The following is a 56702-nucleotide window of genomic DNA, read 5'->3' as shown; positions in this document are numbered from 1 at the left end:
GTCGCCCAGCGGCACGTTGAGCACGGTCGAGCCGTCGCTGACCTCGACGCCGTCGATGCCGTTGCCCGCGCCCACCCTGAACTGGCCGAGGTAGGAGTTGGAGCCCTCCCTGCGGTAGACGGCGAAGGTGTTGTCGCCCTGGCTGGAGGCCAGCAGGTAGCCCTTGCCGTCCTCGCGGTAGTAGATCGTGAGACCCTCGGCGTCCGCGGTCAGGTGCCGGCCGCCGAAGCCCGGGTCGGCGCCGGGCGTGCACTCCTCGGTGGCGGGGTCGTAGGTGCCGGGGACGCCGTACTCCTTGACCTTGTCCACCAGCACCGGCGTGCCGGTGAGGTCGGCCCGCATCCGCCAGATGCCGACGTCCTCCTGCGCGGCGTAGAGCACGTCCCGGTCCTGGTCCACGACCATGCCCTCGACCTGCGCCAGCTCGTCGGGCTCCAGGCACGGGGCCCACGACTGGCCGTTGGGGAGGGTGAACGACGCGGGCAGGTCCAGCGTCCTGACGAGCTGGTAGCCGACCTTGCCGCCCGGCTTGGCCAGCAGCTTGACCAGGCCGACCGAGGTCTTGTGCCGGCGGCTGACCAGCGCGTACGTGCCGGTGGAGTCCTTCCACGCGCCCAGGCCGTACGCCGTCTCGCCGTTGTTGACCTGCCCCTGGGTGGTGTTGAAGACGAACGGCGCGGCCGGGTCGGTCACGTCCGTGAGGCGGCCGTTGGAGATGGAGTAGATGCGCAGGGTGTCCCGGCCGCGGTCGGAGACGATCGCGAGGTCGCGTCCGCCGAAGCCGTAGGTGACGTCGACGTTGTTGAACCGGCCGGGCTCGTCGTCGGGCCCGGGGGCGGCGGGCGCCGCGATGTGCTGGAGCGGGCGCCCGTCGAGGTCGTAGACGTTGAGTCCGCCCTCCTTGGCCGTGGTGACGACCACGCTCTTGCCGGAGTCGGACGGGTGCACCCAGATCGCCGGGTCGTCGCCGTTGGAGTTGCCGCCCGCTTCGTCGTCGTATAAGGCGGGGGTCTCGACGTCGGGATGCACCGTCGCGACGGTGGAGCCGGACGCGGGGACCGCCATGCCCGCCGCGAGGGTGAACATCAGGGCTGCCAGGGAGAGCCTGGGCAGGGGACGCATTGCGCCTCCTCGTTCTGGGGAGTGATGGTGCGAACGTAACCATTAGTTGCCGAGATATCAACAGGTCATCCTTATGTCAGGACATAAGGACTCATGGGAGTTCCAGGGCATGCGGGCGGACCGCCCGGCCGAGGTCTCCGGCCGGGCGGCCGGTCCGGTGACGCCTAGCTCTTGTTGACGCGCCAGAAGTCGGAGATGGTCTGGCGGTTCTGCAGGTCGCCGAGCAGGCCCTTGGGGTCGGTGTGGAAGAGCTGGCCCTGCCAGTCGGACAGCCCGGCCGGGGTGACCAGCGGCTTGACCGTGCTGTTGCCCGAGATGCCGCCCTCGCCGATCTCGTGCTTGACGCCCTCTTCGGTCATGATGAAGTGCACGTACAGCTTCGCCGCGTTGGGGTGCTTGCTCTTGCTGGCGATCGCCACGTACTTCGGGTAGCTGAAGCCGGTGAAGGGCGCCATGCCCTCGCACGTGGACTGGTTGTAGCCCTTGTCCTCGTTGTTGCGGAACTTCGAGATCGACATGAAGCCGATCTTCTTGTCGGTCGCGTTCGGCGCGCCGACCGCGCCCGAGATGTCCTCGTCGGAGCCCGTCAGCACCGGCCGGTTGCCGGCCAGCCGCTTGACCCACTCGTAGGCGGCGCTCTTCTCCTCCGTCTTCAGCGGCTTGCCGTACTTGGCCTGGAACGCCTGCTCCAGCGCCTGGTTGCCGTGCGCGTCCAGCTGGGTGAAGAACGACAGCACGGTGGGCTTGCCCAGCGGGTCCTGCATCACCAGCTTGCCGGCCCACTCCGGCTCGGTCAGGTCCCAGATGTTCTTGACCGGGCAACCGCCGGGCGACAGCTTGGTGTTGTAGGCGAAGACGGTGGCCTTCGACAGGGCCAGCAGCGGGTTCTGGTTCTCGGCGGGGATCTGGTCCTTCAGGTCCGAGGGGATCCAGGTCTGCGTCACGCCCTGCGGCGCCAGCTGGCCGACCAGCACGCCGCCGTCCTCGTACATGGCCGCGTCGATGGTGACGTTGTCGGCGGCGTGCTCCCTGAGCATCTTCTCGGCGGTCTGCGGGGTGTCCGACTTCACGCCTTCCATGGCGATGCCGTACTTGGCGGTGAAGGCCTTGGCGACCTCCTCGATGTCGCCGCTGGAGTCGTAGACCAGCAGGCTGCCTTCCTTCTTCGCGGCGGCGACCAGCGCCTCCAGGTCGAAGTTCGCGTCGAGTGAGGGGCCGGGCAGAGCCTTGGCGGTCGCCGTCGACGGGGCGTTGCCGGCCGTGGAAGGCGCGCACGCCGCAGCGGCCGCCGCCAGCACCGCCACGGAGATGATCTTCGCGGTACGCCTCATGATGGCGTCACTCCTCTTACCTCGCAAGGGTGAAGCGTCGCACCAGCCCCGACGACGCCATGGTGAGCTCACGATGAACGTCGCGTGAACAGTTTGTCAAGACATTCTTACGTCATATTCGCAGTCTCTTATAGCCAGAAATTAGGCCCTGTCCTCACATAGTCAGGACATACAGACATCACTTACGTTCGGCTCCGTGACTCGGAGACTGGACATCCGCCTCGACAGGACGAGCCCCATCCCCCTCTACTTCCAGGTGGCCGAGCGCATCGCGCACGCCATCCAGGCAGGCGAGCTGCCCCCCGGCTCCTGGCTCAGCAACGAGGTCGAGCTCGCAGGACAACTGGGGCTGTCGCGCCCGACCGTGGGCAGGGCCATCCAGTACCTGGTGGACAAGGGCCTGGTCGTCCGCAAACGCGGCGTGGGCACGCAGGTCGCGCACAGCCAGGTCAAGCGCGCGGTCGAGCTCACCAGCCTGTACGACGACCTGCGCAGGTCGGGGCAGGAGCCGAGCACCAAGGTGCTGTCCATCGGGACCGTCGCGGCCGAGGACGACGTGGCGGTCGCGCTGGGGATCGCGCCGGGCGCCGACGTGGTCCGGCTGGAGCGGATCAGGTACGCGCGCGGCGAGCCGCTGGCCCTGTTACGCAACTGGCTGCCGCTCACGCCCCGGCCCCTGCCGGCCGGGGTGTCGGCCGAGGCTCTTGAGGAACACGGGCTCTACGAGCTGCTGCGCTCCGGCGGCGTACGGCTGCGGGTGGCCAACCAGCGGATCAGCGCCCGCGCCGCCAGCCAGGCGGAGGCCACGCTGCTCGGCGAGCGGCCGTCCTGCCCCCTGCTCACCCTGGTCCGCACCGCCTACGACGACCAGGGCGGGGGCGTCGAGCACGGCTCGCACCTCTACCGCGCCTCCCACTACTCACTCGAGGTCACGCTCGTGGAGCGATGAGCAACTTTCTCCTTATGTCAGGACAAACTATTGACTGTTCATCTCCCGTTCACCTAGAACTGGAGACCCCTGGATGAGGAGCGATCATGCGTGTGGGTCTACTGGGGCTCGGCCGGATCGGCATGTTCCATGCCGCGACCCTGTCCGCTCTCGTCGACGAGCTCGTCGTCGCCGACGTGGACGAGACCAGAGCCGAGGAGGCGGCGCACCGGCTGAAAGCCCGGGTCGGAGATCCCTTCGACGCGGACGCGGTGGTGATCACGACACCGACGTCCGCGCACGCCGAGGCGCTGCTGCGGGCCTGCGAGCTGAAGGTGCCGGCGTTCTGCGAGAAGCCCGCCGCCCCGACCGTGGCCGAGAGCCTGCGGGTCGCCGCGGCGGTCGAGCGCAGTGGCACCCCCGTGCACATCGGCTTCCAGCGCCGCTTCGACGCCGGCTACACCGCCGCGCGGGCCGCGCTGCGCTCCGGGGAGCTCGGCGAGCTGCACCGGGTCCACCTGCTGACCGGCGACCCCGCTCCCCCTCCCGCCGCGTACGTCGCCCAGTCGGGCGGCATCTTCCGCGACTGTCACATCCACGACTTCGACATCCTGCGCTGGGTCACCGGCCACGAGGCCGACAGCGTGTACGCGATCGGCGCCAACCGCGGAGCGGAGTTCTTCGCCGAGGCCGACGACGTCGACAACAGCGCCGCGCTCATCACCATGGACGACGGCACCCTGGTCACGCTGCAGGGCTCGCGCTACAACGGCGCGGGTTACGACGTGCGCATGGAGCTCGCGGGCACCCTCGGCACCTGGACGGCCGGGCTGAGCGACCGGACCCCGCTGCGTTCGGCGGAGGGCCTCGACCCCGGCGGGCGGCCGTGGCCGGACTTCCAGAGCAGGTTCGAGGCCGCGTACGTCGAGGAGATGAACGCCTTCCTCGCGATGGCGCGGGGCGAGCGCGAGAGCCCCTGCACCGTCCAGGACGCCCTGGCCGCGCTCCACCTCGCCGAGGCGGCCGACCTGTCGCGCCGCGAAGGCCGCAGCGTGCGCATCACGGAGGTGGCCAAGTGAGAATCGCCGCCGCCCCCATCTCCTGGGGAGTCTGCGAGGTCCCCGGCTGGGGCCACCAGCTCTCCGCCGGACGCGTGCTCGCCGAGATGGCCGAGCTCGGCCTGACCGCCACCGAGCTGGGCCCCGAGGGCTTCCTGCCCGCCGATCAGGACCTGCTCGGCCGCCACGGGCTGCGGCCTGTGGGCGGATTCGTCCCCGTGGTCCTGCACGACCCCGATCATGACCCGCTGCCGGGACTGCGGGCCACGTGGTCCGGGTTCGAGGAGGGCACGGTCGTGGTGCTGGCCGCCGCCACCGGCCAGGACGGGTACGACACCCGCCCCGAGCTCGACGAGACCGGCTGGCGCACCCTTCTCGGCAACCTGGACGCGATCGCCGCGGAGGCGGCGCGGGAGGGCCGCGTCGTCACCCTCCACCCGCACGTCGGCACCATGGTCGAGAGCCGCCAGGAGGTGGACCGGGTGCTCGGGGGCAGCTCCGTCGCGCTCTGCCTGGACACCGGCCACCTGCTCATCGGCGGCACCGACCCGCTGGACGTCGTCGACCGCGCCCCCGGGCGCATCGCCCACGTCCACCTCAAGGACGTCGACGCGGCCCTCGCGGCGCGCGTGCGCTCCGGCGAGCTGTCCTACACCCAGGCCGTACGCGCCGGGATCTACCGCCGGCTCGGGCTGGGCGACGTCGACGTCAAGGGCATCGTCGCGGGCCTGACGGCGGCCGGGTACACCGGCTGGTACGTCATGGAGCAGGACGTGATCCTCGACGCCGAGCCCCCGGCGGGCGCGGGCCCGGCCGACGACGTCCGCGCGAGCGTGGCGTTCCTGCGGGGCCTGGCGTGACGCCGCCGGAGGTGCTGACGATGGGCCGGGTCGGCGTGGACGTCTACCCGCTGCAGGTCGGCGTGTCGCTGCGGCAGGTGGAGACGTTCGGCAAGTACCTGGGCGGCAGCGCGACGAACGTGGCCGTGGCCGCCGCCCGCCTGGGCCGGGCGAGCGCGGTGATCACCAGGACCGGGGACGACCCGTTCGGCGCGTTCGTCCACGACGCGCTCCGCGCGTACGGCGTCGACGACAGCCTGGTCACCGCGGTGCCGGGACGGCCGACTCCGGTGACGTTCTGCGAGATCAGGCCCCCCGAGGACTTCCCGCTCTACTTCTACCGCGACCGGGCCCCCGACCTGGAGATCTCACCCGGCGAGCTGGATCTGACCGCCGTCACGCAGGCCGGGCTGTTCTGGGCCACCGTGACCGGGCTGTCGGCCGAGCCGTCGCTCGGCGCGCATCTGGCCGCGTGGCGAGCCCGGGGGCGCCGGCCGTACACAGTGCTCGACCTGGACTACCGGCCCATGTTCTGGCCCGACACGGCGCTCGCCCGCGAGCGGGTGCGCACCGCGCTCGGGCACGTCACCGTCGCGGTCGGCAACCTCGACGAAGCCGAGGTCGCCACCGGGACCCGCGACCCGGTCGCGGCGGGCGCGGCCCTGCTCGCGGCCGGCGTCGAGCTGGCGATCGTCAAGCAGGGCTCGGCCGGTGTGCTGGGCATGACCGCGACCGAGACGGTACGGGTCCCGCCCGTTCCCGTCGAGGTCGTCAACGGCCTCGGCGCGGGCGACGCCTTCGGCGGCGCGCTCTGCCACGGCCTGCTCGAAGGCTGGCCGCTGGAGCGCACGCTGCGCTTCGCCAACGCGGCGGGCGCGATCGTCGCGGGACGGCTGGCCTGCGCGCCCGCGATGCCCACGGTGGACGAGATCGAGGCCGCCCTGTCCGCCCACTCAGAAGGAGGCCTCACCCATGCGTGAGCAGGACTACCGCAGACTGCTCGACGAGCGGGCCTGGCAGCCGGAGCTGGTCGCGGAGGCGGCCGCCGCGCGTAAGCGGAGACCGCTCAGGAACGGCAGGGAACAACTGCTCATCATCGCCGCTGACCACCCCGCGCGCGGCTCGCTCGGGGTCGCCGGTCACCCCATGGCCATGCGCAACCGCGTGGACCTGCTGGACCGGCTGAGGACCGCCCTGGCCAGGCCGGGCGTGGACGGCCTGCTGGCCACGCCCGACATCGTCGAGGACCTGCTGCTGCTCGGCGCGCTCGACGACAAGATCGTCATCGGCTCGATGAACCGCGGCGGCGTGCACGGGGCGGTGTTCGAGTTCGACGACAGGTTCACGGCTTACGACGCCGACTCGATCGCGGCGATGGGGCTCGACGGCGGCAAGATGTTGTGCAGGATCGCGCCCGAGGACACCGCCACCGCCGCCACCCTGGCCAACTGCGGCAGGGCCGTCACCCAGCTGGCCGGGCACGGTCTGATGGCGATGGTCGAGCCGTTCTGGTCCGGCCGCCACGAGGGCGTGGTCAGGCACGACCTGTCGCCCGAGGCGGTGATCCGCAGCGTCAGCGTCGGCCAGGCGCTCGGCGCGACCTCCGCGCGCACCTGGCTCAAGCTCCCGGTCGTGGCGGACATGGAGCGCGTCATGGAGTCGACGACCCTGCCCGTCCTGCTGCTGGGCGGCGATGCCGGCCAGGACTCCGACGAGATGTTCGGCTCGTGGAGCAAGGCGCTGCGCCTGCCCGGCGTACGCGGCCTGGTCGTCGGCAGGACGCTGCTCTACCCGCCGGGCGGCGACGTCGAGGGCGCGGTCGACACCGCGCTGAGCCTGCTGGAGGCGACCGGCACCCGGGCGGTCCCCGCAGGAGGTGCTTCATGAGGCTGACCACGGCGCAGGCACTGGTGCGGTTCCTCGCCAACCAGTGGTCGGAGCGCGACGGCGCCGAACACCGCCTGATCGCCGGTGTCCTCGGCATCTTCGGCCACGGCAACGTGGCGGGGATCGGCCAGGCCCTGGCGGAGGAGGGCGCGGGCACCGGCGATCCGCTCCCCTACTATCTGGCGCGCAACGAGCAGGCGATGGTCCACACCGCCGTCGGCTACGCGCGCACCCGGCGCCGGTTGTCGACGTTCGCCTGCACGGCCTCCATCGGTCCCGGCGCCACCAACCTGGTCACCGGCGCGGCGCTGGCCACGATCAACCGCCTTCCCGTGCTGCTGCTGCCCGGCGACATCTTCGCCACGCGGGCCGCGGGACCGGTTTTGCAGGAGCTGGAGGACCCGCGTTCCTACGACGTGTCGGTCAACGACGCGCTGCGCCCGCTGTCGCGCTTCTTCGACCGGATCAACCGGCCCGAGCAGCTGCCCTCCGCCCTGCTGGCGGCGATGCGGGTGCTGACCGACCCGGCCGAGACGGGCGCCGTCACGCTGGCGCTCCCGCAGGACGTGCAGGCCGAGGCCCACGACTGGCCGGAGGAGCTGTTCGCCAGGCGGGTGTGGCACGTGCCGCGCCCCGTGCCCGAGCCCGCCGCGCTGGCCAGGGCCGTCGAGCTGCTGCGGGAGTCGCGGCGGCCGCTGATCGTCGCCGGAGGCGGGGTCAAGTACAGCGAGGCATGGACGGAACTGGCCGATTTCGCCGGGAACCACGGCGTCCCGGTCGGCGAGACGCAGGCGGGCAAGGGCGCGCTGCCGTACGACCATCCCTGCGCGGTCGGCGCGATCGGCCACACGGGCACGCACGCCGCCGACACCCTGGCCCGCGAGGCGGACCTGGTCATCGGCGTCGGCACCCGCTACAGCGACTTCACCACCGCCTCGCGCACGCTGTTCGGGCAGGCCAGGTTCCTCAACGTGAACGTCGCCGCCTTCGACGCGGCCAAGAACTCCGGCCTGATGCTCGTCGCCGACGCCCGCGCGGCCCTGCGCGCGCTCGACGAGGTGGACTGGCGGGCCGACGCGGACTGGACCCGCCGGGCCACGACCCTGGCCACCGCCTGGCAGGCCGAGGTCAGCCGCGCCTACACGGGGACGCAGCTCACGCAGCCCGTCGCGCTCGGCATCGTCAACGAGATCGCCGCGGGCGGCGTGGTGGTCAACGCCGCCGGTTCGATGCCCGGCGACCTGCACCGGCTCTGGCGGGCGAGCGACCCCGAGGAGTACCACGTGGAGTACGGGTACTCGTGCATGGGCTACGAGATCGCCGGCGGGCTCGGGGTGAAGCTCGGCGCGCCGGAGCGCGAGGTGATCGTGCTGGTCGGCGACGGCTCCTACCTGATGATGGCCCAGGAGATCGCCACGGCCGTGCAGGAGGGCGTCAAGCTCGTCATCGTCCTGGTGGACAACCAGGGCTTCGCCTCGATCGGCGACCTCAGCGAGTCCGTGGGCGCGCGCAGGCTCGGCACCGCCTACCGGGCGCGCGGCGCGGGCGGCGAGCTCGACGGCCCGCCTCTGCCCCTGGACCTGGCCGTCAACGCCGCCAGCCTGGGCGCCGACGTGCTGCGTGCCGACACTCCCGAGTCCCTGCGAGCGGCCCTGATCAAGGCCAAGGAGTCCGCCAGGACCACCGTCGTCCACGTGGAGCCCGTCCCCGGCGACGGTCCGGGAGCCCAGGCCTGGTGGGACGTACCGGTCGCCGAGGTGTCCGCGCTGCCCGAGGCCCGGGCCGCGCGCGAACGCTACGACGAGGCCAAACGCGACCAACGGTCCTACCTCTGATGGGCTGGACGCTGGCCTTCGCCCTGGTGGCCGTCCTGTTCGTGCTGATCAGCGGGGCCAACGACGCGGCCACGCTGATCGGGCTGGGGCTGCGGTTCCCGCACATGCCCGGCTGGGTGGCCGTCACGCTGCTCGTGACGATCCTGTTCGCCGTGCCGTACGTGCTGGGCGTGGCGGTGGCGCGGACCTTCACGGAGGGGCTGGCGGGACTCGGCACCAGCATCGGCGCGGCGGTGTTCCTGGTCGGAGTGGTGGTCGCGATCGTGGTCGTGGCGGTGCTGACCGGAAGAGGACTCCCGACCAGCCTCACGCTGGCCGTGATCGGCGGCATCTCCGGCGCGGGGCTCGGCGCCGGCGTGCCCGTGTCGTGGGGCGGCCTGGCCGGCGTGCTCGCGATCGGGCTCTGCGCTCCCGTGGTCGGCCTGGTCCTCGGCTACCTGCTGGGGACCGCCTCACGGCGGGTGCCGTCCTACCGGCGGATGCCCAAGCTCGTGCTCGCCGCCCACCTGGTGGCGTACGCGGCGCAGTGCACCGCGTACGCCGTCAACGACGGCCAGAAGATGATCGCGGTCGTGAGCGTGGCGCTCGACGTGGGCCGCAACGGGCTCGGCGGGGTCGGGCCCGTCGCCGTCTCCCCGGCGTGGATGGCCGTTCTCGTGGCGCTGTTCCTGGCCGGGTCCCTGACCAGTCTCGACCGGGTGGGAGAGCGGATCGGCCGCGGCCTGGTCATCGCCCGGCCGCTGCACGTGCTGTCGGCCGAGACGGCGGCCACCGGCGCCGTGCTCGGCAGCTCGGCGCTGGGGAGCCCGGTGAGCATGACCCAGTCGGTGACCGCCGGCGTCGTCGGCGTGGCGGCCAGTGAAGGAAGCAGGAGGGTGCGATGGCAGGGCGTGGTGAACATGGGCACGGCGTGGCTGGTCACCCTCCCGTCGTCCCTGCTGCTGGGCTGCCTGGCCGGACTCGGGCTGAGGCTGCTGTGAGCGGCGCGAAGGGCCGCACCGGACGGCTCGGCAGAGTCCTGGACGACCTGCGGGGCCGTACGGGACGACGGGTGATCGACCTGCTCCGCCACCAGGTCGCAAGCGCGAGAGAAGGCGCCGAACTGGCGTGCACGGCCGCCTCGGGCACGGTCGAGAGCACGCAGGCCCGCGCCCGCATGTCCGTGGTCGAGCACGAGGGCGACGAGGCGCGGGCCGAGCTCGTCCGGGCCCTGTCGCGGACCCTGGCCACCCCCATCGACAGGGAGGATCTGTTCCGGCTCTCCCGCTCCATCGACGACGTGCTCGACCAGCTGCGGGACTTCGTCCGCGAGGCCGACCTGTTCGGGCTGTCCGACCTGAGCTTCGCCGTCGAGCCGCTGCAGGCCGTGATCGACGGGCTGGACGAGCTGGAACAGGCCCTGGTGAAGATCCTCGGCGATCCCGGCTCCGTCATGGCCGCCCTGCTGGCCACCCGCAAGTCCCAGAGCCGCGTGCGCCAGCTCTACCAGGCCAGGCTCACCGCGCTGTTCGCGGGGCCGCTGGAGATGGACACCCTGCGCGAACGCGAGCTGCTGTCCCGCCTGGACGCGGTGGGCCGGCGGCTCGGAGAGTCGGCCGACGCCCTCGCCGACGCGATGCTCAAGAGAAGTCACTGAGCTCATGAGAAGTCACTGAGCTCATGAGAAGTCACTGATGCCCTACCCCCCGAAGGAAGCCCCATGGCTGTTGTGACCAAGACGGAGCCGCCACCTCGCCCGCCGAGACGGCGCAGACTGCTCTACCGCCTGCAGGTCATGCGGCACGACCCGACGGCCGCGCTCGGCCTGATCCTCGTCGTCCTGCTGGCCTACCTCGTGGTGGCCCCGCTGTTCGCGGTGCTGTCCGACGCCTTCCGCCTGCAGTACGGCGACGAGGTGCACGCCGGCCAGCAGCCGGGCGAGTGGACCGGCTACTACCTGTGGCGCGTCTTCCGCTCGCAGATCAGCGAGCTGCTGTTCTGGGAGCCGCTGGTCAACACGCTCGTCGTCGCCGTGGGCACCACCCTGTTCGCGCTGCTGCTCGGCGGCGGCATGGCGTGGCTGGTGACCCGGACGAACGTGCCGGGGCGCAAGTGGCTGGCCGGGGCGCTGGTGGTGCCGTACATGCTGCCGTCGTGGACGTTCTCGCTGGCCTGGCTGACGCTGTTCAAGAACGAGCGGGCCGCGGGGCAGGTCGGCTTCCTGCAGGCCCAGGGCATCCGCACGCCGGACTGGCTCGCCTACGGCCCGCTGCCGATCATCGTCACGCTCGGGCTGCACTACTACCCGTTCGTGCTGCTCCTGGTGGGCAACGCGTTGCGCCGCATCGACGTGCAGCTGGAGGACTCGGCCCGGATCCTGGGCGCGCCGCGGCGCACCGTCGTCCGGCGGATCGTGATCCCGCTCATGCTGCCCGCGTTGTCGTCGGCCGTGCTGCTCGTGGTCGGGCGGGTGCTCGGCACGTTCGGCACGCCGTACGTGCTCGGGCTGCCCACCGACTACCGGGTGCTGTCCACCGGGCTGTTCCAGTCGATCCGCGACCGCAGCACCGGCGTGGCCTCCGTGCTCGCCACCGTCATCGTGATCATCGGCATCGTGATCGTCTTCACCGACATGCGGCTGATGCGCGAGCAGCGCAGGTTCGTCACCGTGGGCGGCAAGGGCGCGATGGACCGGCTGAGCGACCTGCGCCACTGGCGCTGGCCCGCCTACGCGCTCGGCATGGTGGTCTTCGCGGTGAGCGTGCTCGTCCCCGTGCTCACCCTGCTGCTGTCCACGGTGACCAGGACCCCGCTGGACCTGTCGACCTTCACCCTCGACTTCTGGATTGCCGAAAAGCTCCCCGGGGCGGTCGGCTTCCCGCACGGCGTGCTGCGCGGCTCGGAGCTGTGGGAGGCCGCGTGGAACTCGGTGCGCATCGTCGGACTGGCCTCGCTGATCTGCGCCGTCGCCGGCCTGCTCGTCGGGTATGTGGTGGTGCGCGGGACGGCCCCGCGCATCGCGGCCTTCCTGCGGCAGGTCTCCTTCCTGCCCTACCTCATCCCCGGCATCGCCTTCGCCGCCGCCTCGCTGTCGCTGTTCGCCGTCGCCCGCGGGCCCGTCCCCGCGCTGTACGGGACGACGTTCCTGCTCATCCTGGTCATGGCCGTCACGCATCTGCCCTACAGCTCACGCTCGGGCATCGCGGCCATGATGCAGCTCGGCAGGGAACCGGAGGAGGCCGCGCAGATCGCCGGGGCCTCGTGGTGGCAGCGGATGCGCCGGATCATCTTCCCCATCCAGAAGGGCGCGCTCGTCACCGGGATCGTGCTGCCCTTCATCTCGGGGCTCAAGGAGCTCAGCATCGTCATCATGCTGACCACCACCGGGACCCAGCTGCTCACGACACTGTCGATCGGCCTGGTCGACTACGGCTACACCCAGCTCGCCAACGGCGTCGTCCTCATGATCGCCTTGCTCTCCTTCACCATGACCTACCTGACCCAGCGCCTCACCAAGAGCAGCCTGGCATCCGGACTAGGAGGATAGATGCCGGACATCACCCTCAGCGCGATCTCCAAGAGCTACGGCGGCGGAGAATTCGCGGTGAAGAACCTCGACCTCGTGGTCCCCGACGGCGCTTTCATGTGCCTGCTCGGCCCCTCCGGTTGCGGAAAGACCACCACCCTGCGCATGATCGCCGGTCTCGAACAGCCCACCGCGGGCAGCATCTCCGTCGGCGACCGCGTCCTGGACTCCGTCGAGCAGGGGATCTACGTCCCACCCGAGAAACGCGCCATGGGGCTGGTCTTCCAGAACTACGCCCTCTGGCCGCACCTGTCGCTGCGCGAGAACGTCGAGTTCGGCCTGCGCATGCGCAAGGTCCCCGGCCCGGAACGCCGCGCGCGGGCCGAGGCGGCGTTGAAGATGGTCCACGTCGACGCCGCCATGGACCGCTACCCCTCCCAGCTGTCCGGCGGCCAGCAGCAGCGCGTCGCCCTGGCCAGGATGCTCGCGGTCAACCCCACGGTGCTCCTGCTCGACGAGCCGCTGTCGAACCTCGACGCCCGGCTGCGCCTGGAGATGCGCGCCGAGCTCAAGCGCATCCACGAGGAGAGCGGCGCGACGATCGTCTTCGTCACCCACGACCAGCTCGAAGCGCTCACCATGGCCACCGACGTGGCCGTCATGAACGAGGGCGAGCTGCAGCAGCTCGCCGCCCCGATGGAGATGTACGCCAGGCCCGCCAACCGGTTCGTCGCCGAGTTCGTCGGCAGTCCGCCGATGGCGATCGTGGACGCGGGCACCTCCCCCGGCGGGCTGGCCGCGTCCCTGCTGCGCTTCGTCGAGTCGCGCGGCGCGAAGAGCACCCCGGCCGCCGTCGGCATCCGGCCGGAGGCGCTGCGCCTCGGCACCCCGCCCGCCGCCGCCTGGAGCGAGGAGGCGGTGGTCGAGGCCGTGCTGCCGGCGGGCTCCTCCTGGACGGTACGGCTGCGCGTCCTGGACACCGAGCTGTACGCCGTGTCCTACCAGCCGGTCCAGGCCGGCCCGGGCGACGTGCTGACCTGCTGGACCGAGCAGTTGCACCTGTTCGGCGCCGACGGCGCGCGGATCACCTCCTGGGACCGGGCGGAGGTCAGCGCGTGAACCGTCCCAAGGCGCTGCTCCTCGACTTCGGCGGCGTGATCGTCGAGACCGTCAAACGCCCGTCCTGGGCCGCCGAGCTGGCCGCCGAGGTGCACGCGCTCCTCGGCAGGACCGGGTTCGACGGGCTCACGGCCGAGGAGATCGAGAGCGACATCCGGGCCGCCGCGCGGGCCGACAAGTACTGGAAGGACTCCACCTCCCGGCAGTTCGCCCCGGAGGAGATGACGCACCGCAGGTTCTGGGCCGAGTTCGTGGCCACCGACTGGCCTGAGCGGGCCCGCACGCTGGTGACCGTCGAGGCGACGCCCCTGTGCAAGCGCATGGGCGAGCTGCGCAGCGACCGCAAGCTCCGCACCGGCATGACGGAGCTGCTGGCCGCCTGCTGGGAGCACGGCGTCGTCCCCGGGGTGGTCAGCAACTCCCTGTCCGGGGCCGTGCACCGCGACTACATGACCGCCGCCGGGCTCGACGACCAGGTGGCGGTGCAGGTGTACAGCGACGAGGTCGGCATCCGCAAGCCGAACCCCGAGATGATCTGGCTCGCCTGCCGGTCCCTGGGCGTGGACCCCGCCGACGTCTGGTACGTCGGCGACAACTACGACCGTGACGTCATCTGCGGCGCGCGGGCCGGGGCGGGCGCGACCGTCCTGATGGTCTCCACGAGCACCGACAAGATCCCGTACGCGGTCCGGCAGAGCCCCCAGGCCACCGTCGAGGACCCCCGCGCACTGCTGAGCCTCTTGGAGAAGACATGGACGTGAACACCTCCCGCGAGCTGGCCGACATCGCGGTCGAAGCGGCCAGAGCGGTCGGCGACCGCCTGCGCGGCGCCTTCCGCTCCCGCCCCGAGATCCAGACCAAGCGTGACTTCCACGACCCGGTCACCGTGCACGACAAGGCGGCCGAGGAGGACATCCGCGACATCCTGGAACGGCGCTGCCCCGACAGCGTGGTGGTCGGCGAGGAAGGCGGCACCCGCGGGGAAGGCGCCATCCGCTGGTACGTCGACCCGATCGACGGCACCGCGAACTTCGCCGCCGGCCTGCCGTTCTTCTGCACCTCGATCGCGGCGGCGCTGGACGGCGAGGTGGTGGCCGGGGTGGTCTACGACCCCGTACGCGACGACGAGTTCACCGCCTGGCTCGGCGGCGCCGTCTGCAACGGCGAGCCGATCCGCAGCGCCGGCGCCGCCACCGAGCGCGAGGCGATGCTGCTGTCGAGCTACCCCACCCCCCGCGACCTGGCCGAGGACGAGGAGGGCGCGCTGCGCCGCTTCTCGCGGATGACCCAGGCGTTCGCCGCCATCCGCCGTCCCGGCAGCGCGGCGCTCAAGCTCGCGCACGTCGCCGCCGGCTGGGCCGACGTGGCCTACGGCACGCGCGTCAACGCCTGGGACGTGGCCGCGGGCTCCCTCCTGATCAAGCAGGCCGGCGGCGTCTACATCCCGCTGTCGGGCAGCGTCTTCGAGCCGGGCGGCTACCTCGCCACCGTGGGCGGCTTCGACCTCGCGGGCTCCGTGCTGGCCGACGTCGCGGGGTCCGCGCGGGCCGACATCGCGGGGGCGGGGAGCGCGCGGTGATCCGCTGGATCGTGACGGACCTCGACGGCACCCTCGTCGGGCGTGACCTGGCCATGGTCCCCGCCAGCCGGGAGGCGCTGCGCCGCTTCCGCGCGGCCGGTGGCGAGGTGATCCTCGCCACCGGGCGCATGGAGTGCTCCGCCCGCCCCTACTACGACGAGCTGGGCCTGGACGGGGCCGCCATCCTCTACAACGGCGCCGCGACCGTGAACCCGGCGACGGGCGCCGTGCTGCGCTCGCGCAACCTGCCGGCGACCGCGTGGAAGACACTGCTCGGCCTGTTCGGCGAGCTCCCCGAGGGGGTCTACCCGGTCGCGTTCTCCGGCGGGGAGGCGCTGGCCGTGCACGACGTGCCCGAGCTGCGCGAGTACGCCAGGCGGGACGGGATCACGCTGCGCGATCCCGGCGACTGGGCGGCGCTGCCGCCGGACGAGATCGTCAAATGCATGCTCATCGGCGGTCCGCTCCCCGAGCTGGACATCGCGGGGACGGTCACGGTCCGCTCCGAGGCGACCTACCTCGAGGTGCTGTCGGAGCAGGCGACCAAGGGCACCGCCCTGCGCGAGCTGGCCGCGGCCACGGGCGTGCCGATGGAGCAGATCGCCGCCATCGGCGACAACCCGAACGACCACGACATGATCGCGGCGGCCGGAGTGGGGTTCGCCGTCGGTGACGGCCACCCGGACGTCGTCGCCGCGGCTGACGTCGTGGCCAGGGCCTGCGCCGACGGCGCGCTCGTGGACGTCGTGGAGCTGGCGTTCCGGTCCAACGGGTGGGCCGAAGGAAAGGGAGAGCTGTGAAGTCGGTCAGGCATTGGATCAACGGCGCCCGTGCGGACGGCGACGGCCGTTCCGCCGAGCTGTTCAATCCGGCGACCGGGGAGGTCGGCGGGCACGTCGCGCTGGCCTCGCCCGCCGACGTGGACGCGGCCGTGGCGGCCGCCGCGGCCGCCTTCCCCGCCTGGCGCGACACCTCGCTGGTCAAGCGGGCCCGGGTGTTGTTCCGCTACCGCGAGCTGATGGAGGCCCACCGTGACGAGCTGGCCGCGCTGATCTCGGCCGAGCACGGCAAGGTGCACTCGGACGCGCTGGGCGAGGTGGCTCGCGGGCTGGAGGTGCTGGATTTCGCGTGCGGGATTCCGCACCTGCTCAAGGGCGCCTTCTCCGAGGGCGTCTCGACCCGGGTCGACTCCTGGTCGATGCGTCAGCCGCTGGGCGTGGTGGCGGGGATCACGCCGTTCAACTTCCCGGTCATGGTGCCGATGTGGATGTTCCCGATCGCGATCGCGTGCGGGAACACGTTCGTCCTGAAGCCGTCGGAACGCGATCCGTCGGCGTCGCTGCTGATGGCGCGGCTGTGGCAGGAGGCGGGGCTGCCCGACGGCGTGTTCAACGTCGTGCAGGGCGACAAGGTCGCCGTGGATCGGCTGCTCGAACACCCCGGGGTGCGGGCGGTGTCGTTCGTCGGTTCCACCCCGATCGCCAGGTACGTCTACGAGCGCGGCGGCGCGCACGGCAAGCGGGTGCAGGCGCTCGGCGGGGCCAAGAACCACATGCTGGTGCTGCCCGACGCCGATCTCGACCTGGTCGCCGACGCCGCCGTGTCCGCGGGCTTCGGCTCGGCGGGTGAGCGGTGCATGGCGATCTCGGTGGTGCTGGCGGTGGAGCCGATCGGCGACGAGCTGGTACGGAAGATCGTCGAACGGGTCGAGCGGCTGGTGGTCGGGCCGGGCGACGACCCGAAGTCGGAGATGGGGCCGCTGGTCACCCGGGCGCACAGGGACAAGGTGGCCTCCTACCTGGACCTGGGCGTTCAGGAGGGCGCCACGCTCGTGGTCGACGGCCGCGACGCCCTCGTGCTCGGCGGTGGCAGGGCCGCGGAGACGCCGGGCTTCTGGCTGGGCCCGACCCTGCTCGACCACGTGCCCGTCGGCTCGCGGACGCACGTGGACGAGATCTTCGGCCCGGTCCTGTCCGTCGTGCGGGTGTCCTCGTACGAGGAGGGGCTGCAGGTCATCAACGACTGCGAGTACGGCAACGGCACGACGATCTTCACCAACGACGGCGGCGCGGCCCGGCGCTTCCAGAGCGAGGTCGAGGTCGGCATGGTCGGCGTCAACGTGCCGATCCCGGTGCCGATGGCCTTCTACAGCTTCGGCGGCTGGAAGGCGTCGCTCTTCGGCGACACGCACGTGCACGGCACCGAGGGCGTGCACTTCTACACCCGCGGCAAGGTGGTCACCTCCCGCTGGCCCGACCCCTCGCACGGCGGCGTGAACCTGGGCTTCCCCACGAACGCGTAGCCCGCCCGCCGGTGAGGCGTGGACCCCGGGCTCGGCCGGCGTGAGCCGGCCCGGGGTGTGGGCGGGGTCCGGCCGGGGGGCGCCAATCCCGTCGGCCAGGCCGCGGCCCGCGGCCCTCTTCTTTCAGGGCCGCCGCGAAGGAAGATCAAGAGGTTCGCTGCCGGACATTCACCACGGTAAGCGGATGATCGGCAGAGGGCCATCCATTTATCCGGCCATTTATCCGGCCAGTTATCCGGGCAGCCCCGCGCTCTCGACGCGGAAGCGGGGCAGCGCCTCCGGATGGTTGTCGCGCACGTAGTCGACCAGGAACTCGCGCACGTCGCACTTGAGGTCCCACGCCGACGGCGAGTCGGCGGCGCTCATCAGGCAGCGCAGCTCGACCAGCCCGTTGGGCAGCACGTCGGTGACCTGCAGCGTCCAGTCCTTCTGGTCCCACAGCGGGTTGCCCTGGAGGAACTCGTACAGCGCCTCGCGCAGCCGCTTGACCGGCACCGACCAGTCCACCCGCAGCTGGACCGCGGCCAGCACGCGGCTGCCGTGCCGGGTCCAGTTCTCGAACGGGTTCTGGGTGAAGTAGCTGACCGGCAGCACGAGCCGCCGCTCGTCCCACAGCCGCAGCACCACGTACGTGAGCGTCAGCTCCTCGATCCGCCCCCACTCCTCCTCGACCACCACCACGTCGTCCAGCCGGAGCGCGTCGCTGAAGGCGAGCTGCAGCCCGGCGAGCACGTTGCCGATCGTGGGCTGGGCGGCGATGCCGACGACGGCGCCGGCGATGCCGGCCGAGGCCAGCAGGCCGGCGCCGAGCGCGCGCACGCCGGGGAAGGAGAAGAGCATCGCGCCGACCGCGATCACGACGATGACCGCGGCGGCGATGCGGCGGACCAGCGCGATCTGGGTCATGATGCGCCGCGCCCGCCGGTTGCGCTCGCCCTCGATCTGCACCAGCCGGTCGAGGACGACGTCCGTCAGCGCGTACGAGGCCTGCACGATCAGCCAGGTGACCGCGGCGATGGTGAGCAGCCCCAGCACCCGGTCCACGCCTTCGGCGAGGGCCCGCTGCTGGCCCGACTCGCCGAGGATGCCCACCCCGAACACCACGTTGGTCGCCACCACGGCGGCCACCGCGAACGCCGGCCACGTGCAGCGCTCCGCGAGGTGCTGGGCGAGCGCCCATTTGCGCCCGATCCTGCGGAGCACCCGCCGGACCACTTCGACCAGGAGGATGGACCCGACCACCGAGAACACGAGGATCGGCCAGTCCGCCGGAGACTGCACGCTCTTGCCCCCCAAAAAATCCTAGAACGTCTCGTCGAAGCTCACATTGCCCTCAACCGCCACCTGGTAAGCGGAAACACGCCTTTCGAAGAAGTTCGCCAGCTCCTGCACGTCCTGGAGCTCCATGAACGCGAAGGGGTTGGCCGAGCCGTACCTGCGGGGCAGGCCGAGCCGGGTCAGCCGCTGGTCGGCGACGTACTCGAGGTACTGGCGCATCTGGTCCACGCCCATGCCCGGCATGCCCTCGCCGCACAGGTCCTCGGCGAAGGCCAGCTCGGCGGCGACCGCCTCCTCCAGCATGGCGGTCACCTGCTTGCCCAGCTCGTCGTCGAAGAGCGACGGCTCCTCGGCGCGCACGGTGTCGACCACGCTGAAGGCGAACTCCATGTGCATGGACTCGTCGCGGAACACCCAGTTCGTCCCGGTGGCCAGGCCGCCGAGCAGGCCGCGGGAGCGGAACCAGTAGACGTAGGCGAACGCGCCGTAGAAGAACAGGCCCTCGATGCAGGCGGCGAAGCAGATGAGGTTGAGCAGGAACTGCCGGCGCTGACCGGCGTCCTCCAGCCGGTCGAGCCCGCCGATCGAGTCGATCCACCGGAAGCAGAACTCGGCCTTGTCCCTGATGGACGGGATGTGATCGACCGCGGCGAACGCCTTGACCCGCTCGTCGGGATCCGGCAGGTACGTGTCCAGCAGCGTCAGGTAGAACTGCACGTGCACCGCCTCCTCGAAGAGCTGCCGGCTCAGGTAGAGCCGCGCCTCGGGGGCGTTGACGTGCTGGTAGAGGTTGAGCACGAGGTTGTTGGCCACGATCGAGTCGCCGGTCGCGAAGAAGGCGACCAGCCGGTTGATCAGGTGCCGCTCCTGCGGCGTCATCCGCGCCAGGTCGGCGACGTCGCTGTGCAGGTCCACCTCCTCGACGGTCCAGGTGTTGCGGATGGCGGCGCGGTAGCGCTCGTAGAAGTCCGGATAGCGCATGGGGCGCAGGGTGAGGTCCATTCCGGGGTCGAGCAGCATGAGGTGGGGCTCCTTGCGTCGGGAGGGGGCTACTACTGGCAGGCTTCGCACGTCTCGGGGTTCTCCAGCGAGCACGCGATCGCGTCCACGGGCGCCGGCGCGGCGGCCACGGTGGTCTGGGCGATGCGGGTCGCGGGGCGCGAGCGCAGGTAGTAGGTGGTCTTGAGGCCCTTCTTCCAGGCGTAGGCGTACATCGAGGAGAGCTTGCCGATGGTCGGCGAAGCCATGAAGAGGTTGAGCGACTGCGACTGGTCGATGTACGGCTGGCGGGCCGCGGCGAGGTCGATGAGCGCCTTCTGCGGCAGCTCCCAGGCGGTGCGGTAGAGCGTCTTCAGGTCGTCGGGGATGCCGGGCACGTCCTGGACCGAGCCGTCGGCGCGCTTGATCGCGTCGCGCATCTCCTGCGTCCACAGCCCGCGCGCCCGCAGGTCGGCCACCAGATAGCGGTTGACCTGGAGGAACTCGCCGGACAGGGTCTCGCGCTTGAACACGTTGGACACCTGCGGCTCGATGCACTCGTAGCAGCCGGCGATGGAGGCGATGGTCGCGGTCGGCGCGATCGCGACCATGAGGGAGTTGCGCAACCCGGTCCGCGCGATCTTGGCGCGCACCGCCTCCCAGCGGGGCGTGGCCGGCAGGTAGTGGTCGGGGTGCAGCACGCCGCCGGCCGCGCGGGTGTCGGCGTAGGAGGGGTGCCGGCCACGCTCGGCGGCCAGGTCGGCCGAGGTGTCGTACGCGGTGAGCGCGATCTCCTCGGCGATCCTGGTGGACAGCTCGAGCGCCCGCGGCGAGTCGAACGGCAGCCGCAGCGCGAAGAACACGTCGGCGAGCCCCATGACGCCGAGCCCGATGGGCCGCCAGCGCCGGTTGGCCGCCTCGGCCTCGGGCGTCGGGTAGAAGCCGAGGTCGATGGTCCGGTCGAGGAAGCGCACGGCGGTGCGGACGGTGCCGCGCAGCCGTTCCCAGTCCAGGTCGTCCGCTGTCAGATGGGCGGCCAGGTTGACCGAGCCCAGGTTGCAGACGGCGGTCTCGCCGTCGCTGGTGACCTCCAGGATCTCGGTGCACAGGTTCGACAGGTGGATGACGTTGCCGGGGCGGGCGGTCTGGTTGGAGGTGCGGTTGGCGGCGTCCTTGAAGGTCATCCAGCCGTTGCCGGTCTGGGCGAGGGTGCGCATCATCCGGCCGTAGAGGGTGCGGGCGGGGATCTGCCGGACGAAGCGGCCGGCCGCCTCGTACGCGCGGTAGGCGGCGGTGAACTCCTCGCCGTACAGGTCGGTGAGGTCGGGCGTCTCCTTCGGGTCGAACAGGGACCAGACCTCGTCCGCCTCGACCCGGCGCATGAACTCGTCCGGCACCCAGTTGGCCAGGTTGAGGTTGTGGGTGCGGCGGGCGTCCTCGCCGGTGTTGTCGCGCAGCTCCAGGAACTCCTCGATGTCGGCGTGCCAGGTCTCCAGGTAGACGCAGGCCGCGCCCTTGCGCCGGCCGCCCTGGTTGACCGCCGCCACCGAGGCGTCGAGGGTGCGCAGCCAGGGGACGATGCCGTTGGAGTGGCCGTTGGTGCCGCGGATCAGCGAGCCGCGCGAGCGGACCCTGGTCCAGGAGATGCCGATGCCGCCGGCGTACTTGGACAGGCGGGCGACCTGGCCGTAGCGCTCGTAGATGGCCTCCAGCTCGTCGCGCGGCGAGTCGAGCAGGAAGCACGACGACAGCTGCGGGCGCCGGCTGCCGGAGTTGAACAGCGTGGGCGAGCTGGGCAGGTACGACAACGTCGACATCAGCCCGTACAGCTCGGCCGCCTCCGCCACGGTCTCCGCGAGCCCGCAGGCGACGCGCAGGAAGAAGTGCTGCGGCCGCTCCAGCACCGCCCGGGTCTCGGGATGGCGCAGCAGGTAACGGTCGTGCACGGTGCGCAGGCCGAAATACTCGAAACGGTCGTCGGCCGCCGGATCGACGAGGGCGTCCAGCTCGGCGGCGTGCTCGGCGACGAACGCGGCCAGCCGGTCCTGGAGCAGCCCGGCCGCGTGGCACGCGGCCACCGACTCGGAGAAGGCGCGGACCCCCTGCGCGGCCGCCTCCTCGGCGATCTCCTCGGCCAGCAGCCTGGCGGCGACCCGGGAGTTCTCCGGGTCCGTGATCACCCGGGCGGCGGCCTCCTCGATGGCCAGCCGGCGACCGGCCGCGTCCAGGTGCCTGGCGGCCTCGACAGTCTGCGTCACGTGCTCTCTCCTCGCGAGCTCATTCCCGGGGAAGGGCACGTGAGAGCCACGCGGGCAGGCCGCGTCGCCCCGCCTGCCCTCCCTCGGGGCCATGGACGGTCACGTCGCGGGCAGGTCTTCGGGCTCGCGGGCGCGCCTCATCGGCTCCTACTGGCCGTCGCTTCCCGGATCACTCCAGTGCTCATGACGGCGGTCGTTCCCGCTCACCGCTGCGGGGCAGCCCCGGAATCGCACCGGGTTCCCTTTCACTCCGCCCCGAGGGGCGAACCAGCGACGACCTGGATCCTACATCTAGTGGCCCTTCCCGCAACTACCCCTACAGGTTGTGGCTCGCGCCGAGTTGATCAGCCCCAGGTCATGGAGGACGGCCCGGGTGCGCTCGACCTCGGAGGACAGCCAGAGCACGAAGTCGTCGCCGCCGAGCGGGATCGAGACCCAGCCGGCGGCACGGCAGGCGGCCAGCCAGCCGGTGGAGGAGGTCGCCTCCTCGCACATGCGCACGGCCGCCTCGCGGCTCTCGTCCGGCATCTCGTCGGGGCCGAAGGCGGCGGTCCAGTCGGTGAAGTCGACCCGTACGCCGGACTCCAGCAGCGTCGGCGCGTCCACCTCGGGCACCCGCTGGGCGCACGAGACCGCGAGCGCCCGGAGCCGGCCGCGGGCGAGGCCGTCCCGCCAGTCGGCGAGCGCCCCGGTGGCCGCCGCGGCCTTGCCGGACAGCAGGGCGGTCACGACCTCCTGGCTGCCGGGATAGCCGGTGTAGTCGACCTGCCGGGCGTCGGCGCCGATGCCCTTGGCGATCAGGCCGAACAGCAGGTGGTCGGGCGCGCCCTGCGGGCCGCCGGCCAGCGGCGTCGCACCGGGCCGGGCCAGCAACTGGGCGGCGAAGCCCTCGAAGTCCTTGAAGCGGGAGTCGCCCGGCACGACCACGACCTCGACGTCGCCGGCCAGCCGGGCGAGAGGGGTGGCCAGGTCGAGCAGGGTCTGGCCGTTGTTGAGCTCGGCGGCGGTCATCGCGGACAGGCCGCTCACGGTGACCTTGGTGCCGGTGCCGGTCTCGTACCCCGCGGCGCGGGCCGCGCCGGCGAGCGCCCGCCCGACCTCGCTCCAGCGGCGGGATGCCGGGTCGATGACGAACCGCGCCCGCAGCCCCGACCGGCCGGGGCCGCCGGTGACCTGCCGGGCGCCGCAGCCACTCAGCGCCGCTCCGGTCAACGCCGCGCCGGACGCGGCCAGCAGGCTTGCCAGGAACTCTCGACGGCGCATGTGCCTCTCCCCCGAAGCTCCGCGAATCCCCCTTACCTACAGTTATTCACACATTACGCAGAGATACACATATAGGCGACAGATCCCACCAGCCGAAATTTGGTGAAATGTCGCTTTTTACGCTGGAGTGGAAAGATCGATTTTCCGGGCCACGCCCGCCATGAGCGACGACGGCAGCGTCCAATCGCCCACGAGTTTCGGCCGGTCCGGCCGCCAGTCGACGGCCTGCACCAGTCCGGGCGGATCAAGGGAGAACTCGCCGAAGAAACGCCGGATCTCCGACGGCCGCCGGTCCGCTCCCCCGCCCCCGGACGAGCCCCGGTAGCCGCGGGGGACCTCCTCGTCCCCCAGCCGCCCCATCGTGGTGGCGTGGCTGATCACCAGGAAGCTGCCGGGGACGACCCGCTCGCGCAGCCGGGCCACGGCCCGCCCCGGCTGGGCGGAGTCGGGCAGGAAGTGCAGGATCGACACCAGCAGGACGGCGACCGGCCGGTCCAGGTCGAGGAAGTCACCGGCCTTGGCCAGCACGTCGTCGGCGTCCAGCAGGTCGGCCTCGACGCAGACGGCCCTGCCCACGTTCGTGAGCAGGGCCTTGGCGTGGGCGGCCACGACGGGGTCGTGGTCGACGTAGACGACCCGGGCGCCGGGCGCCACCTCGTGCGCGCTGCCCTGGGTGGGCAGCCCGCTGCCCAGGTCGATGAACTGGTCGATCCCGGCGGCGGCGACGTAGCGCACGGCACGCTGCAGGAAGGCCCGGTTCGCGCGGGCCAGCGGGACCGCCTCCGGGACCAGCTCGGCGAGCTGCTCGATGGCCAGGCGGTCGACCGCGAAGTTGTCCGTCCCGCCGAGCATGTAGTCGTACATGCGTGCGAGATTGGGCCGTTGCTGGTCGAACTGCCGCACGTATCGAATTTATGCCGTCCGGGCCCAGATAACACTACCCAGAGCGAAATGTGGCTTAATTGGAGTCAATTACTCAACAGTAACGCTCTTGGCTAGATTGCGCGGCTTGTCGACGTCCCGGTCCAGCGCGACCGCGGCGTGGTAGGCGAGGAGCTGGAGCGGGATGGTGAGCAGGATCGGGTCCAGCTCGACCTCGTTCTTCGGGATCACGATGACGTCGTCGGCCAGGTTGGTGTCCGGCTCCCGGTGGCCGACCATGAGCACCTGGCCGCCGCGGGTGCGGATCTCGCCGAGCGTGGTGAGGTTCTTGTCCAGCAGCTCGTCGTCGGGGACGATCGCGACCGTCGGCATCTCGGGGCCGATCAGCGCGAGCGGGCCGTGCTTGAGCTCGCTCGCCGGGTACGCCTCGGCGTGCACGTACGAGATCTCCTTGAGCTTCTGCGCGCCCTCCCTGGCCACCGGGTAGCCGCGCACCCGCCCGACGAACATCATGCTCGGGTGGCCGGCGTACTTGCGGGCCAGCTCGGCGATCTTGTCGCCCTGGGTGAGGATGTCGGCGATCTGGCCGGGCAGCCGGCGCAGGCCCTCCACGATGCGCCGCCCGTCGGCCGGCGACAGGTCGCGCACCCGGCCGAGGTGCAGCGCGAGCAGCGCGAAGGCGACCGCCGTGGAGGTGAACGCCTTGGTCGAGGCGACCGAGACCTCGGGCCCGGCGTGCAGGTAGATGCCGCCGTCCACCTCGCGGGCGATGGCGCTGCCCACGGCGTTGACGATGCCGATGACCCGGCCGCCCTTGCGCTTGAGCTCCTGGACGGCGGCCAGCGTGTCGTAGGTCTCGCCGGACTGGCTGATCGCGACGTAGAGCGTGTCGGGGTCGACGACCGGGTTGCGGTAGCGGAACTCGCTGGCCGGCTCGGCGTCGGCGGGGATGCGCGCCAGCTCCTCGATGAGCTGCGCGCCGATCTGTCCCGAGTAGTACGCCGATCCGCAACCGATGATCTTCACCCGGCGGAACGAGCGGGTCTCGCGGGCGTCCATGTTGAGCCCGCCGAGGTGCGCGACGTGGAAGCGCTCGTCGAGCCGGCCGGACATCGTCCTGGTGATCGTCTCGGGCTGCTCGGAGATCTCCTTGAGCAGGTAGTGCTCGTAGCCGCCGGTGTCGTAGTGGCCGGCGTCCCAGTCGACGGTCAGCGGCTCCTTGGCCGTCTCGCGGGCGTCGCTGGAGAAGGTGTGGAAGCCGTCGGCCTTGATCACCGCCAGCTCGCCGTCCTCCAGGTGCACGACCTGGCGGGTGTAGCGGATCAGGGCGGCGACGTCGGAGGCGGCGAACATCTCCTTCTCGCCGATGCCGAGCACGATCGGGCTGCCGTTGCGGGCCACGACCACCTCGCCGGGGCGCTCGGCGTCGATGACCGCGATGCCGTACGTGCCGACGATGCTCTTCAGCGTCTTCCTGACCGCCTCCTCCAGGGTGTCGTTCTCGTCCACGGCGTGGGCGATCAGGTGGGCCAGCACCTCGGTGTCGGTCTCGGAGGCGAACTCGACGCCGTCGGCGACCAGCTTGGCGCGCAGCTCGGCGGCGTTCTCGATGATGCCGTTGTGCACGACCGCGATGCGCTGGTCGGCGGACAGGTGCGGGTGGGCGTTCTCGTCGCTCGGGACGCCGTGCGTGGCCCAGCGGGTGTGCCCGATGCCGAGCCCGCCCTTGAACCTGGCCGGCACGACCTTGGCCAGGTCGGCCACCCTGCCCTTGACCTTGCGGAGCTTCAGCCCTTTGTTGGACACCACGAGCCCGGCGGAGTCATAGCCTCGGTACTCGAGCCGCTGCAGCCCCTCCAACAGGATGGGCGCCGCGTCCTTGGGGCCCACATAGGCCACGATTCCGCACATCGAGGTCTCCTCTGCGTTTCTGGTTATCCGTAGACGATCCTGCGGAGCTGCCGCAGTGACAGCTCGGGCGCGGCCACCCGGCGGCCGCGTAACTCGGCGGCGATCCTGGGGAAGATCTCGTCGTTGGTGTGGCCGCGCGCCTTGAGCTCGCCGTGGCGGCGCCGGACGTACTCCTCGGCCGTCTCGGAGAAGTAGGCCAGCACGTCGGCGACGACGCGCGCCGCCTCTCCCGGGCCGAGCGCGCTCGTCCGGATGAGGTGGGCGATGAGGTCCTCGTAGGGATGCCGTGCCGTGGACACAGAGGAGGACACTACGCATCTGGAACGAGACACGCCAACATCCTGCCCGATATCGGGCAGGAATTAACTCTTCCTCAAGTCCCACCAGTAACAGGAGCCCCGTCTGACCCAGCCCTTTCCTGGGAAGACTACGAAGCGTAGTCACGCCGTGACGCGCTTCAGGGGGATGGACATGCACTTCTGGCTGGCCTGGCCGATCTCGCTGCTCGCCGGCCTCGCGCCCGTGGCGGGGCCCACGCTGTCGCCCGTCCGGGAGGTCCCGGCCGGTCGGCAGGGCGAGTTCGCCGCGGCGGCGCGCGAGTTCGGGGTGCCGCAGAGCGTGCTGCTGGGGGTGGCGTACCTGGGCTCGCGGTGGGACGCGCACGAGGGGCGGCCCAGCACCGCAGGCGGCTACGGGCCGATGCACCTCGTGGACGCCCTCCCCGCCGGCGCCCTCACCGTCGGGGACGCGCTCGGGGACGCCCGCGGCGACGAGTCCCGGCCGATGCCGCCCCGGCCGGTGCACATGCTGTCCCCGCTGAGCGCCGCCGCGAAGCCGGCGCACACGACGCTGCCCGAGGCCGGGCGGCTCATCGGCGTCACGCCCGCCCGGCTGCGCGACGACCCGGCCGCCAACATCCGCGCCGGCGCCGCCCTGCTCGCCTCCTACCACGACACCCCGAGCACCGATGCGAGCAGCGATGCGAACCCCGGCCTGGCCGGCTGGTACGACGCCGTCGCCCGCTTCTCCGGCGCCGACGACCCGGCCGCGGCGCGGCAGTTCGCCGACGAGGTGTTCGCGGTGATGAGGGAGGGCATGGTGCGGCGCACCGACGACGGGCAGGTGGTGCGCCTCGATCCGGTGCCCGGCCTGCGCGTACGGTCCGACCCCCCGTACGACGAGGCCTACCCCGAGTTCTTCCCTGACCAGTACGACCACGCCGAGGTCCCGATGGAGGACGACGTCGCCGAGCCGTACGACCCGGCCGAGGTGACCGCGGCCTCGGGCCGCTCCTCCTCCGCAGAGTGCCCCGCGAGCCTGGCCTGCGAGTGGATGCCGGCCGCGCACAAGCGCTTCGGCAAGAAGGGCGGCAAGGACTACGGCAACCACGACCGCCTGTTCAAGACCCGGCACGTCGACTACATCGTCATCCACGACACCGAGGGCGGCTACGGGGGCATCCCGACCATGGTCCGCGACCCCAAGTACGTGAGCTGGCACTACACGATCCGCTCCCGCGACGGCCACGTGGCCCAGCACGTCAGGACCAACGACCTGGCCTGGCACGCGGGCAACTGGGACGTCAACACCCGCTCGATCGGCATCGAGCACGAGGGCTACCTGGCCAAGGGCGGGGCGTGGTACACCGAGGCGATGTACCGGTCCTCGGCCAAGCTGGTGCGCTACCTCGCGAACAAATACGGCGTGCCGCTCGACCGGGCGCACATCCTGGGCCACGACAACGTCCCCGGCACAACCCCCCAGACCGTCGCCGGCATGCACGACGACCCGGGACCCTACTGGGACTGGGCCCACTACTTCGAGCTGATGGGCCGGCCGCTGCGGGCCGCGAAGAACGGCGACTCGGTGCTCATCCGGCCGTCGTACGACGACAACCAGCCGCGCTTCACCGGCTGCGTCACCACGAAGGCGGGCAAGGACTGCCCGCCGCACGGCGCGTCCACGGTCTGGCTGCGCACCGCGCCGCGCGAGAACGCCTCCCTGGTCACCGACGCCGGCAAGCACGGCGGCAAGGCCAGCACGTACAGCGTGTACGACCACGCCGCCCGCGCCTCGACCGGCCAGCGCTACGCGGTCGCGGAGCGACGGGGGGACTGGACGGCGATCTGGTACCTCGGGCAGAAGGCGTGGTTCCACAACCCGGCCGCGCGGCCGGTCGCCGTGCCCGCCAAGGGACCGCTGGTCACGCCGCTGCGGGCGGGCACCCGGGTGTACGGGCGGGCCTATCCGGAGACGTCGGCGTACACGAAGGCGGCCGCGCAGCCGCTGACGCCGCTGCAGTACCGGATCGCGCCGGGGCAGACGTACACGGTGGGCGACACGATCACCGGCTCCCACTACTCGGCCGGGGCCTTCAGCCCGTCGCGGCACGTCACGACGACCGGCACCATCCGCTACCACCAGATCCAGCTCGGGCACCGGATCGCGTTCGTCATGGCGAAGGACGTGCGGTTGATCCCGTGAATTTTCGCCGCACGGGCGGCCGAGTGCGCACGGGCACTCCGCGGAGACGATATGGTTTTCCCGTGGCCCGGAGCACGTAGCCTGGGGTTCACGCGGAAGTGGCTCAGTGGTAGAGCATCACCTTGCCAAGGTGAGGGTCGCGGGTTCGAATCCCGTCTTCCGCTCGGAGTGTGACTCCTGGTGGAGTGGCCGAGAGGCGAGGCAGCGGCCTGCAAAGCCGTCTACACGGGTTCAAATCCCGTCTCCACCTCGCTGAACGGCGGACCCGCCAGGATCCGCTAAAGTAAAGACAACGCCATGCGGAAGTGGCTCAGTGGTAGAGCATCACCTTGCCAAGGTGAGGGTCGCGGGTTCGAATCCCGTCTTCCGCTCTGAGTGACAACTCAACACGGACGATTAGCTCAGCGGGAGAGCGCTTCCCTGACACGGAAGAGGTCACTGGTTCAATCCCAGTATCGTCCACCCCATCGAAAGGCCCCGCCGACCGCGGGGCCTTTCGGCGTTCCGCGCCCGCGATGCCGATTCTTGCCGCCGCTATCTGGGCGATTTGTCGGGTCTTGAGAAGTTTTGATGTCCCTTTGCGCATGCGCCGTTGCTCTCCGGGTAGCGCCGTGGCACTGGCTCCTCGGAGGAGGAAAGCGTGGACATCAACATAGGCCAGGGCCTCACGGACGCCTGGCGATCAATTGCGACGTTCGTGCCTAGGCTGGTCGCGTTCCTGGTGATCCTGATCATCGGGTACCTCATCGCCAAGGCTTTGGAGAAGGTGGTCGACAAGATCCTGCAGCGGGTCGGCTTCGACCGCGCGGTGGAACGCAGCGGCGTGCGCCGCTGGCTCGAACGCAGCAAGTACGACGCCAGCAGCCTGCTGGGCAGGATCGTCTTCTACGCCATCGTGCTGGTCACCCTGCAGATAGCCTTCAGCGTCTTCGGGCCGAACCCGATCTCGGCGCTGCTCACCGGCGTCGTCGCGTGGCTGCCCAGGGCACTGGTCGCCATCGTGATCGTCGTGGTCGCCGGCGCGATCGCCAAGGCCGTCCGGGACATACTCAACGGGGCGCTCGGCGGGCTGTCGTACGGCCGCTGGATCGCCACCGCGGCCGCCGTGTTCATCTGGGCGCTGGGCATCATCGCCGCGCTCAACCAGATCGGCGTGGCCACCACGGTCACCACTCCGGTGCTGGTCACCGTGCTCGGGACGATCGGCGCCATTCTCGCCATCGGCATCGGCGGCGGCCTGATCCGGCCGATGCAGCAGCGCTGGGAGCGCTGGCTCAGCCGCATGGAGGCCGAGGCCCCGCAGGCCAGGGCGCATGCCGAGGCCTACCAGCGCGGGCGGCGGGACGCCGCCGCCATGCACGGCGAGGAGACCGCGCCCATCGGCACGGCGCCGGGCGCGACGGCGGCCGACCGGCCGGGCACGACTCCGGGCGGGAGGTCCACGCCTCCGGGCGGGATGTCGCCGCCTTCGGGGCCGCACCGCTCCGACATGCCTCCGGGCTGACCCCTCCGAGAACGGCCCGCCGCCCGGCACCGCCCACCCGCCCGGAGCGACGGGCGCATCCCGCCGGCCGGCCGCCACACGCGGCCGGTCGGCGGGGCATGCAAGGCCGGCGCGGCCAGTCGGCGGGGCGTGCAAGGCCGACGGGCGGCTCGACGGGGCGTGCAAGGTCCTTCGGCGAGATCAGCCGGTGGCTCAGGCGGGGAGTTCGTCGCCCAGGAAGCCGTGCTCACGGGCCAGCCAGCAGACCGCCGTCAGCCGGAGCGACGGCTCGTCCGCCTCGCCGGTGAACACCCAGCCGCGGTGGCGCAGCTCGTCGAGGAAGCCGAGCAGGTAGTCACCCAGCGTCTCCTGGTCGATGGGGATCGCCTCCCGCAGGTCGGCCGCGTGCTGGTCCACGGCGGCGACCAGTCCGGGCTCGGCGCCCAAGCGGGCGAGCTGGGAGGCGCCCAGCGCGTTCATCAGCCAGCGAAGGGGCGAAGACGCCCAGCCATCCTCAAACACCACCAAAACACCTTAAAGCACGTTTAGTCGTGCGTCATCAGGGAACGGCAGCCCGACGTAGTTCTCCGCGAGCGTCGTCGCGGCGGCCTCGGACGAGGTGACGTAGTCCAGGTAGGAGAGCTGGAGCCGCCCCCCGTAGGCGTCCTCGTCCTCGAACGTGTGCAGCAGCGTCGTCATCCACCACGAGAAGTGCTGCGCCCGCCACACCCGCTTCAGGCACGCCTCCGAGTAGCCGTCCAGCAGGGTGGTCGAGCCGTCGGCGAAGTACGCGGCCAGCGCCTCGGTCAGCACCCGCACGTCGGCCACCGCCAGGTTGAGCCCCTTGGCCCCGGTCGGCGGCACGATGTGGGCGGCGTCCCCGGCCAGGTAGAGCCGGCCGTACTGCATGGGCTCGGTCACGAACGAGCGCATCGGCGTGACGCCCTTCTCGGTGATCCGGCCGGTGGTCAGCGTGAAGCCCGGCACGCTCTCCAGCCGGGCCCGCAGCTCGTCCCAGATCCGCTCGTCCGGCCAGTCCTCCACCTTCGTGTCGGCGGGGACCTGGAGGTAGAAGCGGCTGACGGTGGGCGAGCGCATGCTGTGCAGCGCGAAGCCGCGGTCGGTCCTGGCGTAGATCAGCTCCTCGGACGAGGGCGCGACGTCGGCCAGGACGCCCAGCCAGGCGAACGGATATTCCCGCTCGAAGACGGTCAGGACGCCCTCGGGAACGGACGGCCGGGACACGCCGTGGAAGCCGTCGCAGCCCGCGATGACGTCGCAGTCCAGCCGCTCCCCGTCGCCGAAGGTGATGTACGGCTCGGACTCCAGCGAGTGCGGCACCACGTTGTCGACCTCGAAGCGCACGTCTCCCCCGGCCGCCAGTCGCGCCGCGATGAGGTCCTTGACGACCTCCTGCTGGCCGTAGACGGTGATCGCGCGGCCGGGCACCAGCTTCTCGAAGGCGATGCGGTGGCCGGCGCCGCCGTACCGCAGCTCGATGCCGTGGTGCGGCAGGCCCTCGCGCTGCATCCGCTCCCCGACGCCGGCCTCGATGAGGGTGTCCACGGTGCCCTGCTCCAGGACGCCGGCCCGTACCCGCCGCTCGACGTAGTCGCGGCTGCGCCGCTCCAGCACCACGGAGGAGATGCCCCGCAGGTGGAGCAGATGAGACAGCAGCAGGCCCGCCGGGCCCGCGCCGATGATCCCGACCTGAGTTCGCATGACCGAAGCATGCTGCCTCGTCCCCCTTTGGTGGGAGGCCCGGCTTCCGTCCAGTGGAATCCTGATGCAGGATTTACCCCATGGCAGGAGGATCCAGGGAGCCGGGCCGGACCGTGACGTCCAAGGTGCTGGCCCTGCTCGGGGCGTTCGACGCCGCGCACCCCCAGCTCACGCTGACGGAGCTGGCCAGTCGCGCCGGCGTCCCGCTGAGCACCGCGCACCGGCTGGTCGCCGAGCTGGAGGAGTGGCAGGCGCTGGCCCGCGACCCCGACGGGCGGCTGCGCGTGGGGCTGCGGCTGTGGGAGCTCGGCCAGCTCGCCCCCGGCCGGCTGGTGGCGCTCGCGCATCCGTGGTTGCAGGAGCTGTTCGGCACCACCGGCGAGAACGTGCACCTCGCCGTCCGCGACGGCATGGAGGTGCTGTACGTGGACAAGGTGTACGGCCGCCGCGCCGTCCCCATCGTCTCCAGGACCGGCGGCCGGCTGCCCATGCACCCGACCGGCGTCGGCCGGGCGCTGCTGGCCCACGAGCCCGACTGGTTCGTCACGTCGTACCTGGCCCGCACGCTCGAACGCCCCACCCCGCACACGATCACCGAGCCGGGACGCCTGGCCAGGGAGCTCGCCGCGGTGCGCGCGCAGGGGTACGCGCTCACCTACGAGGAGATGACGCTCGGCTCCTGCTCGGCCGCCGCGCCCATCGTGGTGGACGGGCGTGCCATGGCCGCGCTCGGCATCGTGCTCTCCTCGCGCCGCGCCCGCGAGCTGCCCCGGCTGGTCGAGCCGCTGCTGCACGTGGCGGGACGGATCGGCCGCGCGTTCGCCGATCCCCCGGCCGCCGGCACCTGGGCGGGCCCGGCGTCGCGGAACCCCTGAACGCGGTGCCGCTGCTTTCTACCCCTGACGTGCGAAGACATGTCAGACCAGCGGAATCGGGGGTAGAGGGGGCCGCATGCGGATTCTGGTCACGGGAGCGACAGGCATGCTGGGCAGGGCCCTGGTGCCCGCACTGGTGAAGGCGGGTCACCAGGTGCGGGCGCTGAGCCGTGCCAGGAGGGAGAGCCGCGGCAACGTCGAATGGGTGTGGGGCGACCTGTTCTCCGGGCACGGCGTCCCGGAGGCCCTGGCCGGCATGGACGCGGTCGCGCACCTGGCCACCAGCGGCCGCAGGGGGCGCGGCGCCGCCGACATCCCGGGCACCCGCCGGCTCGTCCTCGCCGCCCGCGAGGCCGGGGTCGGGCATCTGCTGCTCACCTCGATGGTCGGCGCCGATCGGGCTCCTGTCGGCTATCTCGCGTACAAGCTGGAGGCCGAACGCCTGGTCGCCGCCGGCGGCCTCGGCTGGACCGTGCTCCGCAGCACCCTGTTCCAGCAGTGGCTGCACCAGCGGTTGCGCGACCACGCCGTGCTCCCGGTGCTGCCCGTGGATCCGACCGTGCTCATGCAGCCGGTGCACACGGGCGAGGTCGCGGCGCGGGCGGCCGAGCTCATCGGCGGCGAACCACTCGGGACGGCGGTCGAGTTCGGCGGGCCGGAAGTGCTCGACCATGCCCGGCTGGCCCGTACCTGGTGCCGCCTGCACGGCCTGCGCCGGCTCTACCTGCCGATGCGCTTCCCCGGCCGGCTGTACGCGGCCCAGCGCGCCGGCGAGCTGACCACGGACGCGACGCCCCGCGGCACGATCACCTGGGACGACTACCTGGCGCCGCCCGCGACGGCGCGCGCCGCCCGCTGGGGCGGCTCGGCCGCCTTCCCCGACTCCGACGACTTCGCCTCCGAGCACACCGCCTCCCCCACCAGCCCGGCCACGCAGCCGGAGCAGGATCCTGACGTGCACGTGTACGGCGGCGACGACGGCTACGAGCGCCCCACCCGCGGCTGACGCGATCTTTTCTGACACTTTGGGCCTTGCGTCAGGGAAGAGGTCAACTTATGCTGCGCCGCAAGTTAGGAAACTTTCCTAACCCGATGAGGTGCCCGACCGTCCCCCGGAGAATCGGAGTCGTACGTGAGGCGAAGCGCATGGGCGAGCATCCTGACCATCGTGGCCGCGATGGCGTTACCCCTGGTGGCGCCGTCCGGCGCGGGCGCGGCCACGGCGCCGCAGGTGGCGGCCGACCCCCTGGTGTCGCAGGGCAGGGCCGTGACGGCCTCCTCCACCGAGGCCGCCGGCCTGGAGCCGGGCAAGGCGGTCGACGGCAACCCGGCCACCCGCTGGGCCAGCGCCGAAGGGGTCGACCCGCAGTGGATCCGGGTGGACCTCGGCTCCACGCACACCATCTCCCGGGTCCGGCTGACCTGGGAGGTCGCCCACGCCACCGCGTACCGGGTGCAGACCTCGCCCGACGGCTCCACCTGGAGTGACATCTACTCCACCGGCAGCGGCGACGGCGCGGTCGACGACCTCACGGTCAGCGGCGCCGGCCGGTACGTCCGGGTTTATGGCACCCAGCGCGGCACCCCCTACGGCTACTCCCTGTGGGAGCTGGAGGTCTACGGCGCCCCCACGGGCAGCGGCGGCGGCACCCCCGTGCAGGCCAACGGCCAGCTCCGCGTGTGCGGCGTCAAGCTCTGCAACCAGAACGGCAAGCAGATCCAGCTCCGCGGCATGAGCAGCCACGGCATCCAGTGGTACAGCCAGTGCCTCAACACCGCCTCGCTCGACGCGCTGGCCGGCGACTGGAAGGCCGACGTCCTGCGCATCTCGATGTACATCCAGGAGGACGGCTACGAGACCAACCCCCGGCTGTTCACCGACCGCGTCCACTCCCTGATCGAGATGGCCACCGCCCGCGGCATGTACGCGATCGTCGACTGGCACATGCTCGACCCCGGCGACCCGATGTACAACCTCGCCCGGGCCAAGACGTTCTTCACCGAGATCGCCCAGCGGCACGACAACAAGAAGAACATCCTGTACGAGATCGCCAACGAGCCGAACGGCGACGCCGTCACCTGGTCCGTCATCCGCGACTACGCGCACCAGCTCATCCCGGTGATCCGGCAGCACGACCCCGACGCCCCGATCCTGGTCGGCACCCGCGCGTGGTCGTCGCTCGGCGTCTCCGCCGGCGCCGACGAGACCGAGATCGTGAACAACCCGGTCAACGCCGCCAACATCATGTACACGTTCCACTTCTACGCGGCCTCGCACGGCACCACCTATCTGAACACCCTGTCCAGGGCCGCCGACCGGCTGCCGATCTTCGTGACCGAGTTCGGCACCCAGAGCGCGTCCGGCGACGGGGCCAACAACTTCACCAGGTCGCAGCAGTATCTCGACCTGCTGGCCCAGAAGAAGATCAGCTGGGTGAACTGGAACTTCTCCGACGACTTCCGCACCGGCGCCGTCTTCACCACCGGGACCTGCCCGAACGGCTCCTTCGCCGGGACGGGCCGGCTGAAGGAGGCCGGCGTCTGGATCCGCGACCGGATCCGCACCGCCGACGACTTCTGACGCCCGCGCTCGCGGCGAGGGCGTCCCGCGACCGTACGCGGGACGCCCTCGTCACGCGTCTCAGGTCAGGCGGCCGGTCCAGCTCGCGGCCGCGGCCTTGTAGACGTCGGCCAGCGGGGTGTCAAAGTACGGGGAGACTCCGGTGTCGTAGCGGCCGTCACCGTCGGTGTCGGAGACCCCGGCCGTGACGCCGTTGAGATAACCGAGACCGCGCTCGTCCTCGTAGCGCTGCAGCCAGGCCGAACCGAGCGATCCCTCCCCCGTGAACGGGGACTCGACGCCGACCAACTGGTCCGCGGACGGGCTGGACAGGCTCGTCGCGGACACCCGCCCGGCGGAGTGTTCGAGGCTCTGGCCCGTGTAAGGCCGGCTCCCGTCGGGGTGGGGGCCGGCGGGGAAGCCGAAGACGTCGACCTCGGGTGCGGTCGTCTCGTCGATGGACTGGTTGTAGGCCACGCCCTGCCTGCCGACGATGTCCCCCAGCCGGCCGTTGGTGGTGAGCGTGCCGTCGGCGGACGGGACGACGCCGCTGTAGACGTTGACGAAGGCGACGTCACGGTCGGAGTCGTTGTACGCCGTGAAGTCGAAGTGGGTGAACACCCGGTTTCCGGCGTAGATGCCGTGCGGGTGCGTGCCGTCGGTGGCGGGGCCGGGGATGAAGACCCAGTTGTCGGTGGTGGTGGGCTCGCCCGCCATGTCGTACACGCAGTGGGCCGCCGTGGCGACGAGGTTGCGGTACTGGCTCTGCACGGCAACGGCCGAGCACCAGTGCGGCTGCTGGTCGCCGCCGACGAAGAACACCTTGCCCGCCGTACGGGGCGGGTCACCCTCGGCCAGCGGGGAGACCGGGTTGATCTTGATCGGTTTGCCGGGCGGCACGACGGTACCGGAGGTGCGTTCGCCGCGGACCTCGTACGGCGGGGTGAGAGGAGTGGCGTTCCTCAGGTTCGCGCCCCCGTCGGCCAGCCAGTAGGCCACGGCCTGCCGCGCCTCCGTCACGTCCCGGACGAGCGGGGCCGAGACCACGTCGGCCGCGTGGGCGGGCGCGGCGGTCCTCTGAAGCTCGCCACGCCCGCGCCACCGCCGCTACCCCTCGCCGAGTCACCACCGCCGTACCCGGCCTCCCTCCCCCGCCGCCCTCAGTCGCCCTCGGCCGCGCGGCCCCAAGGGTCGTAGTCGACCTCCAGGGGCTCCTGCTCCGGCCGCTCGCCCTCGGGCACGTTGTGCAGGTTGACCCGGATGCGGTACCAGACGCTGCTGCGCCCGCGCATGCCGTCGACCAGCACGTCGGCGGGCTCCAGCCGGGCCGCCGCCTCCGGGTGCTTGGCCTTCCAGCGTTCGAGGCCGGCCAGGGCCTCGTCCTTGTGCTCGGCCCGCGCGATCTCGATGACCGGCTTCGTCTGCTGCCTGCGCCCTTCGCCCTTGGGCGGCTTGGGCGCCGGCCCCAGCTCCTCGGCCAGCTCCAGCAGCCCGTCGAGGGTGCCGGGATGCAGGTCGAGGTCCTCCCAGGGGTCTCCGCGCTCGACCAGCCGCCGGGGCACGGTCTCGATCGTGAACAGCTCCGGCCGGCAGTCCGGCACCTCGTCCCAGGTCAGGGGCGTGGACACGCGCGCGTCGGCCACGGCGCGCACCGAGTAGGCGGAGGCCACGGTGCGGTCGTAGGCGTTCTGGTTGAAGTCGACGAACACGCCGTGCCGCTCCTCCTTCCACCAGCGGCTCGTGGCCAGGTCAGGGGCGCGCCGCTCGACCTCGCGGGCCACCGTCTCGGCGGCCTTGCGGACCTTCGCGAACGGCCAGCGCCGCTCGATCCTGGCGTAGACGTGGAAGCCGCGCGATCCGGACGTCTTGGGCCAGGCCACGAGCCCGTGGTCGGCCAGCACCTCGCGCGCCACCTCGGCGGTCCGCAGCACGTCCGACCACGGCACGCCGGGCACGGGGTCGAGGTCGATGCGCAGCTCGTCGGGACGGGACAGGTCGTCGGCGCGTACGGGATGGGGGTTGAGATCGACGCAGCCGAGGTTGACCACCCACAGCACCTGGGCCAGGTCGGTGCAGACGACCTCCTCCGCGCTCAGCCCCGAGCGGTATTTCAGCTCGGCCACCTCGATCCAGTCGGGCCGCTTGGCCGGAGCCCGCTTCTGGAAGAACGCCTCCTCCTCGATGCCGTGCACGAACCGCTTCAGCACCATCGGCCGCCCGTGCACACCCCGCAGCGCCGCCTCGCCGACGGCCTGGTAGTAGCGGATCAGGTCGAGCTTGGTGTGCCCGCTCCGCGGGAAGACCACCTTGTCGGGGCTGGTGATGCGCACTTCGCGGCCGGCAACCTCGATCTCAGGCATGACCTCACGATACGTTCCGCCTCCGACAATCAGCCGCCCCCGCATGCCGTGTCAGCATGCCGTGTCAGCAACGTCCGTTTCAGGAGCGGCCGCTCTCAGAAACGGCCGTGGCGGCCCGCGCCCCCGGCGAAGCGCGCAGCCCCGTCCCTGGCACCGGGCAGCGACATCAGCCCATGCCGCAGCTCGTTGCGCATGGCCTCCTCCTCGCCGATCCCTTCCTGCTCCAGCGCCGACAGGCGGTCACCGCGCAGGCACCCCTGCGGGAAACGGGCGATCTCGCGAGCCAGCTCCTCGGCACGCGACCGGGCCTCACCGCGCGGGACGACCCGGTTGGCCAGCCCCATCTCGTACGCCTCCCGCGCCCCCACCGGCCGCCCGGTGAGGATCATGTCCATGGCGCGGGACGTACCGACGAGCCTCGGCAGGCGCACCGTGCCACCGTCGATGAGCGGCACGCCCCACCTGCGGCAGAACACCCCGAACACCGCGTCCTCCTCGACCACCCGCAGATCGCACCACAGGGCCAGCTCAAGTCCGCCGGCCACCGCGTGACCGGCGACGGCGGCGATGACGGGCTTGCCCAGGCGCATCCTGGTCGGCCCCATCGGCCCGTCACCCTCCTCACCGACGCGGTTGTCCAGCGCCTTGAGATCCGCGCCCGCGCAGAACGTACCGCCCTCACCCCACAACACCGCCACGTCGGCATCGGACTCCTCAAAGCCGCGAAAGGCGTCAGCGAGCGCGCCGGCGGTCTCGCGATCGACGGCGTTGCGCGCCTCCGGCCGGCTGATCACCACAGTGGTGACGGGTCCCTGGCGCTCCACACGTACGGTCATCAGGCCCTCCTCGGTGAGCTCCGCCGAGCGTACGCCTCCAAGACCACCACGCCATGGACGAGGCCGCGATGAACCCTTCCCAGCCTGCCGCTACGAAGTACAGTCAGCTTCTCGATCGTGAACGGCCGAGCTTGCAGCTCCTCGCCGTCGATGGGCGTCGACGGTCTGGTCCGCGTCAGGCAGCGTGACTCACTGCCCAGCCCGCCTCACCCCGTGAGGCGATGTTGCGGGCCGCGTTGACATCGGCGTGCTCAGCGAAGCCGCACGACGTACAGGCGAAGGTCTCCTGATCAGGCCGGTTGTTCTGGCCCACATGCCCGCACCGCGAGCACTGCTGGGAGGTGTAGGACGGATCGACGTGGATCACGGCGACCCCTGCCCGGGCCGCCTTGTAGGCGATGAAGACTCCCAACTGGTGAAAGCTCCAGGAATGCAACGTGACCCGCTGGGGCTTGCGAAGCCGTACCCGGTCGCGGATCCCCCGGAGGTCCTCCAGAGCGATGCCGCGCGCGGTGCGTTCTGCCTCGGTCACGACCTGCTTGGCGAGGCGGTGGTTGACGTCGGCGGCGAAGCGCGCCTCCTTACGACGGCGTCGTTTCAGCAGCCGCTTGGCCGACTTGGTGGCCTTGGCCTGCAGTCTGCGGCGCAGCTGGCGGTGCCGGCGCCGGACGGCGTTCAGCCCCTTGCCGCTGTGCCGCACCCCGTCGGAGGTGGTCGCGAGGTTGGTGATGCCCAGATCCACCCCGAGGAAGCCGTCCGGAGCGGCGACGGGGACATCGGCCATCTCGACGGTGGCGTGGAGGAACCACATGCCGTCCCGCCACACCAGGTCGGACTCACCCTTGCGGCGCTCGGCCAGCAGTGCGAGCTGCTGGGCCGAGCCGGTGAACGCGATGCCACGCAGCCGCCCGGCAGTCGTCCAGATCGACACCGTCCGGTCCTCGTGCTGCCAGGACAGGCACCGGTCGTCGTACGGCTGGGCGGCCTGCGGGCGGAAGGAGATGGGTTTGCTTTCCGCCTTGACCCGCCGCGCGCATCCTGGCTTGCCCAGGTTTCCGGCGGCCAGGTTGACATGCAGGGTGCGATAGGCGTCGCACACCTTCTTGATCACGTGCTGGGCGGCCTGCGCGGCCAGCCCGAAGTTGGCCTTGATCTCTTCGTAGGTGTGCTTACGCAGGTCGAAGTTGCGAAAACACCCCTTCTGGAAGGCGATGCGCGAGACGAGGCCGGCGGCCTCGTTGGCGGCGCGCAGGGTGGCCTCCAGAGCCGCCGCCTGCTCGGGTGTCGGCAGAAGCTTCACCTGCACCACCAGCTTCACATCCGAGCACATTACCGTTCTGCCTCTATCACCGCTGTTTTTCTGGTCGCTGATCCGGCAGGGGCAAGCGGCCGGCGCACCGGATTCGGCGCGGTGGAAGCTTGGGGAGCGCCTGCCGGTGATCAAGGAGTACCTTGAGGACCAGAAGCGCCCGGACACAAGCCCAGGTCAGGGCAACAATTCCTCCCGGGCGTAGATGTGTTCGATGGAGGAACTCATGGCGTCCACGTCCTGGCCGGTGTACAGCCCCTTCGCCCGCGAGCACTACGGTCGCGGCCTCGAAGAAGGCAAGGTGGAAGGCAGGGCAGAGGGCAGGGCGGAAGGCCAGGCCGAGGGCAAGGCGCGGGAGGCGGCGAAGCTGGTGCTGTTGTTCCTCTCCGCGCGAGGGCTCGACGTCACCGACGACGTCCGCGCCCGCATCACCGGCTGCTCCGACGTCGAGATGCTCGAAGCCTGGGCTGCGCGCGCGGCCACCGTTCAGGCGGCCGACGAGTTGTTCGACGAGTCCGGCCAGTAGCGTTTTCTATCTGGAGGGTCGGCTTGTCGTCCTCCTCGGGCCGGGTCCCAGAGGCGTACGGTCCCGGCGTGTTTCAGCCGGGACCGGCGCTCAGCCGGTGAAGGCTCCCTCGACGAGTGCGTCGAAGGGGTCCTCGGCGGGGGCGTCGAGGCCGCGCAGGGGGCCGCGGTCGGCCAGGTGGGCGTCGGCGTACAGGCGGGCGACCAGCGATTTGCGGCCGTCGTCCAGGCCCCAGCCGGCCTGCTCCTCCAGCAGGGCGGCGGCGTAGACGTCGGCCATGAACTGCGCCAGCGGATACAGCCGGGCCTCGGCCACGGCGGGCTCCAGGGCGGCCCAGGCGGTGATCGCCTTGGTGAGGTCGTCGATGCGGGTGTGCACCAGGTCGGAGGTGGCGGCGGCCCGCAGCCGGTCGAGGAAGGGCAGGTGGGCCTGTTCCTTGGCCATGGCGCGGCGTACGTCCAGGCAGAGGATGTGGTCGCCGCCCTCCCAGATCGGGTTGACCTGGGCGTCGCGCAGCAGGCGGGCGACCGGCCACTGCTCGATGTAGCCGTTGCCGCCGTGCACCTCGACGGCGTCGCTCGCGGCGGTGAGGCCGAGCCGGGAGGCGCGCAGCTTGATCAGGGCCGGGGCGAGCCGCAGGCGCGGTCCGAGGTGGCCGTCGAAGACGAGCGCCTGCGCGGCTTCCACCTCCACGACGAGTTCGGCCAGCTTGCGGCGCATCAGCGGCTGCTCGGCGAGCGGCCGGCCGAACGCCTCGCGGGCGCGGGCGTAGCAGAGCGACTCGATCAGCGCCCGGCGGGCCACGCCGAGGCCCATCATGGCGACGCCGAGCCGGGAGCCGTTGGTGAGCTGCATCATGGTGCCGAGCCCGGAGCGTGAGCCGCCGGACGTGGCCGTGTCCTGTGCGCGGCCCTCGGCGTCCGGGCGGTCCATGAGCAGGAACGCCTCGGCGTCCGCGAACTCGACCTCGCCCGACGCCACCGACCGGGTGCCGAGCTTGTCCTTGAGCCGCCGGATGCGTACGCCGTTGCGGCTGCCGTCCCGCCGCTCCCACAGCACGAGGAACGGCGCCACCGCTCCTTCGGGCAGCCGGGCGAGCACCACGAACGCCGAGCCGTTGGCGTTGGAGGCGAACCATTTGAAGCCGGTCAGCAGCCAGGCGTCGCCGGCGGGCACGGCCGTGGCCTCCAAGGCGGCGAGGTCGGAGCCGCCGGTCCGCTCGGTGAGCATCTGAGCGGCCTCGCCCGAGTAGTAGCCGTTGGCGAAGATCTCCCGTACCCGGTCTCGGACGTCCCGGGGGGCGTGCTTCTCGGCGAGCTGCACCACCATGTCGCCGCCCGTGCCGAGCGCGCAGCCCATGCCGATGTCGGCCTGGTCGAGCAGATACGTCCAGGCGGCGGCGAGCGCGGACGGGTTCGCCCCGTTGGCCCTGGCCTGCTGGGCGAAGGCGGGCGAGGTGAAGTTGTCGGCCATGAGCGCCTGCCGGGCGGCGTGGAACGACGGCGGCATGACGACCTCGCTGACGTCCCTGCCCCACTTGTCGTACTTCTCCAGGCGCGGCGGGTTGCGGTCGGTCTCCTCCGCCCAGGCGGCGATGGGCCCGCCCATGAGCGCGCCGAGCCGGTCGAGGTGCGGCTCGGCCCAGGCGTAGCCGTCGCCCAGGTGGTGCCGCATGAGCAGGTGCAGCGTGGGATCGCAGGCCCACCAGTTGCGCCCGGCCGCGCCCTGGTAGCGCTCGGTGGCGTAACGGTCGCTGCGGTCGAAGGGTTCGATGAGATAGCGCCCCATAACTGCGAGTGTTACATATACTCGACACGCGATGGAAGAGCGTAATACATTGAGCGCCCGCTCGGCCGTGCTGAGCGCGCTGCTGGGCAGCCATCCCCCGCGCCTGCCGGCCCGGCACCTCGTCCGCATCGGCGCGCTGTTCGGGGTGGCCGAGGGCACCGTACGGGTGGCGCTGTCCCGTATGGTGGCGGCGGGCGACCTCGTGCAGGAGAACGGCTTCTACACGCTCTCGCCGCGCCTGGTCGAGCGCCAGGCCCGCCAGGACGAGAGCCGCGACCCCCACATCAGGCCGTGGGACGGCACGTGGGAGGTGGCGGTGGTCACCGCCGAGCGACGTGCCCCCGCCGACCGGGCCGCGCTGCGGCACGCGATGACCGCGCTGCGCCTGGCCGAACTGCGCGAGGGCACCTGGATGCGGCCGGCCAACCTGGTGCGCTCCGCCTGGCCGGAGGTCGTCACGGCCCAGTGCACGCTCATCGACGGACGTCCGCACGGCGATCCCACTCCCCTGTTGTGGGATCTCGACGGCTGGGCGGCCGAGGCCCGCCGTCTGGAGGGGGCGCTGGAGCGTGCGGACGGGCTGGCGGAGGGCTTCCTGGTGTCGGCCGCGGTGCTGCGCCATCTGCTGGCCGATCCGCTGCTGCCGCCGGAACTGCTGCCGGCGGACTGGCCGGGCGCGGAGCTGCGGGCCCGTTACGACGCCTTCGACGCCCGCTACCGCGAGGTCCTGTTCCGGCACCTCGCCGGCTGAGCCCAGCTCACCGGCTGGTTACCGTCCGGCCCACACGCCGGCTCAGAGGGCGACGCCGAAGACGACGCGTTTGCCCTTGAACTCCGTGAGGCTCCACAGCCTGCCGTCCTGCACCGTGAGGTCCTCGGGGCCGATGGGGAACGGCCTGGTCTGGAGCTTGCCGCCGCGGTGCACCAGCAGCTTGCCGTTGCGGGCCGAGCCGCCGGTCTGGCTGAGGTACCAGGTGTCGCCCTGGGAGAGCGCGCCCTGGATCTTGGGCTGGCCCATGACGTACGCCTCGGCGGGTTCGCCGCCGGAGAAGGGCAGGTTCCAGCGGGCCACCCGGCCGCCGGGGTCGTTCTCGCGGTACTCGCCGGCGATCAGTTTGCCGGTGCCGCCGCTGCGGTCGAGGGCGACGAAGGAGAAGACCGGGCCGGGGTTCGCGAGCCGCCACATGTCGGTCTGCGGGATGACGTAGCGGTAGCCGAAGGCGTGGAACTTGCCGCCCGAGCGGCCGATGCGGTCGGCGTCGCCAAGGTCGTTCTGGGCGGTACGCAGGTCGAGGATGCGGCGCAGGTCGAACACGCGCAGGCCGCGCGTCGTGTCGGCCACGTAGAGCAGGTCGCCGTCGATGGCGATGCCGCCCGCGTGGATGTTGATCGGCCCGTACGAGCCGTCGGGCTTGGCCAGCACGAGCAGCGCGTGCCGGTACTTCAGCGTCCGCGGGCTCAGGAACGACACGCGGATGCCGCGCTCGCCGGCCGCCGGCTTGAAGTACCAGCTCACGACGGACGCCGGGACGCCGATCGCGCCGGAGTCCGTGCTGCCGGTGATCCCCTGCGGGTACCAGTCGACGGTGTCCTGGTCGCCGGCGTCGAAGGCGTACCATTCGGCCGGTCTCGGCTGCATCGGGCCGAGGGCGGCGGTCGCTCCCCTGCGTGCCGCCGCCCGGTTGGCCTGGGCCAGCACCGCTTCGACGGCGGTGGCGCCGATCTCCTCGGCCAGTTTGGCCGCTCCGTCCGCGAGGTCTCCCGTCGCCCTATTCAGGACGAAAGGTGATTTATCGGTTATTACCATCCCCGTCACCGACATAACTTCCTTCCTTTTCCGTCCTTTTACCCAGTGTGACGGAAACGAAAGGGGGATGGTTGTGACTCAACGCCACATATGCACCGGCAGTCCCGACAGGGCCAGCTCACGATAACGGCGCACCAGCTGCTCGACGTCGCCGCCGAAGCGCTCCAGCGTCTCGCGCTGCCACACCGCGCCCGTACGGCGTAGCCGCGTACGCTGCTCCATGATCTCCAGGGCGCGATCGGCGTCGCTGGGGGCCACCCCCGCGCCCAGCAGCCCTTCGCGCGCCTCGGGCAGCAGCCGGAGAATGAGGTCGGCGGCCTCGTGCTCGCCGTCCCAGCCCGGCCAGGACAGCTTGGCGTCCAGCCCGTGCATGGCGGCGCGGTAGAAGTTCTGGTAGGCCTCGGCGAAGCGGTAGCCGGTCAGGTCCCGTTCGGCCTGCGAGAGCGTGAGCCCGATCAGGAACGCGGTGTTCGCGGCCATGTCCGCGCACGAGGGCCCGGCGGGCAGCGCCCGCATCTCGATGCGCAGGTGGCCGCCGTCGGCCGGGTCGTAGACGGGCCGGTTCCACTGCCAGATGGTGCCCTGGTGCAGCCGCAGCTCGGGCACGTCGTGGGGCCCGGCGCCGTCGACGAGGTCGGGCACGATGGGCTCGTAGTCCGCGACGTACCGCTCGAACAGCTCGATCGCGCCCTCACGCACCCAGTCGGAGCCGAACGTGACCCGCCCGTCCCGCCGTTCGAGCCGCGCCACGTCGCGGTCGTCGGCGGCCTCCTCCATCAGCGCGATGCGGGTCTCCTCCCACTTGCGGGGGCCGAGAAAGATCGGCGAGTTCCCGCAGGCCGCCAGCACCGGCCCGATGGCGAGCTGGGCGGCGTTGAACAGCCGGGCGAAGCGCTCCGGCGGGGTGCGGATGTGCACCTGCCAGGAGGTGTTGGCGCTCTCCAGGATGACGTCCTCGACCGACAGCTCCAGGTCGTCGATCTTGACGAGGAACGGCTCCAGCCGCAGACGCCGCAGGCCCCTGCTCATGGCCCGGTAGCGGTTCTGGTCGCTCATCGCGCCGACCGTGAAGTCCCCGGTCTCCAGCGTGGGCAGGATGCCGATGGGCACCGCGCCGCCGCCCTCGACCGCCGCGTCCACCTTGGTCACGGTGTCGTGGATCTCCGCGCCCAGCAGCTCGAACGGCTTGCCCTCCAGCGTCGTGGGGGTCAGGTTCACCTCGAGGTTGTAGCGGCCGAGCTCCAGCACCACGCGGGGGTCGCCGAGGGCCTCACGGACCTCGCTGTTGTGCGGGAGGGGCCGGCCCCGCTCGTCGACGAGGAACAGCTCCAGCTCCGCGCCGATCGTCACCGGCCCCTGACCGAAGCCGGGGGTGCCGAGCAGCTCGCGCAGCGTGCCGAGCTGCTCGCGGATGCGCTCTCCGAAACGGAGGTACTCATCCTCCGAGAAGCGCTCCTTGTCCAAGTCTTGTCCCATGGCCCCTAACTGTCCCGCCCACCGGATTCCACACCTGTGACAGGGCAGGTGCTTGCGCAGGTCACGGCCGCTCACTCTAAGCTCATGAGATGCGAGCGGTTGCGTTTGACATCTTCGGGGGCGAGCTCGACGTGCGCGAGCTGCCGGATCCGGCCCCCGCCCCGCACGGCGCGGTGATCAGGGTCCTGGCCACGGGGTTGTGCCGGTCCGACTGGCACGGCTGGCAGGGCCACGACCCCGACATCACGGCCCTGCCGCACGTTCCCGGCCACGAGTTCGCGGGCGTCGTCGAGGCCGTCGGCTCCGACGTACGCGGCTGGCGGCCGGGCGCGCGTGTGACGGCGCCCTTCGTGTGCGCCTGCGGCACGTGCCCGTCCTGCGCGGCGGGCGAGCAGCAGGTGTGCGAGCGGCAGACGCAGCCGGGCTTCACCCACTGGGGCTCCTTCGCCGAGTACGTCGCGATCGACCACGCCGACGTCAACCTGGTCGCCGTCCCCGAGGACATGGCCTTCGTCACGGCGGCCGGGCTCGGCTGCCGCTTCGCGACCGCTTTCCGCGCCGTCGCCCAGGTGGGCGAGGTACGCCCGGGCGAGTGGGTCGCGGTGCACGGCTGCGGCGGCGTGGGGCTGTCCGCCGTCATGATCGCCACGGCCGCCGGCGCCCGCGTCGTGGCCGTGGACGTCAGCGGCGACGCGCTGCACCTGGCCGAGCTGGCCGGCGCCACGCACTTCGTCAACGCCTCGGCGGGCGACGCGGCGGCGCAGGTGCGCGAGCTGACCAGGGGCGGCGCGCACGTGTCGCTGGACGCGCTGGGCAGCCCGCAGACCTGCGCGGCCTCGGTCGAGAGCCTGCGCCGCCGTGGCCGGCACGTCCAGGTGGGCCTGCTGCCCGGCGGGCCGACCCCGGTGCCGATGGACCGCGTGATCGGCCAGGAGCTGCGGCTGCTCGGCAGCCACGGCATGGCCGCGCACGCCTATCCGCGGATGCTGGAGCTGATCAGGGCCGGGGTGCTCCACCCCGACCAGCTCGTCACCAGGACCATCGGGCTGGCCGACGCGGGCAAGGCGCTCGCCGCGATGGGCTCGGTGCCGGGCGTCACGGTGATCACTCCTCGATCGCCACTCTGAGCGTCCGCAGCACCAGCGCCAGCATCCGGTAGTGGGCGACCAGCATGACCAGCTCGATCCGGCCCGCCTCGTCGTAGCGGTCGCAGAGCGCCGCCCAGGTGGCGTCGGTCAGGTCGCCGCCGTAGTGCAGGTCGTCGGCCACCTGGAGGACGAGCCGGTCCTCGACCGGCCACAGCGCGTCGGGGTGGCGCACCGAGTCGATCTCCAGGTCCGTCAGGCCCGCCTCGCGGCCGAGGCGGGCGTGGTGGGCCCACTCGTAGGCGCTGCGGCTGTGGTACGCCGTGCGCAGGATGGCCAGCTCGCGGTCGCGGGCCGGCAGTGTGCCGTCGAGCAGCACGCCGCCGAAGCCGAGCCAGGCCCGGTAGAGCTCCGGGTGGCGGGCGATGGTGGCGAAGACGTTGTAAGGGTTGGCCCTGATGAAGCCGTCCCACTCCTCGGGAGGCAGGGGCCGCACGCGGGGTTCCATCTTCGCAGCATCCCCCGGATCGGGGAACAGGTCGACAGGGCGGAAACCCGTACGTTCCGCCCCCTAATGTGAACGGTATGGATTACACGCGACTGGGTGGCACGGGTCTGCAGGTCTCGCGGGTGTGCCTCGGCATGATGAGCTACGGCGACCCCTCCCGCCAGGACTGGGCGCTGCCGCAGGACGAGGCGGAGCCGATCATCCGCCGGGCGGCCGACGCCGGCGTCACCTTCTTCGACACGGCCGACGTCTACAGCCGGGGCGAGAGCGAGGTCGTGACCGGCAACGCGCTGCGCGCGATCTTCCCGCGTCGCGAGGACTACGTGCTGGCCACCAAGGTGTACTTCCCGATGAGCCGCCGGCCCAACGACGGCGGCCTGTCGCGCAAGCACATCATGGCCGCCATCGACGCCTCACTGCGCCGGCTCGGCACCGACCACGTCGATCTCTACCAGATCCACCGCTGGGACCCCGAGACGCCCATCGAGGAGACGATGGAGGCGCTGCACGACGTGGTCCGGGCGGGCAAGGCGCGTTACCTCGGCGCGTCCAGCATGTGGGCGTGGCAGTTCGCCAAGGCCCAGCACGTGGCCGAGCTCAACGGGTGGACGAGGTTCGTCTCGATGCAGCCGCACTACAACCTGCTCTACAGGGAGGAGGAGCGGGAGATGCTGCCGCTCTGCCTCGACCAGGGCGTGGGCGTGATCCCGTGGAGCCCGCTCGCGCGCGGGGTGCTGGCCAGGGCGGGCGCGGCGGCGTCCACCTCCCGGGCCGGCTCCGACACCCGCATCGAGTCCCTGTACGACCCGGAGAACGACAAGGCCATCGTGGACCGCGTGGCGCGGGTGGCCGCCGACCGTGGGCTGCCGGCCGCGCAGGTCGCCCTGGCCTGGCTGCTGCACCAGCCCGCGGTCACCGCGCCGATCGTCGGGGCCACCAAGGACCGGCACGTGGACGACGCGGTGGCGGCGGTGGACGTACGGCTGTCGGAGGAGGAGCTGGCGTTCCTGGCGGAGCCGTACCGGCCGCGTGAGGTGCGGTTCTGACCTCCCCGGATTGTCGGTGCGGGCCTCTAGGGTTAGGGGCATGCGGGCAAATGAGGAGGCGGCGTCGGCGCTGCAGGAATACGCGGAGCTGTTCGCGCTCTGCGGCGGCGACGCCTTCCGGGTGCGGAGCTACCAGAAGGCGGCCAAGGCCATCGCCGGGTTCCCCGAGGACATCTCGGTGGTCGACGTGCGCTCGGTGCCCGGGGTGGGCGAGGCGATCGCCAAGAAGATGGAGGAGTTTCTCCAGCGGGGCAGCTTCCGGCAGCTCGACGACCTGCGGGGGCGGGTGCCCGAGGGCGTGCGGAGGCTGACGCGGGTGCCGAGCCTGGGCCCGAAGACGGCGATCATGCTGTTCGAGGACTACGGCATCGACTCGACCGACGCGTTGCGCGAGGCCATCGAGGGGGGCCGGCTCAAGGGCGTCAAGGGCCTCGGCCCGAAGACGCTGGCCAACCTGCTGAAGGGCGTCGAGCAGCTGGAGCAGTCCGGCAGACGGGTGCACATCGGGGTCGCGATGTCGCTGGCCGAGCAGGTGATGGGGTCGCTGAGCGCCGAGCGGATCGCCTACGCGGGGTCGCTGCGGCGGATGAAGGACACGATCGGCGACATCGACATCCTCGCGGTCGCGCCCGAGTCGATCATGGAGGAGTTCCGCGCGCAGCCCTACGTCGCGGAGGTGATCGCGGCCGGCGACAAGAAGACGTCGATCCGCACCACGTCCGGCGTCCAGGTCGACCTGCGGCGCATCCCGGCCGGCTCGTGGGGCGCGGCTCTTCAGTACTTCACCGGCTCCAAGGAGCACAACGTGGCCATCAGGGAGATGGCGGTGAAGAAGGGGTGGAAGCTGTCGGAATACGGCCTGTTCGAGGGCGAGCGGGTGATCGCGGCCGAGTCGGAGGAGGAGATCTACCACGCGCTCGGCATGCAGTACGTCCCGCCGCCGATGCGGGAGGACGGCGGCGAGGTCAAGGCGGCGCTGCGGGGCGAGCTGCCGGCGCTGGTGGAGCTGGCCGATCTCAAGGGCGACCTGCACACGCACACCGACCTCACCGACGGCATCGCCTCGCTGGAGGACATGGTGGCCGCCGGGCACGCCCGCGGTTACGCCTACTACGCGGTGACCGACCACGCGCCCGACCTGTCCATGCAGCGGATGACGCTGGACAAAGCGCTGGAGCAGCGGGAGCGGCTGGCCCGGCTGCAGGAGAAATATCCGGACATGCGGCTGCTGCACGGCTCCGAGCTCAACATCGCCCCTGACGGGTCGGTCGACTGGCCCGGAGAGGTGCTGCGGGACTTCGACGTGTGCGTGGCGTCGGTCCACTCGCATTTCGGCATGTCACGGGACGAGATGACGCGCCGGTTCATCGCCGCCTGCGAAAACCCGTACGTCGACGTCATCGGCCACCCGACCACCCGCAAGATCGGCAAGCGCGAGCCGGTGGACGCCGACTGGGACGCCGTCTTCCGCGCGGCGGCGCGCACGGGCACCGCGATGGAGATCGACTCCTATCCCGACCGCTCCGACCTGCCGTCCGACCTGGTGCGGCTGGCCAAGCACCACGGGGTGAAGTTCTCCATCGACAGCGACTCGCACGCGATCCCGCACCTGGCGCACCAGCGCTTCGGCGTCGGGATCGCGCAGCGGGCCTGGCTGACGCCGGACGACGTCATCAACACCTGGCCTCTCGAACGCCTCCTGGCCTTCCTCGGACGTCCCCGGTGACAACGGCAGACCCACTTTTGACCAGGGGGCGCCCGCAAAAGCGGATGAACAACGTCGGGGTCGGGTGAAAGGGTGGGCTCGTGAGCGAGACGCGAACCGTGGTCCTGGTCGAGGGCGCCAGCGACAAGGCGGCGTTCGAGGCGCTGGCCCGGCGCCATGAGCGGGATCTGACGGCCGAGGGCATCTCCCTCGTGGCGATGGGCGGCGCCACGAACATCGGCACCTATGTCGGCAGATTCGGCCCCGCCGGGCTGGGCCTGCGGCTGGCCGGCCTGTGCGACGCCGGGGAGGAGGACGACTACCGGCGCAGCCTCGAACGCGCCGGCCTCGGCTCCGGGCTCGACCGGGACGGCCTGGAGGCGCTCGGGTTCTTCACGTGCGTCGCCGACCTGGAGGACGAGCTGATCAGGGCGCTCGGCACCGACGCGGTCGAAGCGGTCATCGAGGCCGAGGGCGAGCTGGGGTCGTTCCGCACGCTCCAGCGGCAGCCCGCCTGGCGCGAGGGTTCCACGCATGACCAGTTGCGCCGGTTCATGGGGGCGGGCAGCGGCCGGAAGATCCGCTACTCCGGCCTGCTCGTCGCGGCGCTCGAACTCGACCGCGTGCCACGGCCGCTGGACCTGCTGCTGGCCCACGTCCTGAGCGACAGGCCGAGCCCGCTCGCCGGGTGAGCCCCCGGCCGCGTCCGGGTAGAGCCAGAGTGTCACGGTAGAGCCGTCGCGCTCCCCCAGGGGAGTGCGACGGTGAGGGTTTGTTCCGGCAAAGGATCGCGACGGAAGCCGACGCGAGGAGATTAAATGGTTTACAGGTAGGGAATACCAATTAACGAGGTGACACCCCATGACGAACGCCACGGCGAGCATCCTGAAGCCCCTGCCCGGCCACCTGTTCAGGGTGCGCGGCGAGAACGCCGAGATGCGGTGGGAGGCCATGTCGGGGCAGGGATACCACACCCCGATCGACCGGTTCTTCGTCCGCAACCACACCGGCACGCCGCTCATCGACGCCGCGACCTGGCGGCTGCGCCTGCACGGCCCCGGTCTGCGATGTCCGCGCGCGTTCGGCTACGAGGAGCTGCGCGCCATGCCGTCGCGGACGTACGACGTGGCGATCGAGTGCGCCGGCAACGGACGCCGCTTCTACGGCCGCCAGCAGCATGACGCCGCGCCGGGCACCCAGTGGGGGCTGGGCGCGATCGGGGTGGCGCGCTGGCGCGGCGTGCCGCTGAAGCACCTGCTCAAGGAGGCCGGCGTGCGGCCCGAGGCGGTGGACGTGCTCCCGTCCGGTCTCGACGACCCGTTCGAGGACTACGGGCACGTACGCCGCCCGCTGCCCATCGCCAAGGCCATGGACGACGTGCTCGTGGCGTACGAGATGAACGGCGAGCCCCTGCCCCCCGACCACGGATTTCCCGCCCGGCTGGTGGTGCCGGGATGGGTGGGAATCGCGTCCATCAAATGGCTCGGCGACATAGAAGTCTCCACGAGCCCCGTGTCGAGTCCGTGGAACACCGTGTTCTACCCCGATGTCACCACGCAGCCGGTGAAGAGCGCGTTCGAACTGCCGTGGAACGCGCAGCTGGCGATCGGCGGCGTCCCTCTGGTGCTGCACGGGCGGTCCTGGTCGGGGCAGGGCCGGATCACCCGGGTCGAGGTCAGCTTCGACGGCGGGGGCACCTGGCGCGCGGCCACGTTGCACGGAAGTCACCTGGTCAGCGCCTGGTCGCAGTGGCACGTCACCTGGGCGCCCCGGCGGCCGGGCCCCTATGTGCTCATGGCCAGGGCGACCGACGAGACGGGCGCCACGCAACCGCTGGTCATCCCCCGGCACCCGTTCGGCTACCACTTCAATGCTGTGGTGCAACACCCTGTTGAGGTTGTTCTTGGCTAGATAATTGTCACGGATGCTTGCTGAGCTGGCCATTTTCTCACAGCTTGCACGAAGCGGACCGATTCATCTGAAACACTCTCCCGGAAACCTTGCGGAAATCCGCTCATGTGATGCTGCTCGTACGACGGGAGAAAGGAGAGCAGATGCGCCAGCTCACCGCGCTCGACGCCCAGTTCCTCAACGTCGAGACCGCGACCACCGCCGCGCACGTGGCCGGACTGGCGATCCTGGACTCCGGCGAGGGCGCCGTCAACCGGGACGCGCTGGCGAGCCTTCTGCTCGACCGCCTCCACCTGTCCCCCGCTCTGAGCCTCCGGCTGGCGGAGGTGCCCCTGGGGCTCGACCGCCCGTACTGGACGCAGGACCCCGACTTCGACATCGGCAACCATCTGTTCGAGCTGACCCTGCCGCAGCCGGGCAGCGACTGGCAGCTCGCCGAGGCGGTCGCGGAGCTGCACGCCCGCCGGTTGGACCGCTCCCATCCGCTGTGGGAGATGCACCTCATCCACGGGCTGCCTGAAGGGCGGGTGGCGGTCTACACGAAGGTGCACCACGCCGCCATCGACGGCGTCTCCGGCGCCGAGACCCTCGCCACCCTCCTCGACCTCACCCCGGACGGCCACCTCGTCCGGCGTCAGGAAGCCACGCCCCCCACGAGCCCGTCCAAGTGCGGGGTGGGCCGCGAAGGCGGGGACGGGACGTCGCGGGAGGTCGTCGCGGGTCGCGGGCCCGGGGTGGTGGGCATGCTGGCGGGGGCGGCGGCGCGGTCGGTGACCCAGCCGGTGCGGACGGTCGGGTCGGCGGTCAGGATGGCCGGGGACATGGACGCCATCCCGCTGGCGTCGCGGCTGCCCGGCGCGAAGGCGATCGCGAGGGCCGCGCGGCTCGTGTCCGGGCAGCGGCGGGACCGGCCCGAGCTGCCGAGCCTGGCGGCTCCGCGCACGCCGTTCAACGGGCCGATCAGCGGCCGGCGGCACGTCTCGTTCGGGTCGCTGTCGCTCAAGGACGTCAAGAACGTCGCCAAGGCCAACGCCCTCAGCGTCAACGACGTCGTCATGACCCTGTGCACGTCGGCCCTGCGCGCCTGGCTGGCCGAGCGCGGCGCGCTGCCGGAGGAGCCACTGGTGGTGGCGGTGCCGGTCGCGGTGCGCAAGCACGGCGCCAAGGACGCGGCGGGCAACCAGATCTCCGCCATGATCGCCCCGATGCCCACCGACGTGCCCGACGCGCGGGAGCGGCTGCGGCTGGTGGGGGCGACGATGCGGCGGGCGAAGCGCAGGTTCGCGCTGGCCCCGGCGACCTGGCTGCAGGAGCTGTGCTCGCTGCTGCCCGCCCCGGTGACGGCGCTGGCCACGCCGGCGGTGTTCCGGCTGACGGGCAGGCTGGCGGGCATGGCGCTGCCGCCGGTCAACCTGATCATCAGCAACGTGCCGGGGCCGCAGTTCCCGTTGTACCTGTGCGGGGGCAGGGTGCTGTCCTACTACCCGATGTCCGTCCTGACGGACATGAGCGGCGGGCTGAGCATCACCTGCTTCTCCTACGACGGCATGCTGGACTTCGGCGTCGTCGCCTGCCCGGAGCGCGTGGACGACGTCTGGAGCCTGGTGCGGCACCTGCGCGAGGCGCTGGAGGAGCTGCTAGACGAGCGCGTGGGCGACGAGTTCCGCGACGGCGTCGGGGTCGATCTGGTGTCCTGTGAGCTGCCACAGGTTCTCCTGGTAGATGAGGACGGCGGCGAACATGGCCGCCGCGACCTCCAGCCTCGCCGCGTCACCGCGGGCCCCGGGTAGCGCCAGCTCCAGCGCGAACCGGGCACGCCGGACGAGCTCGCCGTTGAGCCGGCCGAGCCGCTCCTTGACCGAGCCGTGCGTGTCGGCCTCGCGGAACAGGATGCGCCGCATCGCCGGTGAGGCGCGCAGCGGCAGCGCCCGGGCGAGCCGGGCGAGGGTGCCCGCCGGGTCGCCCGGCACCGCTTCGACGTCGCGCCCCTCCTCGATGTGGGTGCGTTCGTCGATCAGCGCGACCAGGACGTCGATCTTGCGCGGGAAGTAGTCGGAGATGAGCTCTCCGGGCACCCTGGCGAGCTTGGCGATGACAGCCGTCGGTGTGGCCTCGTAGCCGGATCCCGCGAACAGCTCCTCCGCCGCGTCAAGGATGCGCGTGCGCACGTCACCCGTCACCACAGCACGAACCCTAACGGCACCGCCGCGCCTGCGTCACGCCCTCTCCGGCCCGTGTGAGAGGGCTCACCGCGCGCCGATCGCGGAGACGAGCATCGGGTAGGCGCGGTGCAGCTCACGCTGCCAGTACGTGTGGTTGTGTCCGCCGCGATAGAAGTGCGTGCGGACCGGGATGCCGAGGTCGTCGAGGCGGGCGGCGAAGGAGCGGGCGGCGCGGTTGGCCAGGTCCTCCACCAGATCGCCCTCGCCGGCGGCCACGTACAGCTCGACGCCCTTCAGCTTCTCCGCCAGGTCGTACGGGTTGTGCGCCCGCCACACCCGCCGCTGCTCCTCCGGGTCGCCCCAGACGCGTTTCCAGTCGGTGCCGAAGCAGCCGACCGTCGTGCCGGCCATCACGGCCTGGGGGACGCCGGGGGCGGTGATGTTCACGGCGCCGCTGAAGGAGGCGGCCGCCTTGAACATGCCCTTGGCCGCGTACAGCATCGCGCCCTGGCCGCCCATCGAGTAGCCGGCGATGGCGCGGTCCCGGCCGGCCCGGTAGCGGGATTCGAGGAGGGGGAGCAATTCGCGCAGGTGGTAGGTCTCCCAGCGGGGCGGGCCGCCGTCGCCGCCGTTCCACCAGTCGGAGTAGCTGCCGCACTTGCCGCCGTCCGGCATGACGACCATGACGCCGGTGTCGCGGGTGAGCGCGTCGACGTCGGTTCTGGCCGTCCACGAGGTGTGGTCGTCGAGCCCGCCGTGCAGCAGCCACAGCACGGGCCAGTCGCGGCGGGACTCCCAGCCGCGCGGGAGGAGCAGGCGCACCTTGGTGGTCTCGTCCCCGAGTGCCGGGGAGCGGATCGTGAGCTCCAGCCTGCGCTCGTCGAGGCGCCGCTCGTCCACGACCTCCGCCGCCCGCGACGGGCTGGGGGTTACGGACGCGGGGGCGGTTGGTTCCGGACCTGCCCTTTGCGAGTCGTGGGGCAGCAGCAGGGCCAGCCCGAGCAGGAACAGACCGCCGGCGACCACCGCGCCGACCAGGCATCCACGTAATCGGGGTGCCATCCGGGCCTCCTTGTCGGATCGTCGGATAATAGCTGGATGAGATCGATAGGCACCACGGACCTGTCCGTTTTCCCGATAGCACTCGGCACGAACGTCTTCGGCTGGACGGCCGACAAGGAGACCTCGTTCGCCGTGCTCAACGCCTACGTCGAGGGCGGCGGCAACTTCATCGACACCGCCGACGTCTACCCGTCCTGGGTGACCGGCGAGTCCACGTCCGAGATGATCATCGGCGAGTGGCTGGCCGAGCGGCGCATCCGCGACTCCGTCGTCCTCGCCACCAAGGTCGGCATGCTGGAGGGGCTGCGCGGCCTGGCTCCGGCGACCATCCGCACCGCGGTCGAGGACTCGCTGCGGCGGCTCCGTACCGACTACATCGACCTCTACTGGGCGCACGTGGACGACCACGACACGCCGGTGGTGGAGACGCTGTCCACGTTCGACGACCTGGTGCGCGAGGGCAAGGTGCGCTACGTCGGCGCGTCCAACCACACGGCGCGGCGGCTCGCCGAGGCGGTCGAGCTGTCCGACAAGGAAGGACTCGTCCGGTACGTGGCCCTGCAGCAGGAGTACAACCTGGTGGAGCGCGGGTACGAGGGCGAGCTGCGGGACGTCGTGGCGCGGGAGGGGCTGGCCAGCACCCCGTACTTCGGGCTCGCGCGCGGCTTCCTGACCGGCAAGTACGCGCCCGGCGTGACCGTGGAGAGCCCGCGGGCCGCGTCGGCGGCCGAATACCTCGCCACCGAGCACGGGCGGCGCACGCTGCGGGCGCTGGCCGAGCTGGCCGACGCGCGGGGCGTCGAGCAGGCGTCGATCGCGCTGGCGTGGCTCGCGGCGCAGCCGACGGTGGTGGCGCCGATCTCCAGCGCGCGCGACGTCGCGCAGCTGGGGGCGCTGATGGCGGCGGCCGAGCTGGAGCTGAGCGACCAGGAGCTCGCCCTCCTGGACAATGCCTCCCGCCCGGCTGACTGACCCGTCGGCGGTCAGTGGGTGCGGTTGACCAAGGACTCGCACAGGGCGCGCAGGTCCGACGCCCCGGGAAGGTGCGCGTCCAGGAGGTGGAGAGCCGCGGAGAGGTGGCGGGCGGCCAGCGTGCCGGCGGCGGCGCGCCCGCCCGCCTCCTCGACCAGCCGGGCCGCCGCACGCACCGCGTCCTCGTCCTCCAGTCCCGCCGCGAGGACGGCCGACAGCTCGCGGGCGGCCGTCCCGCCCGCGGCGAGCGCGCACAGCACGGGAAGCGTCTTCTTCTCGCGCCGCAGGTCGCTGTGCACCGGTTTGCCGGTGACGGCGGGATCGCCCCAGATGCCGAGCACGTCGTCGGCGATCTGGAAGGCCACTCCCAGGTCGCGCCCCATCCGGCCCATCGCCTCGGCCGTCTCCGGCGGCGCCCCGCCGAACGTGACGCCGAGCGCCGCCGCGGCCCCCAGCAGGCCGCCGGTCTTGCCGGCCGCCATGCGGGTGTACTCCTCGACGGTGACCGCGTGGGGCCCGCGCCAGGGGCGGTTCTCGAAGGCCATGTCGGCGCTCTGCCCGTGGACGAGCTCCGTGAGGGCCGCCGACAGCAGCCGCATCACCTCCGGGACGCCGGCGAGCTGGGCGACGGCCAGGGCCAGCAGCGCGTCGCCGGTCAGCAGGGCGGGGCCGGGCCCGTACGCCTTCCAGAGGGTCTCGCGGTGCCGGCGCCGTTCGTCGTGGTCGATGATGTCGTCGTGCGCCAGGGAGAAGGCGTGCACCAGCTCCACCGCCACCGCTCCGGGCAGCGCGGCCACCGCGTCGCCGCCCACGGCCTCAGCGGCGAGCAGGACGATGGCCGGGCGCACGCCCTTGCCGCCGTCCCCGGTCTGGGGGCGGCCGTCCGCGTCCGACCAGCCGAGCGCGAACCCGGCCATCCGCGAGCTCCACGGGTGCAGGCCGCCGACGGC

General features: G+C 71.5%; 49 protein-coding genes, 4 tRNA genes, 1 pseudogene and 1 riboswitch (2 of these 55 only partly in view). Of the genes and pseudogenes, 32 read left to right on the top strand and 22 right to left on the bottom strand.

The genetic code is table 11. The features are described from left to right. Together SMD20_RS02610 and SMD20_RS02605 are read right to left on the bottom strand one after the other, a co-directional pair. Positions 1–1122: the 5' portion of a phytase gene (locus SMD20_RS02610; protein WP_329574434.1), read on the bottom strand. The gene continues 153 nt to the left of window position 1, outside the view; the window shows 1122 of its 1275 coding nt (coding positions 1–1122); it begins with the start codon at positions 1120–1122; the stop codon falls past the left edge of the window. 164 nt (positions 1123–1286) lie between these two features. Further along, positions 1287–2453, bottom strand: coding sequence for an ABC transporter substrate-binding protein (locus tag SMD20_RS02605; protein WP_329574432.1), 1167 nt, complete (start codon positions 2451–2453; stop codon positions 1287–1289). A 196-nt stretch (positions 2454–2649) separates the two neighbouring features. On the opposite strand from SMD20_RS02605, the gene SMD20_RS02600 reads away from it, so the two are divergent. The 14 genes from SMD20_RS02600 to SMD20_RS02535 all read left to right on the top strand — a co-directional run bounded on the left by SMD20_RS02600 (position 2650) and on the right by SMD20_RS02535 (position 17505). Next, complete coding sequence (locus SMD20_RS02600) at positions 2650–3402, top strand: GntR family transcriptional regulator (protein ID WP_329574430.1); 753 nt, start codon at positions 2650–2652, stop codon at positions 3400–3402. An 86-nt stretch (positions 3403–3488) separates the two neighbouring features. Continuing rightward, positions 3489–4460, top strand: a complete 972-nt coding sequence (locus tag SMD20_RS02595) for a Gfo/Idh/MocA family protein (RefSeq protein ID WP_329574427.1) — start codon at positions 3489–3491, stop codon at positions 4458–4460. Then, positions 4457–5299 carry a TIM barrel protein gene (locus SMD20_RS02590; protein ID WP_329574425.1) on the top strand — a complete coding sequence of 281 codons (843 nt, stop codon included), beginning with the start codon at positions 4457–4459 and terminating at the stop codon, positions 5297–5299. Before SMD20_RS02595 ends, SMD20_RS02590 begins: the two co-directional genes overlap by 4 nt. Before the next feature lie 20 nt (positions 5300–5319). Then, the gene (gene iolC, locus SMD20_RS02585) at positions 5320–6258 is read left to right on the top strand and encodes a 5-dehydro-2-deoxygluconokinase (protein ID WP_329592404.1); all 939 of its coding nucleotides are present in this window, start codon (positions 5320–5322) and stop codon (positions 6256–6258) included. Beyond that, positions 6251–7165 carry a Cgl0159 family (beta/alpha)8-fold protein gene (locus SMD20_RS02580; RefSeq protein WP_329574423.1) on the top strand — a complete coding sequence of 305 codons (915 nt, stop codon included), beginning with the start codon at positions 6251–6253 and terminating at the stop codon, positions 7163–7165. The genes iolC and SMD20_RS02580 overlap by 8 nt, the downstream gene beginning before the upstream one ends. Next, entirely contained in the window at positions 7162–9000 is a 1839-nt protein-coding gene (iolD, locus tag SMD20_RS02575; RefSeq protein ID WP_329574421.1) for a 3D-(3,5/4)-trihydroxycyclohexane-1,2-dione acylhydrolase (decyclizing), read from the top strand. The genes SMD20_RS02580 and iolD overlap by 4 nt, the downstream gene beginning before the upstream one ends. Continuing rightward, a complete protein-coding gene (locus SMD20_RS02570) occupies positions 9000–9980 on the top strand; it encodes an inorganic phosphate transporter (RefSeq protein ID WP_329574420.1) in 981 nt (326 codons plus the stop codon). The genes iolD and SMD20_RS02570 overlap by 1 nt, the downstream gene beginning before the upstream one ends. Then, entirely contained in the window at positions 9977–10636 is a 660-nt protein-coding gene (locus tag SMD20_RS02565) for a DUF47 domain-containing protein (RefSeq protein WP_329574418.1), read from the top strand. The genes SMD20_RS02570 and SMD20_RS02565 overlap by 4 nt, the downstream gene beginning before the upstream one ends. Before the next feature lie 63 nt (positions 10637–10699). Next, positions 10700–12526 carry an ABC transporter permease gene (locus tag SMD20_RS02560; RefSeq protein WP_329574417.1) on the top strand — a complete coding sequence of 609 codons (1827 nt, stop codon included), beginning with the start codon at positions 10700–10702 and terminating at the stop codon, positions 12524–12526. After that, positions 12527–13624: an ABC transporter ATP-binding protein gene (locus tag SMD20_RS02555; RefSeq protein ID WP_329574415.1), complete on the top strand. Its 1098-nt coding sequence runs from the start codon at positions 12527–12529 to the stop codon at positions 13622–13624. It begins immediately after the preceding gene. Beyond that, positions 13621–14385 carry an HAD family hydrolase gene (locus tag SMD20_RS02550; protein ID WP_329574414.1) on the top strand — a complete coding sequence of 255 codons (765 nt, stop codon included), beginning with the start codon at positions 13621–13623 and terminating at the stop codon, positions 14383–14385. The genes SMD20_RS02555 and SMD20_RS02550 overlap by 4 nt, the downstream gene beginning before the upstream one ends. Continuing rightward, on the top strand, positions 14376–15203 hold the full coding sequence (locus SMD20_RS02545) for an inositol monophosphatase family protein (protein WP_329574412.1): 828 nt from the start codon (positions 14376–14378) through the stop codon (positions 15201–15203). The genes SMD20_RS02550 and SMD20_RS02545 overlap by 10 nt, the downstream gene beginning before the upstream one ends. After that, the gene (locus tag SMD20_RS02540; RefSeq protein WP_329574411.1) at positions 15200–16003 is read left to right on the top strand and encodes an HAD-IIB family hydrolase; all 804 of its coding nucleotides are present in this window, start codon (positions 15200–15202) and stop codon (positions 16001–16003) included. The genes SMD20_RS02545 and SMD20_RS02540 overlap by 4 nt, the downstream gene beginning before the upstream one ends. Beyond that, on the top strand, positions 16000–17505 hold the full coding sequence (locus SMD20_RS02535; RefSeq protein WP_329574410.1) for a CoA-acylating methylmalonate-semialdehyde dehydrogenase: 1506 nt from the start codon (positions 16000–16002) through the stop codon (positions 17503–17505). Before SMD20_RS02540 ends, SMD20_RS02535 begins: the two co-directional genes overlap by 4 nt. Positions 17506–17736: 231 nt before the next feature. Here the strand turns inward: SMD20_RS02535 and SMD20_RS02530 are convergent, their stop codons facing one another. The 7 genes from SMD20_RS02530 to SMD20_RS02500 form a co-directional block, all read right to left on the bottom strand. Further along, positions 17737–18786, bottom strand: a complete 1050-nt coding sequence (locus SMD20_RS02530; protein WP_329574409.1) for a mechanosensitive ion channel family protein — start codon at positions 18784–18786, stop codon at positions 17737–17739. Positions 18787–18807: 21 nt separating this feature from the next. Further along, the gene (locus tag SMD20_RS02525) at positions 18808–19803 is read right to left on the bottom strand and encodes a ribonucleotide-diphosphate reductase subunit beta (RefSeq protein WP_329574407.1); all 996 of its coding nucleotides are present in this window, start codon (positions 19801–19803) and stop codon (positions 18808–18810) included. Positions 19804–19835: 32 nt separating this feature from the next. Continuing rightward, positions 19836–22019 carry a ribonucleoside-diphosphate reductase subunit alpha gene (locus tag SMD20_RS02520; protein ID WP_329574405.1) on the bottom strand — a complete coding sequence of 728 codons (2184 nt, stop codon included), beginning with the start codon at positions 22017–22019 and terminating at the stop codon, positions 19836–19838. Between the two features lie 92 nt (positions 22020–22111). Then, positions 22112–22306, bottom strand: a riboswitch (cobalamin riboswitch). Positions 22307–22310: 4 nt separating this feature from the next. After that, the gene (locus SMD20_RS02515) at positions 22311–23282 is read right to left on the bottom strand and encodes a Bug family tripartite tricarboxylate transporter substrate binding protein (RefSeq protein ID WP_329574403.1); all 972 of its coding nucleotides are present in this window, start codon (positions 23280–23282) and stop codon (positions 22311–22313) included. 117 nt (positions 23283–23399) lie between these two features. Next, entirely contained in the window at positions 23400–24185 is a 786-nt protein-coding gene (locus SMD20_RS02510; RefSeq protein WP_329574401.1) for an SAM-dependent methyltransferase, read from the bottom strand. A 69-nt stretch (positions 24186–24254) separates the two neighbouring features. After that, the gene (glmS, locus tag SMD20_RS02505) at positions 24255–26075 is read right to left on the bottom strand and encodes a glutamine--fructose-6-phosphate transaminase (isomerizing) (protein WP_329574399.1); all 1821 of its coding nucleotides are present in this window, start codon (positions 26073–26075) and stop codon (positions 24255–24257) included. Between the two features lie 23 nt (positions 26076–26098). Beyond that, the gene (locus SMD20_RS02500) at positions 26099–26374 is read right to left on the bottom strand and encodes a hypothetical protein (RefSeq protein WP_091082922.1); all 276 of its coding nucleotides are present in this window, start codon (positions 26372–26374) and stop codon (positions 26099–26101) included. Between the two features lie 172 nt (positions 26375–26546). Here SMD20_RS02500 and SMD20_RS02495 point away from each other — a divergent pair, with 172 nt between their 5' ends. The 6 genes from SMD20_RS02495 (at position 26547) to SMD20_RS02470 (ending at position 30063) form a co-directional block, all read left to right on the top strand. Further along, complete coding sequence (locus tag SMD20_RS02495; protein WP_329574395.1) at positions 26547–28559, top strand: N-acetylmuramoyl-L-alanine amidase; 2013 nt, start codon at positions 26547–26549, stop codon at positions 28557–28559. 92 nt (positions 28560–28651) lie between these two features. After that, positions 28652–28723, top strand: a tRNA-Gly gene (locus tag SMD20_RS02490). A gap of 15 nt (positions 28724–28738) precedes the next feature. Continuing rightward, positions 28739–28809, top strand: a tRNA-Cys gene (locus SMD20_RS02485). A gap of 49 nt (positions 28810–28858) precedes the next feature. Beyond that, positions 28859–28930, top strand: a tRNA-Gly gene (locus SMD20_RS02480). A 19-nt stretch (positions 28931–28949) separates the two neighbouring features. Then, a tRNA-Val gene (locus SMD20_RS02475) sits at positions 28950–29021 on the top strand. Between the two features lie 184 nt (positions 29022–29205). After that, positions 29206–30063 carry a mechanosensitive ion channel family protein gene (locus SMD20_RS02470; RefSeq protein WP_329592402.1) on the top strand — a complete coding sequence of 286 codons (858 nt, stop codon included), beginning with the start codon at positions 29206–29208 and terminating at the stop codon, positions 30061–30063. Between the two features lie 192 nt (positions 30064–30255). On the opposite strand, the gene SMD20_RS02465 is transcribed toward SMD20_RS02470, so the two are convergent. Both SMD20_RS02465 and pobA read right to left on the bottom strand, forming a co-directional pair. Next, positions 30256–30567, bottom strand: a complete 312-nt coding sequence (locus tag SMD20_RS02465; protein WP_329574393.1) for a DUF6401 family natural product biosynthesis protein — start codon at positions 30565–30567, stop codon at positions 30256–30258. 9 nt (positions 30568–30576) lie between these two features. Then, the gene (pobA, locus tag SMD20_RS02460) at positions 30577–31764 is read right to left on the bottom strand and encodes a 4-hydroxybenzoate 3-monooxygenase (RefSeq protein WP_329574391.1); all 1188 of its coding nucleotides are present in this window, start codon (positions 31762–31764) and stop codon (positions 30577–30579) included. Between the two features lie 80 nt (positions 31765–31844). Here pobA and SMD20_RS02455 point away from each other — a divergent pair, with 80 nt between their 5' ends. The 3 genes from SMD20_RS02455 (at position 31845) to SMD20_RS02445 (ending at position 35220) form a co-directional block, all read left to right on the top strand. Then, entirely contained in the window at positions 31845–32639 is a 795-nt protein-coding gene (locus SMD20_RS02455) for an IclR family transcriptional regulator (protein ID WP_329574390.1), read from the top strand. Between the two features lie 76 nt (positions 32640–32715). After that, a complete protein-coding gene (locus SMD20_RS02450) occupies positions 32716–33645 on the top strand; it encodes an SDR family oxidoreductase (RefSeq protein ID WP_329574388.1) in 930 nt (309 codons plus the stop codon). 126 nt (positions 33646–33771) lie between these two features. Beyond that, positions 33772–35220, top strand: a complete 1449-nt coding sequence (locus SMD20_RS02445; RefSeq protein ID WP_329574386.1) for a cellulase family glycosylhydrolase — start codon at positions 33772–33774, stop codon at positions 35218–35220. Positions 35221–35280: 60 nt separating this feature from the next. Here the strand turns inward: SMD20_RS02445 and SMD20_RS02440 are convergent, their stop codons facing one another. The 4 genes from SMD20_RS02440 to SMD20_RS02425 form a co-directional block, all read right to left on the bottom strand. Next, positions 35281–36246, bottom strand: coding sequence for a trypsin-like serine peptidase (locus SMD20_RS02440; RefSeq protein WP_329574384.1), 966 nt, complete (start codon positions 36244–36246; stop codon positions 35281–35283). Positions 36247–36359: 113 nt separating this feature from the next. After that, a complete protein-coding gene (ligD, locus tag SMD20_RS02435; RefSeq protein WP_329574382.1) occupies positions 36360–37559 on the bottom strand; it encodes a non-homologous end-joining DNA ligase in 1200 nt (399 codons plus the stop codon). Between the two features lie 95 nt (positions 37560–37654). Further along, a complete protein-coding gene (locus tag SMD20_RS02430) occupies positions 37655–38395 on the bottom strand; it encodes a crotonase/enoyl-CoA hydratase family protein (RefSeq protein ID WP_329574380.1) in 741 nt (246 codons plus the stop codon). 175 nt (positions 38396–38570) lie between these two features. After that, the gene (locus SMD20_RS02425; protein WP_329574378.1) at positions 38571–39839 is read right to left on the bottom strand and encodes an RNA-guided endonuclease InsQ/TnpB family protein; all 1269 of its coding nucleotides are present in this window, start codon (positions 39837–39839) and stop codon (positions 38571–38573) included. Positions 39840–39930: 91 nt separating this feature from the next. Between SMD20_RS02425 and SMD20_RS02420 the strand changes: the two genes are divergently transcribed. Then, positions 39931–40230: a hypothetical protein gene (locus SMD20_RS02420; protein WP_329574376.1), complete on the top strand. Its 300-nt coding sequence runs from the start codon at positions 39931–39933 to the stop codon at positions 40228–40230. A 90-nt stretch (positions 40231–40320) separates the two neighbouring features. Here SMD20_RS02420 and SMD20_RS02415 read toward each other — a convergent pair whose 3' ends face one another. Beyond that, a complete protein-coding gene (locus SMD20_RS02415) occupies positions 40321–42018 on the bottom strand; it encodes an acyl-CoA dehydrogenase family protein (protein ID WP_329574374.1) in 1698 nt (565 codons plus the stop codon). 31 nt (positions 42019–42049) lie between these two features. On the opposite strand from SMD20_RS02415, the gene SMD20_RS02410 reads away from it, so the two are divergent. Then, entirely contained in the window at positions 42050–42769 is a 720-nt protein-coding gene (locus SMD20_RS02410) for a PaaX family transcriptional regulator C-terminal domain-containing protein (protein ID WP_329574372.1), read from the top strand. Positions 42770–42811: 42 nt separating this feature from the next. Here SMD20_RS02410 and SMD20_RS02405 read toward each other — a convergent pair whose 3' ends face one another. Both SMD20_RS02405 and SMD20_RS02400 read right to left on the bottom strand, forming a co-directional pair. After that, positions 42812–43825, bottom strand: coding sequence for a hypothetical protein (locus tag SMD20_RS02405; protein WP_329574370.1), 1014 nt, complete (start codon positions 43823–43825; stop codon positions 42812–42814). A gap of 78 nt (positions 43826–43903) precedes the next feature. After that, positions 43904–45301 carry a glutamate--cysteine ligase gene (locus SMD20_RS02400; RefSeq protein WP_329574368.1) on the bottom strand — a complete coding sequence of 466 codons (1398 nt, stop codon included), beginning with the start codon at positions 45299–45301 and terminating at the stop codon, positions 43904–43906. An 89-nt stretch (positions 45302–45390) separates the two neighbouring features. On the opposite strand from SMD20_RS02400, the gene SMD20_RS02395 reads away from it, so the two are divergent. Next, positions 45391–46428: a zinc-dependent alcohol dehydrogenase family protein gene (locus SMD20_RS02395; RefSeq protein ID WP_091082436.1), complete on the top strand. Its 1038-nt coding sequence runs from the start codon at positions 45391–45393 to the stop codon at positions 46426–46428. Here the strand turns inward: SMD20_RS02395 and SMD20_RS02390 are convergent. Continuing rightward, positions 46406–46894 (bottom strand): carboxymuconolactone decarboxylase family protein, encoded by a 489-nt coding sequence (locus SMD20_RS02390; RefSeq protein WP_329574365.1) that lies wholly within the window; start codon positions 46892–46894, stop codon positions 46406–46408. The two genes, SMD20_RS02395 and SMD20_RS02390, sit on opposite strands and share 23 nt — an antisense overlap. A gap of 77 nt (positions 46895–46971) precedes the next feature. On the opposite strand from SMD20_RS02390, the gene SMD20_RS02385 reads away from it, so the two are divergent. From SMD20_RS02385 to SMD20_RS02365, 5 genes are all read left to right on the top strand, one after another. Then, complete coding sequence (locus SMD20_RS02385) at positions 46972–47940, top strand: aldo/keto reductase (protein WP_329574363.1); 969 nt, start codon at positions 46972–46974, stop codon at positions 47938–47940. Between the two features lie 40 nt (positions 47941–47980). Further along, positions 47981–49666 carry a DNA polymerase/3'-5' exonuclease PolX gene (gene polX / locus SMD20_RS02380; RefSeq protein WP_329574361.1) on the top strand — a complete coding sequence of 562 codons (1686 nt, stop codon included), beginning with the start codon at positions 47981–47983 and terminating at the stop codon, positions 49664–49666. Between the two features lie 80 nt (positions 49667–49746). Continuing rightward, positions 49747–50337, top strand: a complete 591-nt coding sequence (locus SMD20_RS02375) for a TOPRIM nucleotidyl transferase/hydrolase domain-containing protein (RefSeq protein ID WP_329574360.1) — start codon at positions 49747–49749, stop codon at positions 50335–50337. Between the two features lie 169 nt (positions 50338–50506). Beyond that, a complete protein-coding gene (locus tag SMD20_RS02370; RefSeq protein WP_329574359.1) occupies positions 50507–51556 on the top strand; it encodes a sulfite oxidase in 1050 nt (349 codons plus the stop codon). 143 nt (positions 51557–51699) lie between these two features. After that, entirely contained in the window at positions 51700–53346 is a 1647-nt protein-coding gene (locus tag SMD20_RS02365) for a WS/DGAT/MGAT family O-acyltransferase (protein ID WP_329574357.1), read from the top strand. A 240-nt stretch (positions 53347–53586) separates the two neighbouring features. Here the strand turns inward: SMD20_RS02365 and SMD20_RS02360 are convergent. Further along, positions 53587–53724: pseudogene (locus tag SMD20_RS02360) on the bottom strand (helix-turn-helix domain-containing protein); the annotation flags it as partial. 78 nt (positions 53725–53802) lie between these two features. Beyond that, the gene (locus SMD20_RS02355) at positions 53803–54780 is read right to left on the bottom strand and encodes an alpha/beta hydrolase (protein WP_329574356.1); all 978 of its coding nucleotides are present in this window, start codon (positions 54778–54780) and stop codon (positions 53803–53805) included. Between the two features lie 36 nt (positions 54781–54816). Between SMD20_RS02355 and SMD20_RS02350 the strand changes: the two genes are divergently transcribed. After that, a complete protein-coding gene (locus tag SMD20_RS02350) occupies positions 54817–55752 on the top strand; it encodes an aldo/keto reductase (protein ID WP_329574354.1) in 936 nt (311 codons plus the stop codon). 11 nt (positions 55753–55763) lie between these two features. On the opposite strand, the gene SMD20_RS02345 is transcribed toward SMD20_RS02350, so the two are convergent. Beyond that, positions 55764–56702, bottom strand: the 3' portion of a protein-coding gene (locus tag SMD20_RS02345) for a polyprenyl synthetase family protein (RefSeq protein WP_329574352.1). 84 nt of this gene lie beyond the right edge of the window; 939 of the gene's 1023 nt are visible here — the last part of the coding sequence; its start codon lies beyond the right edge, outside the window; the stop codon is at positions 55764–55766.

Origin of the sequence: Nonomuraea sp. LP-02, assembly GCF_036289125.1 — a bacterium.
GTDB lineage: Bacteria > Actinomycetota > Actinomycetes > Streptosporangiales > Streptosporangiaceae > Nonomuraea > Nonomuraea bangladeshensis.
Note: the sequence above shows the minus strand (reverse complement) of the source record. Positions and strands in the feature narration are given on the sequence as shown.

Bases quoted from the DNA above. Each gene is read 5' to 3' on its own strand.
- SMD20_RS02605 (WP_329574432.1), bottom strand. From the start codon at position 2,453: ATGAGGCGTACCGCGAAGATCATCTCCGTGGCGGTGCTGGCGGCGGCC.
- SMD20_RS02560 (WP_329574417.1), top strand. From the start codon at position 10,700: ATGGCTGTTGTGACCAAGACGGAGCCGCCACCTCGCCCGCCGAGACGG.
- SMD20_RS02355 (WP_329574356.1), bottom strand. From the start codon at position 54,780: ATGGCACCCCGATTACGTGGATGCCTGGTCGGCGCGGTGGTCGCCGGC.
- SMD20_RS02415 (WP_329574374.1), bottom strand. From the start codon at position 42,018: ATGGGGCGCTATCTCATCGAACCCTTCGACCGCAGCGACCGTTACGCC.
- SMD20_RS02410 (WP_329574372.1), top strand. From the start codon at position 42,050: ATGGAAGAGCGTAATACATTGAGCGCCCGCTCGGCCGTGCTGAGCGCG.
- iolD (WP_329574421.1), top strand. From the start codon at position 7,162: ATGAGGCTGACCACGGCGCAGGCACTGGTGCGGTTCCTCGCCAACCAG.
- SMD20_RS02390 (WP_329574365.1), bottom strand. From the start codon at position 46,894: ATGGAACCCCGCGTGCGGCCCCTGCCTCCCGAGGAGTGGGACGGCTTC.
- SMD20_RS02430 (WP_329574380.1), bottom strand. From the start codon at position 38,395: ATGACCGTACGTGTGGAGCGCCAGGGACCCGTCACCACTGTGGTGATC.
- polX (WP_329574361.1), top strand. From the start codon at position 47,981: ATGCGGGCAAATGAGGAGGCGGCGTCGGCGCTGCAGGAATACGCGGAG.
- SMD20_RS02495 (WP_329574395.1), top strand. From the start codon at position 26,547: ATGCACTTCTGGCTGGCCTGGCCGATCTCGCTGCTCGCCGGCCTCGCG.
- SMD20_RS02395 (WP_091082436.1), top strand. From the start codon at position 45,391: ATGCGAGCGGTTGCGTTTGACATCTTCGGGGGCGAGCTCGACGTGCGC.
- SMD20_RS02570 (WP_329574420.1), top strand. From the start codon at position 9,000: ATGGGCTGGACGCTGGCCTTCGCCCTGGTGGCCGTCCTGTTCGTGCTG.
- SMD20_RS02525 (WP_329574407.1), bottom strand. From the start codon at position 19,803: ATGCTGCTCGACCCCGGAATGGACCTCACCCTGCGCCCCATGCGCTAT.
- SMD20_RS02455 (WP_329574390.1), top strand. From the start codon at position 31,845: ATGGCAGGAGGATCCAGGGAGCCGGGCCGGACCGTGACGTCCAAGGTG.
- SMD20_RS02515 (WP_329574403.1), bottom strand. From the start codon at position 23,282: ATGCGCCGTCGAGAGTTCCTGGCAAGCCTGCTGGCCGCGTCCGGCGCG.
- SMD20_RS02580 (WP_329574423.1), top strand. From the start codon at position 6,251: ATGCGTGAGCAGGACTACCGCAGACTGCTCGACGAGCGGGCCTGGCAG.
- SMD20_RS02545 (WP_329574412.1), top strand. From the start codon at position 14,376: ATGGACGTGAACACCTCCCGCGAGCTGGCCGACATCGCGGTCGAAGCG.
- pobA (WP_329574391.1), bottom strand. From the start codon at position 31,764: ATGCGAACTCAGGTCGGGATCATCGGCGCGGGCCCGGCGGGCCTGCTG.
- glmS (WP_329574399.1), bottom strand. From the start codon at position 26,075: ATGTGCGGAATCGTGGCCTATGTGGGCCCCAAGGACGCGGCGCCCATC.
- SMD20_RS02405 (WP_329574370.1), bottom strand. From the start codon at position 43,825: ATGGTAATAACCGATAAATCACCTTTCGTCCTGAATAGGGCGACGGGA.
- SMD20_RS02400 (WP_329574368.1), bottom strand. From the start codon at position 45,301: ATGGGACAAGACTTGGACAAGGAGCGCTTCTCGGAGGATGAGTACCTC.
- SMD20_RS02595 (WP_329574427.1), top strand. From the start codon at position 3,489: ATGCGTGTGGGTCTACTGGGGCTCGGCCGGATCGGCATGTTCCATGCC.
- SMD20_RS02370 (WP_329574359.1), top strand. From the start codon at position 50,507: ATGACGAACGCCACGGCGAGCATCCTGAAGCCCCTGCCCGGCCACCTG.
- SMD20_RS02555 (WP_329574415.1), top strand. From the start codon at position 12,527: ATGCCGGACATCACCCTCAGCGCGATCTCCAAGAGCTACGGCGGCGGA.
- SMD20_RS02450 (WP_329574388.1), top strand. From the start codon at position 32,716: ATGCGGATTCTGGTCACGGGAGCGACAGGCATGCTGGGCAGGGCCCTG.
- SMD20_RS02420 (WP_329574376.1), top strand. From the start codon at position 39,931: ATGGCGTCCACGTCCTGGCCGGTGTACAGCCCCTTCGCCCGCGAGCAC.
- SMD20_RS02365 (WP_329574357.1), top strand. From the start codon at position 51,700: ATGCGCCAGCTCACCGCGCTCGACGCCCAGTTCCTCAACGTCGAGACC.
- SMD20_RS02350 (WP_329574354.1), top strand. From the start codon at position 54,817: ATGAGATCGATAGGCACCACGGACCTGTCCGTTTTCCCGATAGCACTC.
- iolC (WP_329592404.1), top strand. From the start codon at position 5,320: ATGGGCCGGGTCGGCGTGGACGTCTACCCGCTGCAGGTCGGCGTGTCG.
- SMD20_RS02385 (WP_329574363.1), top strand. From the start codon at position 46,972: ATGGATTACACGCGACTGGGTGGCACGGGTCTGCAGGTCTCGCGGGTG.
- ligD (WP_329574382.1), bottom strand. From the start codon at position 37,559: ATGCCTGAGATCGAGGTTGCCGGCCGCGAAGTGCGCATCACCAGCCCC.